This is a genomic window from Geomobilimonas luticola (assembly GCF_018476905.1).
Classification (GTDB): domain Bacteria; phylum Desulfobacterota; class Desulfuromonadia; order Geobacterales; family Geobacteraceae; genus Geomobilimonas; species Geomobilimonas luticola.
Genome location: NZ_JAHCVK010000002.1, coordinates 344769 through 400346 on the forward strand (window position 1 = coordinate 344769; position 55578 = coordinate 400346).

66 protein-coding genes and 2 tRNA genes (1 of these 68 cut by a window edge) are annotated in these 55578 nt (G+C 55.9%); 62 read left to right on the top strand and 6 right to left on the bottom strand.

What is annotated here, in order from left to right; all coding sequences use genetic code 11:
• The 10 genes from pheS to KI810_RS08270 all read left to right on the top strand — a co-directional run.
• Nucleotides 1-671 carry the 3' portion of a phenylalanine--tRNA ligase subunit alpha gene (pheS, locus tag KI810_RS08225; RefSeq protein ID WP_214175026.1) on the top strand. Its footprint begins 346 nt before the window's first position, so the window shows 671 of its 1017 coding nt (coding positions 347-1017); its start codon lies beyond the left edge, outside the window; it ends in the stop codon at nucleotides 669-671.
• Nucleotides 672-709: 38 nt separating this feature from the next.
• On the top strand, nucleotides 710-3115 hold the full coding sequence (pheT, locus tag KI810_RS08230; RefSeq protein WP_214175027.1) for a phenylalanine--tRNA ligase subunit beta: 2406 nt from the start codon (nucleotides 710-712) through the stop codon (nucleotides 3113-3115).
• Nucleotides 3116-3207: 92 nt separating this feature from the next.
• Nucleotides 3208-3486, top strand: a complete 279-nt coding sequence (locus KI810_RS08235) for an integration host factor subunit alpha (protein WP_214175028.1) — start codon at nucleotides 3208-3210, stop codon at nucleotides 3484-3486.
• Nucleotides 3487-3506: 20 nt separating this feature from the next.
• Complete coding sequence (locus tag KI810_RS08240) at nucleotides 3507-3857, top strand: MerR family transcriptional regulator (protein ID WP_214175029.1); 351 nt, start codon at nucleotides 3507-3509, stop codon at nucleotides 3855-3857.
• Nucleotides 3858-3878: 21 nt separating this feature from the next.
• Nucleotides 3879-3955 (top strand) — tRNA-Pro (locus KI810_RS08245).
• Between the two features lie 131 nt (nucleotides 3956-4086).
• On the top strand, nucleotides 4087-4833 hold the full coding sequence (surE, locus tag KI810_RS08250; protein ID WP_214175030.1) for a 5'/3'-nucleotidase SurE: 747 nt from the start codon (nucleotides 4087-4089) through the stop codon (nucleotides 4831-4833).
• A gap of 141 nt (nucleotides 4834-4974) precedes the next feature.
• On the top strand, nucleotides 4975-5625 hold the full coding sequence (locus KI810_RS08255; protein ID WP_214175193.1) for a protein-L-isoaspartate(D-aspartate) O-methyltransferase: 651 nt from the start codon (nucleotides 4975-4977) through the stop codon (nucleotides 5623-5625).
• A gap of 115 nt (nucleotides 5626-5740) precedes the next feature.
• The gene (locus tag KI810_RS08260) at nucleotides 5741-6745 is read left to right on the top strand and encodes a sigma-70 family RNA polymerase sigma factor (RefSeq protein ID WP_214175031.1); all 1005 of its coding nucleotides are present in this window, start codon (nucleotides 5741-5743) and stop codon (nucleotides 6743-6745) included.
• Nucleotides 6746-6768: 23 nt separating this feature from the next.
• Nucleotides 6769-7284: an adenine phosphoribosyltransferase gene (locus KI810_RS08265; protein WP_214175032.1), complete on the top strand. Its 516-nt coding sequence runs from the start codon at nucleotides 6769-6771 to the stop codon at nucleotides 7282-7284.
• 83 nt (nucleotides 7285-7367) lie between these two features.
• A tRNA-Arg gene (locus KI810_RS08270) sits at nucleotides 7368-7444 on the top strand.
• Nucleotides 7445-7646: 202 nt separating this feature from the next.
• Here the strand turns inward: KI810_RS08270 and rnk are convergent.
• Together rnk and KI810_RS08280 are read right to left on the bottom strand one after the other, a co-directional pair.
• Nucleotides 7647-8075, bottom strand: a complete 429-nt coding sequence (gene rnk / locus KI810_RS08275) for a nucleoside diphosphate kinase regulator (protein WP_214175033.1) — start codon at nucleotides 8073-8075, stop codon at nucleotides 7647-7649.
• Nucleotides 8076-8134: 59 nt separating this feature from the next.
• Nucleotides 8135-9007, bottom strand: coding sequence for a rod shape-determining protein (locus tag KI810_RS08280; RefSeq protein ID WP_214175034.1), 873 nt, complete (start codon nucleotides 9005-9007; stop codon nucleotides 8135-8137).
• A 369-nt stretch (nucleotides 9008-9376) separates the two neighbouring features.
• On the opposite strand from KI810_RS08280, the gene KI810_RS08285 reads away from it, so the two are divergent.
• Complete coding sequence (locus KI810_RS08285) at nucleotides 9377-9664, top strand: PilZ domain-containing protein (protein ID WP_214175035.1); 288 nt, start codon at nucleotides 9377-9379, stop codon at nucleotides 9662-9664.
• 185 nt (nucleotides 9665-9849) lie between these two features.
• Here the strand turns inward: KI810_RS08285 and KI810_RS08290 are convergent, their stop codons facing one another.
• The gene (locus KI810_RS08290) at nucleotides 9850-10539 is read right to left on the bottom strand and encodes a response regulator (protein WP_214175036.1); all 690 of its coding nucleotides are present in this window, start codon (nucleotides 10537-10539) and stop codon (nucleotides 9850-9852) included.
• A gap of 523 nt (nucleotides 10540-11062) precedes the next feature.
• On the opposite strand from KI810_RS08290, the gene KI810_RS08295 reads away from it, so the two are divergent.
• Nucleotides 11063-12832 (top strand): putative bifunctional diguanylate cyclase/phosphodiesterase, encoded by a 1770-nt coding sequence (locus KI810_RS08295; RefSeq protein WP_214175037.1) that lies wholly within the window; start codon nucleotides 11063-11065, stop codon nucleotides 12830-12832.
• A 106-nt stretch (nucleotides 12833-12938) separates the two neighbouring features.
• Here the strand turns inward: KI810_RS08295 and KI810_RS08300 are convergent, their stop codons facing one another.
• The 3 genes from KI810_RS08300 to KI810_RS08310 all read right to left on the bottom strand — a co-directional run bounded on the left by KI810_RS08300 (nucleotide 12939) and on the right by KI810_RS08310 (nucleotide 17392).
• Complete coding sequence (locus KI810_RS08300; protein WP_214175038.1) at nucleotides 12939-15995, bottom strand: PAS domain S-box protein; 3057 nt, start codon at nucleotides 15993-15995, stop codon at nucleotides 12939-12941.
• Between the two features lie 124 nt (nucleotides 15996-16119).
• Nucleotides 16120-16791, bottom strand: a complete 672-nt coding sequence (locus KI810_RS08305) for a DUF4919 domain-containing protein (RefSeq protein WP_214175039.1) — start codon at nucleotides 16789-16791, stop codon at nucleotides 16120-16122.
• Between the two features lie 79 nt (nucleotides 16792-16870).
• Nucleotides 16871-17392, bottom strand: a complete 522-nt coding sequence (locus KI810_RS08310) for a hypothetical protein (protein WP_214175040.1) — start codon at nucleotides 17390-17392, stop codon at nucleotides 16871-16873.
• A gap of 556 nt (nucleotides 17393-17948) precedes the next feature.
• Here KI810_RS08310 and KI810_RS08315 point away from each other — a divergent pair.
• The 50 genes from KI810_RS08315 (at nucleotide 17949) to KI810_RS08555 (ending at nucleotide 55550) form a co-directional block, all read left to right on the top strand.
• Nucleotides 17949-18404, top strand: a complete 456-nt coding sequence (locus KI810_RS08315) for a hypothetical protein (RefSeq protein ID WP_214175041.1) — start codon at nucleotides 17949-17951, stop codon at nucleotides 18402-18404.
• Nucleotides 18405-18621: 217 nt separating this feature from the next.
• Nucleotides 18622-20364 (top strand): vWA domain-containing protein, encoded by a 1743-nt coding sequence (locus KI810_RS08320; protein WP_214175042.1) that lies wholly within the window; start codon nucleotides 18622-18624, stop codon nucleotides 20362-20364.
• A complete protein-coding gene (locus KI810_RS08325) occupies nucleotides 20364-20870 on the top strand; it encodes a hypothetical protein (protein ID WP_214175043.1) in 507 nt (168 codons plus the stop codon). The genes KI810_RS08320 and KI810_RS08325 overlap by 1 nt, the downstream gene beginning before the upstream one ends.
• Nucleotides 20871-20881: 11 nt before the next feature.
• Nucleotides 20882-21085: a hypothetical protein gene (locus tag KI810_RS08330; protein ID WP_214175044.1), complete on the top strand. Its 204-nt coding sequence runs from the start codon at nucleotides 20882-20884 to the stop codon at nucleotides 21083-21085.
• Nucleotides 21086-21156: 71 nt separating this feature from the next.
• The gene (locus KI810_RS08335) at nucleotides 21157-21405 is read left to right on the top strand and encodes a hypothetical protein (RefSeq protein ID WP_214175045.1); all 249 of its coding nucleotides are present in this window, start codon (nucleotides 21157-21159) and stop codon (nucleotides 21403-21405) included.
• A 16-nt stretch (nucleotides 21406-21421) separates the two neighbouring features.
• Entirely contained in the window at nucleotides 21422-22831 is a 1410-nt protein-coding gene (locus KI810_RS08340; RefSeq protein ID WP_214175046.1) for a hypothetical protein, read from the top strand.
• Nucleotides 22806-23288, top strand: coding sequence for a hypothetical protein (locus tag KI810_RS08345; protein WP_214175047.1), 483 nt, complete (start codon nucleotides 22806-22808; stop codon nucleotides 23286-23288). The genes KI810_RS08340 and KI810_RS08345 overlap by 26 nt, the downstream gene beginning before the upstream one ends.
• Before the next feature lie 51 nt (nucleotides 23289-23339).
• Complete coding sequence (locus tag KI810_RS08350) at nucleotides 23340-23549, top strand: PLDc N-terminal domain-containing protein (protein WP_214175048.1); 210 nt, start codon at nucleotides 23340-23342, stop codon at nucleotides 23547-23549.
• 13 nt (nucleotides 23550-23562) lie between these two features.
• A complete protein-coding gene (locus KI810_RS08355) occupies nucleotides 23563-24081 on the top strand; it encodes a BPTI/Kunitz-type proteinase inhibitor domain-containing protein (protein WP_214175049.1) in 519 nt (172 codons plus the stop codon).
• 89 nt (nucleotides 24082-24170) lie between these two features.
• Nucleotides 24171-24935 (top strand): tetratricopeptide repeat protein, encoded by a 765-nt coding sequence (locus tag KI810_RS08360; RefSeq protein WP_214175050.1) that lies wholly within the window; start codon nucleotides 24171-24173, stop codon nucleotides 24933-24935.
• Between the two features lie 50 nt (nucleotides 24936-24985).
• Nucleotides 24986-25297 (top strand): hypothetical protein, encoded by a 312-nt coding sequence (locus KI810_RS08365; protein ID WP_214175051.1) that lies wholly within the window; start codon nucleotides 24986-24988, stop codon nucleotides 25295-25297.
• Nucleotides 25298-25329: 32 nt separating this feature from the next.
• Complete coding sequence (locus tag KI810_RS08370) at nucleotides 25330-25902, top strand: hypothetical protein (protein ID WP_214175052.1); 573 nt, start codon at nucleotides 25330-25332, stop codon at nucleotides 25900-25902.
• 85 nt (nucleotides 25903-25987) lie between these two features.
• Nucleotides 25988-26194 (top strand): hypothetical protein, encoded by a 207-nt coding sequence (locus tag KI810_RS08375; RefSeq protein WP_214175053.1) that lies wholly within the window; start codon nucleotides 25988-25990, stop codon nucleotides 26192-26194.
• A 97-nt stretch (nucleotides 26195-26291) separates the two neighbouring features.
• A complete protein-coding gene (locus KI810_RS08380) occupies nucleotides 26292-26627 on the top strand; it encodes a hypothetical protein (RefSeq protein WP_214175054.1) in 336 nt (111 codons plus the stop codon).
• 33 nt (nucleotides 26628-26660) lie between these two features.
• Entirely contained in the window at nucleotides 26661-27434 is a 774-nt protein-coding gene (locus KI810_RS08385) for a tetratricopeptide repeat protein (protein WP_214175055.1), read from the top strand.
• Nucleotides 27435-27474: 40 nt separating this feature from the next.
• On the top strand, nucleotides 27475-27978 hold the full coding sequence (locus KI810_RS08390) for a hypothetical protein (protein ID WP_214175056.1): 504 nt from the start codon (nucleotides 27475-27477) through the stop codon (nucleotides 27976-27978).
• 83 nt (nucleotides 27979-28061) lie between these two features.
• Complete coding sequence (locus tag KI810_RS08395; RefSeq protein WP_214175057.1) at nucleotides 28062-28355, top strand: hypothetical protein; 294 nt, start codon at nucleotides 28062-28064, stop codon at nucleotides 28353-28355.
• Nucleotides 28356-28435: 80 nt separating this feature from the next.
• On the top strand, nucleotides 28436-29473 hold the full coding sequence (locus KI810_RS08400) for an ankyrin repeat domain-containing protein (RefSeq protein WP_214175058.1): 1038 nt from the start codon (nucleotides 28436-28438) through the stop codon (nucleotides 29471-29473).
• A 45-nt stretch (nucleotides 29474-29518) separates the two neighbouring features.
• Nucleotides 29519-29953, top strand: coding sequence for a hypothetical protein (locus KI810_RS08405; protein WP_214175059.1), 435 nt, complete (start codon nucleotides 29519-29521; stop codon nucleotides 29951-29953).
• Between the two features lie 39 nt (nucleotides 29954-29992).
• Nucleotides 29993-30379, top strand: a complete 387-nt coding sequence (locus KI810_RS08410) for a hypothetical protein (protein WP_214175060.1) — start codon at nucleotides 29993-29995, stop codon at nucleotides 30377-30379.
• Between the two features lie 64 nt (nucleotides 30380-30443).
• A complete protein-coding gene (locus tag KI810_RS08415; protein ID WP_246525380.1) occupies nucleotides 30444-30881 on the top strand; it encodes a BPTI/Kunitz domain-containing protein in 438 nt (145 codons plus the stop codon).
• Nucleotides 30871-31992, top strand: coding sequence for a radical SAM/SPASM domain-containing protein (locus tag KI810_RS08420; RefSeq protein WP_214175061.1), 1122 nt, complete (start codon nucleotides 30871-30873; stop codon nucleotides 31990-31992). The genes KI810_RS08415 and KI810_RS08420 overlap by 11 nt, the downstream gene beginning before the upstream one ends.
• Nucleotides 31993-32025: 33 nt before the next feature.
• Nucleotides 32026-33588: an ankyrin repeat domain-containing protein gene (locus KI810_RS08425; protein WP_214175062.1), complete on the top strand. Its 1563-nt coding sequence runs from the start codon at nucleotides 32026-32028 to the stop codon at nucleotides 33586-33588.
• A gap of 14 nt (nucleotides 33589-33602) precedes the next feature.
• A complete protein-coding gene (locus tag KI810_RS08430) occupies nucleotides 33603-34193 on the top strand; it encodes a hypothetical protein (RefSeq protein ID WP_214175063.1) in 591 nt (196 codons plus the stop codon).
• Nucleotides 34194-34415: 222 nt separating this feature from the next.
• Nucleotides 34416-34691, top strand: coding sequence for a PLD nuclease N-terminal domain-containing protein (locus KI810_RS08435; protein ID WP_214175064.1), 276 nt, complete (start codon nucleotides 34416-34418; stop codon nucleotides 34689-34691).
• Nucleotides 34692-34708: 17 nt separating this feature from the next.
• A complete protein-coding gene (locus KI810_RS08440) occupies nucleotides 34709-35323 on the top strand; it encodes a hypothetical protein (RefSeq protein ID WP_214175065.1) in 615 nt (204 codons plus the stop codon).
• 205 nt (nucleotides 35324-35528) lie between these two features.
• Nucleotides 35529-36728, top strand: coding sequence for a serpin family protein (locus KI810_RS08445; RefSeq protein WP_214175066.1), 1200 nt, complete (start codon nucleotides 35529-35531; stop codon nucleotides 36726-36728).
• A gap of 28 nt (nucleotides 36729-36756) precedes the next feature.
• Nucleotides 36757-37164 carry a hypothetical protein gene (locus KI810_RS08450; RefSeq protein WP_214175067.1) on the top strand — a complete coding sequence of 136 codons (408 nt, stop codon included), beginning with the start codon at nucleotides 36757-36759 and terminating at the stop codon, nucleotides 37162-37164.
• Between the two features lie 15 nt (nucleotides 37165-37179).
• Nucleotides 37180-37857, top strand: coding sequence for a LamG domain-containing protein (locus KI810_RS08455; protein WP_214175068.1), 678 nt, complete (start codon nucleotides 37180-37182; stop codon nucleotides 37855-37857).
• A 58-nt stretch (nucleotides 37858-37915) separates the two neighbouring features.
• Nucleotides 37916-38263 (top strand): hypothetical protein, encoded by a 348-nt coding sequence (locus KI810_RS08460; RefSeq protein WP_214175069.1) that lies wholly within the window; start codon nucleotides 37916-37918, stop codon nucleotides 38261-38263.
• A gap of 117 nt (nucleotides 38264-38380) precedes the next feature.
• On the top strand, nucleotides 38381-38689 hold the full coding sequence (locus tag KI810_RS08465) for a helix-turn-helix transcriptional regulator (RefSeq protein WP_214175070.1): 309 nt from the start codon (nucleotides 38381-38383) through the stop codon (nucleotides 38687-38689).
• A 253-nt stretch (nucleotides 38690-38942) separates the two neighbouring features.
• Complete coding sequence (locus KI810_RS08470; protein WP_214175071.1) at nucleotides 38943-39980, top strand: polysaccharide biosynthesis/export family protein; 1038 nt, start codon at nucleotides 38943-38945, stop codon at nucleotides 39978-39980.
• Nucleotides 39981-40014: 34 nt separating this feature from the next.
• Complete coding sequence (locus KI810_RS08475; RefSeq protein ID WP_214175072.1) at nucleotides 40015-42351, top strand: GumC family protein; 2337 nt, start codon at nucleotides 40015-40017, stop codon at nucleotides 42349-42351.
• A 254-nt stretch (nucleotides 42352-42605) separates the two neighbouring features.
• Complete coding sequence (locus tag KI810_RS08480) at nucleotides 42606-43367, top strand: tyrosine-protein phosphatase (protein ID WP_281412567.1); 762 nt, start codon at nucleotides 42606-42608, stop codon at nucleotides 43365-43367.
• Nucleotides 43368-43557: 190 nt separating this feature from the next.
• Entirely contained in the window at nucleotides 43558-43983 is a 426-nt protein-coding gene (locus tag KI810_RS08485) for a nucleotidyltransferase substrate binding protein (RefSeq protein WP_214175074.1), read from the top strand.
• Nucleotides 43983-44297 carry a nucleotidyltransferase domain-containing protein gene (locus KI810_RS08490; RefSeq protein ID WP_214175075.1) on the top strand — a complete coding sequence of 105 codons (315 nt, stop codon included), beginning with the start codon at nucleotides 43983-43985 and terminating at the stop codon, nucleotides 44295-44297. The genes KI810_RS08485 and KI810_RS08490 overlap by 1 nt, the downstream gene beginning before the upstream one ends.
• 111 nt (nucleotides 44298-44408) lie before the next feature.
• Nucleotides 44409-44900, top strand: a complete 492-nt coding sequence (locus KI810_RS08495; protein ID WP_214175076.1) for a helix-turn-helix domain-containing protein — start codon at nucleotides 44409-44411, stop codon at nucleotides 44898-44900.
• Complete coding sequence (locus KI810_RS17450; RefSeq protein WP_281412568.1) at nucleotides 44893-45018, top strand: hypothetical protein; 126 nt, start codon at nucleotides 44893-44895, stop codon at nucleotides 45016-45018. The genes KI810_RS08495 and KI810_RS17450 overlap by 8 nt, the downstream gene beginning before the upstream one ends.
• A 276-nt stretch (nucleotides 45019-45294) precedes the next feature.
• Nucleotides 45295-45684, top strand: coding sequence for a GxxExxY protein (locus KI810_RS08500; RefSeq protein ID WP_214175077.1), 390 nt, complete (start codon nucleotides 45295-45297; stop codon nucleotides 45682-45684).
• Nucleotides 45685-46036: 352 nt separating this feature from the next.
• Complete coding sequence (locus KI810_RS08505) at nucleotides 46037-46345, top strand: DUF2442 domain-containing protein (protein WP_214175078.1); 309 nt, start codon at nucleotides 46037-46039, stop codon at nucleotides 46343-46345.
• Nucleotides 46346-46573: 228 nt separating this feature from the next.
• On the top strand, nucleotides 46574-47002 hold the full coding sequence (locus KI810_RS08510; protein ID WP_214175079.1) for a nucleotidyltransferase substrate binding protein: 429 nt from the start codon (nucleotides 46574-46576) through the stop codon (nucleotides 47000-47002).
• Nucleotides 46999-47295, top strand: a complete 297-nt coding sequence (locus KI810_RS08515) for a nucleotidyltransferase family protein (protein ID WP_214175080.1) — start codon at nucleotides 46999-47001, stop codon at nucleotides 47293-47295. The genes KI810_RS08510 and KI810_RS08515 overlap by 4 nt, the downstream gene beginning before the upstream one ends.
• Nucleotides 47296-47344: 49 nt before the next feature.
• A complete protein-coding gene (locus tag KI810_RS08520) occupies nucleotides 47345-47929 on the top strand; it encodes an REP-associated tyrosine transposase (RefSeq protein ID WP_214175081.1) in 585 nt (194 codons plus the stop codon).
• A gap of 325 nt (nucleotides 47930-48254) precedes the next feature.
• Nucleotides 48255-48482, top strand: coding sequence for an addiction module protein (locus KI810_RS08525; protein WP_214175082.1), 228 nt, complete (start codon nucleotides 48255-48257; stop codon nucleotides 48480-48482).
• Nucleotides 48482-48778: a type II toxin-antitoxin system RelE/ParE family toxin gene (locus KI810_RS08530; RefSeq protein ID WP_214175083.1), complete on the top strand. Its 297-nt coding sequence runs from the start codon at nucleotides 48482-48484 to the stop codon at nucleotides 48776-48778. Before KI810_RS08525 ends, KI810_RS08530 begins: the two co-directional genes overlap by 1 nt.
• Nucleotides 48779-49026: 248 nt before the next feature.
• On the top strand, nucleotides 49027-49371 hold the full coding sequence (locus tag KI810_RS08535; protein WP_214175084.1) for a hypothetical protein: 345 nt from the start codon (nucleotides 49027-49029) through the stop codon (nucleotides 49369-49371).
• Nucleotides 49372-49426: 55 nt separating this feature from the next.
• On the top strand, nucleotides 49427-50476 hold the full coding sequence (gene gmd, locus KI810_RS08540) for a GDP-mannose 4,6-dehydratase (protein WP_214175085.1): 1050 nt from the start codon (nucleotides 49427-49429) through the stop codon (nucleotides 50474-50476).
• Nucleotides 50477-50566: 90 nt separating this feature from the next.
• Nucleotides 50567-51853, top strand: coding sequence for a nucleotide sugar dehydrogenase (locus tag KI810_RS08545; RefSeq protein ID WP_214175086.1), 1287 nt, complete (start codon nucleotides 50567-50569; stop codon nucleotides 51851-51853).
• Between the two features lie 156 nt (nucleotides 51854-52009).
• Nucleotides 52010-53044 carry an SDR family oxidoreductase gene (locus KI810_RS08550; protein WP_214175087.1) on the top strand — a complete coding sequence of 345 codons (1035 nt, stop codon included), beginning with the start codon at nucleotides 52010-52012 and terminating at the stop codon, nucleotides 53042-53044.
• A 55-nt stretch (nucleotides 53045-53099) separates the two neighbouring features.
• On the top strand, nucleotides 53100-55550 hold the full coding sequence (locus KI810_RS08555; protein WP_214175088.1) for a DUF4838 domain-containing protein: 2451 nt from the start codon (nucleotides 53100-53102) through the stop codon (nucleotides 55548-55550).
• The last annotated feature ends 28 nt before the right edge of the window (nucleotides 55551-55578 follow it).

The window sequence follows — 55578 nt, forward strand, 5'->3', positions numbered from 1 at the left end:
AGATAGCCGATATCTTTGCCGGCCTCGGTTTTCAGGTGGCGGAAGGACCGGAAATCGAGATCGATTACTACAACTTCGAGGCCCTCAACTTTCCCAAAGATCATCCTGCCCGGGACATGCAGGATACCTTCTTCGTTGACGACAATGTCCTTCTTCGGACCCATACCTCGCCGGTTCAGATCCGGACCATGCTCAAGCACGCACCTCCCGTGCGGATCATCGCTCCCGGTACCGTCTACCGCTGCGATTCGGATGCCACCCACTCTCCCATGTTCCACCAGGTAGAAGGGCTCATGGTGGACAAGGGGATAACCTTCGGCGACCTGAAGGGGATTCTCACTATCTTCGTTAAACAGCTGTTCGGTTCAGGCATCGGTGTCCGTCTCCGCCCAAGCTTCTTCCCTTTTACTGAACCGTCGGCCGAGGTGGACATCGCCTGCGTCATCTGCAAGGGGAAGGGGTGCCGTGTCTGCAAGAACACCGGCTGGCTGGAGATACTGGGGGCCGGCATGGTCGACCCGGAGGTGTTCCGGCATGTGCAGTACGACCCGGAGTCTGTCTCCGGCTTTGCCTTTGGCATGGGAATCGAGCGGATCGCCATGCTCAAGTACGGCATCAGCGACATGCGGCTCCTGTTCGAAAATGACCTCCGCTTTTTGCGGCAGTTCTAAAGCATTACTTTAATAAACCAAGATAAGAGCGTGAAGCTATGATAGTTACCTATAACTGGCTCAAGGAATTCGTTGACCTGGATCTCCCCCCCTCCCAGCTGGCGGACCTTCTGACGATGCTCGGTCTCGAAGTGGAAGCTGTGACCCCTTGCGGCGAGGGGATGGATGACGTGGTGGTCGCCGTGGTCGAAGAGCGTGCCCAGCATCCCAATGCTGACAAGCTTTCCCTCTGCCGTGTCAACAACGGCAGGGAGGTCCTGGGCATCGTCTGCGGCGCCCAGAACTTCAAGGCCGGCGACAAGGTTGCCCTGGCCCAGATCGGGGCCACCCTTCCCGGCGACTTCAAGATCAAGCGCTCCAAGATTCGGGGTGAAGAGTCCTGCGGCATGCTCTGCTCTGAAAAGGAACTGGGACTGGCCGACGAATCGGCAGGGATCATGATCCTCCCGCCCGACCTTCCCCTCGGCATTCCCGTCTTTACCGCCCTCGGGCTCAAGGATACCATCTTCGAGATCGGGCTGACCCCCAACCGGGCGGACTGCCTGAGCGTCATCGGCATAGCCCGGGAGATCGCCGCCAAGCTCGGCAAAAAGATCCGGCACCCCGCCTTCACCCTCGTGGACAACGGTGCTCCCATCGCCGACAGGGCCAGCGTGGTCATCGAGGACCCGCAGCTCTGCCCGCGGTACACGGCACGCTACATCGAAGGATGCCGGATCGCGCCCTCGCCCCGCTGGCTCGCCAATCGACTCAATGCCGTGGGGATGCGTTCCATCAACAACGTGGTGGACGTGACCAACTACGTGCTTCTCGAGTATGGCCACCCCCTTCACGCCTTCGATTTCGAATTGCTTGCGGGAGGCAGGATCATTGTGAGACGGGCAGGGGAGGGGGAGAAATTCACCACCCTTGACGGCCAGGAGCGGACGCTCACCTCCAGCGACCTCACCATCCGCGACGCCTCGCGGGGGGTCGCCCTCGCCGGCATAATGGGGGGGGAGAATTCCGAAATAAAGGACACTACCACTAATATCCTGCTGGAGAGTGCCTACTTCAACCCCACCGCCATCAGGCTGACCAGCAAGCGGCTCGGTCTCCATACCGAGTCGTCCCACCGGTTCGAACGTGGTGCGGATATCGCTATCCTAACCCGCGCCCTGGACCGGGCGGCGGCGCTCATTGCCGAGCTGGCCGGGGGGACAATTGCCCGTGGCCTCATCGATGTCCATCCCGAGCCTGTGCCCCAACGGACCATCGCGGTCCGGCTCGACCGGGTAAACCGGATGCTTGGCATTGCCCTTACGACGGATGACGTAGCCGCCATCTTCCGTAACTTGGAGTTCGATGTCGTGCTGAGCGGGCCCGATGTCATGGCGGTTACCGTCCCTTCATTCCGGGTCGACCTGGAGCGGGAAATTGATCTCGTCGAGGAGGTCGCCAGGCTCTACGGTTTCGAGAACATCCCGGTTACCATGCCCACAGCGAGGGTCTTCTCTGATCGACCTCCCCGTGCCCAGCGTCTCGAGAAGGAGGTGCGTTCACTCCTGGTGGCACAGGGGTTCAACGAGGTAATCAACTTCAGCTTCATAGCCCCCGATGTCTACGACAGGCTGCTCTTCCCCCCGGACGACCCGCGACGGGACGCGGTGAAACTCCGCAACCCCCTGGTGGCAGAGCAGTCGGTCATGCGTACCATCTTGCTGCCGAGTCTCCTGGAGACCACGGCCGCCAATATCAGTCACCGCGAACTCAACCTGCGCCTGTTCGAGATGCGCCGTGTCTATCATCCCCGTCCCGGCCAGGAGCTTCCCGCCGAACCCCTCCATGTTGCCGCCATCATGACCGGCAGGCGGGAACCCGAGGGATGGTGCCAGGGGAACGAACCGGTGGATTTCTTCGATGTGAAGGGGATTGCGGAAGCCCTCCTTGCTCCCCTGCGTATCCCGTCGGTGGAGTACGGGACGGAAACGCCGGAACCGTTCTATCATCCGGGAAAATGCTGCACGGTACTGGTAGCGGGAAGAGCTGTCGGCTCTCTTGGTGAGATCCACCCGGACGTGCAGGAAAACTTCGGTCTTTCCCAGCCGGTCTATTATCTGGAGCTTGATTTCAACCGGCTGATTGCCCATGACAGCCAGCAGGCGTCGATCCATGCCCCCTCCCGGTACCCGGATGTGGCCCGTGACATTGCCATGCTGCTGGACGACGGGATACCGGCAGCACGGGTGCTGGACTGTGTCCGGGGCCTGCGGCTCAAGGAGATCGAATCTGTTGCCATCTTCGATCTCTACAAGGGGGAGCATATCCCCGCCGGGCAGAAGAGTCTTGCCATCCGCGTCCGCTATCGATCGCCGGAGCGGACTCTCACCGATGACGAGGTGACCCGCATGCACCAGCGCGTCATAGACGCATTGGTCGGCAAATTAAATATTACGGTGCGGTAAAAATGAGTTGATTATCTTCACCCGCTATGGTATAAACCAACCTCGTTGTCTGCTGAGCCAGGGCGGTGATTATTCAATGTATTGAGGTAGTTATGACTAAAGCTGATATAGTTGAAAAGATCTACGAAAAAGTGGGTTTCTCCAAGAAGGAATCGGCCGAACTGGTGGAGCTCGTTTTCGACATTATCAAAGATACCTTGGAAAGCGGTGACAAGATAAAAATCGCCGGGTTCGGCAACTTCGTCGTCAAGGAGAAGGCCGACCGTCGCGGCAGAAACCCCCAGACCGGTGACGAAATCATTATCGCTGCCCGCAGGATACTCACCTTCAAGCCAAGCCAGGTCCTCAAGGCCTCCATCAACGACAAGTAGCGTTCGGCGGAGGGGGATGGATGCCAGCCGTCAGCCCCGATAAACTGTATTACCGGATTGGCGAAGTGGCGGCCATTACCTCCCTCAGGCCGTCGGTGCTCCGTTTCTGGGAATCCGAGTTCGGGATGTTGCAGCCGCGCAAGAGTCGGAGCGGACAGCGCCTCTACAGCCAGGAAAACCTGGCGCTCATTCAGGATATCAAGCGGCTGCTGTATGTCGAGAAACTGACCATAGAAGGGGCGCGGAAGAGGCTGGCACTCCCTGTCACGGCAGTGCAGGGGAAGGATCTGGCTGGTCCGGCCGACGACAGTTCACGGGAGCTGCTCAGGAAGATAAAAGCGGAACTCGAGCAATTAAGAAAAATTCTGTAAATTCTGAACAGATACATATTTCGGGGCGTAGCGCAGCCTGGTAGCGCACTAGACTGGGGGTCTAGTGGTCGCTGGTTCGAATCCAGTCGCCCCGACCATTTTACAAGGGTTTGCAGAGAGATTTGCAGGCCCTTTGTTTTTGCAGGCCTGACTCGCGGAGGACGCGGATGGCGTGTTCCTCTGTGTTTTCTTCGGCCTGCGTTTTCGGCTTACCTGCAACGAGGCTTCCATGGACATTCTGGTCACGAACGACGACGGCATCAATGCGCCGGGGATCGTCGCCCTGGCGGACGCACTGGCAGAGGTCGGGCGGGTAGGGGTGGTCGCGCCGGATCGGGAGCGGAGTGCGGTCGGTCACGCCTTGACGCTGCATCATCCCCTGCGGGCCACCGCTCTCGGCAATGACCGTTTTGCCATCGACGGCACCCCCACAGACTGCGTGAACCTCGGCATTCACTCTCTTCTCCCGTTCAAGCCAGACATCGTCGTTTCGGGCATCAACCGGGGCGCAAACCTGGGGGAGGACATCACCTACTCGGGGACGGTTTCCGCCGCCCTGGAAGCGACCCTCATGGGAATACCCGCATTCGCCGTCTCCCTCGCCACCGAGGGAGACGGCGTCAATTATGCCGCCGCGGGCGCCTTCGCCGCCCGGCTTGCCCGCCACATCCACCGGCACGGCTTGCCTGCTGATACTTTCCTCAACGTCAACGTCCCCGATCTCCCCCCGGACCAGCTGAACCCTCCCCTCGTGACCAGCCAGGGGAAGCGGCGCTACGAGGGGATGATCATCGACAAGGTCGACCCGCGGGGGCGCAATTACTACTGGATCGGCACCGTTGAGCTCAATTTTCTCGACATTCCGGGGAGCGATTACGCTGCCATCTCCCGCCGTCACATATCCGTCACTCCGCTGCACCTTGACCAGACCAACTACGCATCATTCGCCGCAATCGAGGCGTGGGATCTTGGGTGACGCGGTTTCGGCCTGACAGGAAACCCGTCAAAGCCGGTTCGGGGCCGGTGTTTCACCGGTAGCTTTTCACCATTCACCGTCCGGCTGGACTTTTTCCACTCCATTTGATATAGTCCCGCCGCGGGGGAGAACGACACGTTGATCAATTTCGACATAGCCAGAAAACGGATGGTAGAGAGCCAGATCATCGGACGAGGGATAACCGACCGGCGGGTCATCGAAGCGATGCTCAAGGTGCCACGTCATCTGTTCGTAGAAGAGGCGATGGCGGCCCAGGCCTACAGTGATTCTCCCCTTCCCATTGGCGAGAAGCAGACTATCTCCCAGCCCTTCATGGTAGCCTTGATGACCGAACTGCTGCACCTGAAGGGTACGGAGAAGGTGCTGGAGGTCGGTACCGGCTCCGGCTATCAGGCGGCGATCCTTGCCGAGACGGCAGGACGGGTCTACACCGTGGAGCGTATCCGCCCCCTTGCCCTCCGGGCCCGCAAGGTTCTCGACAGCCTCGGTTACCTCACCATCAACCTGAAGATAGACGACGGCAGCGGTGGCTGGGAAGGGGAGGCCCCCTTCGATGCCATCATGGTGACCGCCGGCGCGCCGGAAGTTCCCCAGTCCCTGGTGGAACAGTTGGCCCCCGGTGGCCGTCTCGTCATTCCGGTCGGCAGCCAGTTCGAGCAGGTGCTCGTTCGCATCACCCGCAATGCCGACGGGACGATCACCCACGAGGAGTCCGTCGGCTGCCGCTTCGTCAAGCTGGTTGGCAAATGCGGCTGGCTGAGCGAGGAATGACGTACCGCGACAATATCATGAAGTGATCAGTTTCTGTTTTCAATGGGGAACATACTGTCATCGTTGAAAGAACTGCCCGGAGCAGTGGCGCACTGTCCCCGGGTCTGGGAGCGCAATGAAAAAGAGCGATCTGCTGGAAGATGTGGAACAGGTAACGGATGGGCCGCTGGAACCTGAGGACGACATGCTGGAGGCTGAGCCGGACCCCCTTGAATTCGCCGAGGCCGAAGCGGAGGCTGAAGCCGAAGAGGAGGAGGCCGCAGAGGAAGAGGTGGTAAAGGTCGTCGAGGAGCACTTCGACGACGCCATCAAGCTCTACCTCCGGGAAATCCAGCGCACCCGGCTCCTCACCGCCGACGAGGAAAAGGAGCTTGCAGGACGCATCGCCAAGGGTGAGAAGGCTGCCCGGGACAAGATGATCGAATCCAACCTGCGGCTCGTGGTGAAGATCGCCAAGCGCTACATCAACCGCGGTCTCCCCTTTCTCGATCTCATCGAAGAGGGGAACATGGGACTGATCAAGGCGGTGGAGCGGTTCAAGCTCTCCAAGGAGTGCCGGTTCTCCACCTACGCCACCTGGTGGATCCGCCAGTCCATCGAGCGTGCGCTGGTCAATCAGTCCCGCACGATCCGCCTGCCGGTGCATGTCTCCGATGACATCAACAAGATGCTGCGCGTTACCAGGGAACTGGTGCAGAGCATGAACCGGGAGCCCTCCATCAAGGAGGTTTCCACTGCCATGAACGTGAACTCCGCCTATGTGCGCCGGCTCATGGTCCTCCTCAAGAAGACCTACTCCATCGAGCGCCCCATGGGGGAGAACAACGACTACTTCCTCATTGACACCATCGAAGACACCTCCACCGTGTCGCCGGCAGACCTCCTGGAGGACCTCAACAAGTACGAGATGCTCGGCGCCTGGTTCGAAACCCTTTCGGAGAGTGAAAAAAAGATCCTTACCCTCCGGTTCGGCCTGGACGACAAGGAGCCCCAGACCCTCGACACCATCGGCCGCAGTTTCGGCGTCACCCGTGAGCGGATCCGCCAGATCGAGGCAAAATCGCTGGAAAAGCTGCGCAAGATCGTCGAATCCCACGAACTGCCGCGGCGTACGGAATAATCTCTCACAAGGAGCAGGTTTACATGGACGAACTGAAGAACATCATCCGCGACGTACCCGACTTTCCCAAGAAGGGGATCATTTTCAAGGACATCACCACGCTGCTGTCCGATGCCAAATCATACCAGCGGATGATCGACTCCATAGCGAATCGTTACGTGGGGCAGCGGATCGACAAGGTGGTGGGGGTCGAAGCCAGGGGGTTCATCATCGGCGCCGCCCTTGCGTACAAGCTTAACGCGGGAATCGTCCTCGTCCGCAAACCGGGCAAGCTCCCCGCCGAGACGTTCAAGAAGACCTACGACCTGGAATACGGGACCGACACCCTTGAAATGCATACCGATGCCATCAAAAAAGGAGAGCGTATCCTCATAGCGGACGATCTCCTCGCCACCGGCGGCACAATGGGGGCGGTGGTGGACATGGTGAACAGCATGGGGGGGGAGATTGTCGAGTGCTGCTTCATGGCCGAACTGGAGTTTCTTGACGGCCGGAAAAAACTTCCCGCCGGCAAGGTCTTCTCGCTCCTGATATTCTGAAGGTGGTAACTATCCTGAATCCCTGCACCACGGCTTTTAAGCTTGAAAAGCGGGGGAGGGTGGGGTATAAACAGAGCACTCATGTCCCCGTAGCTCAGCAGGATAGAGCACTTCCCTCCTAAGGAAGGGGCCGGACGTTCGAATCGTCTCGGGGACGCCATAAAATCAAAGGGTTACGGCTTAGTGCTGTAGCCTTTTCTTTTTATGGTGTAGGAGATGGTGCAATATATATCGCCCTACACAAGAAACCGGCTCCCTTTTCGCCAGGGTAAGCCGCCCATTTCTGAGCGGCTTTTGTGGTGCAGAATCGCATTTCGCCGTTTCCCCTTCAAGGTAGTTCGTTACCTTAGTTACAGCGTCAGCTACAGATGATAATCACCGGCCGCTTCCGGCTGGTACAGGATTTTTTTGACCTTCAGCCGTTTCATCCCCCCCGGTACGGGCCAGGTGATGGTATCTCCCTCCCGGTAACCGATCATGGCGGTGCCGACGGGCGCCAGGACGGAAATCCTGCCGCTCTCCAGGTTGGCATCCTTGGGAAACACGAGCGTGTAGACCAGGTCCTCGCCGGTGTCCATGTCCTGAAGGCAGACCCTGGAGTTCATGGTGATGACGTCGGGGGGGATGCCGGCGGGATCGACCACATCGGCCAGCAGCAGTTCCTCTCCCAGTTCCTCCAGGTTCCTGCTGTCACGCGACTGCGTGGAGCCTGCGTTCTCGATCAGCACATCCAGACGGTGCAGATCGAACTCCGTGATGAATATCTGTCTTGTGTTCGTACGTTCCTGCATGATGCGTCCTCCTATAGTATGTAGTTGCAGAACTGTTATCTGCATTGCTGCCGAGAAAACTATCTCCATTGATTGAGCAGCAGGATAACCGGCACAATGGCGCGCGCACCCTCTACCACCGAGGCGCGAGGATTGCGGGCGATGGTAATGCCGATGCCGGTCCGCTGTTCCATGTAGTCCCGTACGCCGGGAATCAGCGCGCCACCCCCCGTCAGGCAGATGCCGCTCTCGATAATCTCACAGCCAACCTCATGGGGCATATCCCGCAAAAAGGCATCGATCGTCCCGGCAATTTCCTCAAGCACCGGCTGCAGGGCGACGGCAGTCATGACGCTCCCCGCATGCTCGACCGAACGGGTCAGTCCGCAGGTCCGCAGTAGCGTATCCGCCTGCAATTCGCTGACATCCGCACAGCGCGACTCTTGTGCGGCAGTGACGACAGCACGGCGCATCCGGTCGCAGCCGACCCTGATTGCGCAGGCAGCAGTGATTTTGCTGGAGCGAATAACGGCACAGTCAGTCACTCCTTCACCGATATCAACCACCATCTGCGCATAGCGGGAAGAAACATCGATCCCCGACCCGATGGCGGCGGCAAGTGGTTCGGGGATGACCGATGTAGCTGCCGCTCCAGCTCTCATGATGGAGTCGACCAGCAGCTGCCGCTCTTCCTTTCCGGCATCGCTGGGAGCGCAGGCCAATACGCACGGTTTGACGATGCCGAATATCCGCGTTCGGTCCAGGAGAGGCCTCAGTATCTCCGATGTCGTCTCGCCGTCGACAACGACCCCGTGGAGAAGCGCCTTTTTCGTCCCTATGCGAGACGGTTTCTCGATTGACGGGGACATCCCCGCGGCAATGCGTGTCGTTGCGGTGCCGATATCCAGGGCGACATGCTGTCGCCACTGTCCGGAGGGGAAGAGGGACATCATGCTCTCCTTTCACGGTATTTCTGTTCCCATAAAAAAACCCCACCGGCCTGTGCCGGTGGGGTTTTTGTCGAAGCTGTGATTAAGCCTAGAAAAACTCCTCCGACACATGCACCCCACGTGCACGGCTGCGAACCGGCTTGATTTCGATCAGAAAGGTCTGGATGGCAGAAAAAACAGGTGAGGACATGTGAAAAGAAGCTCCTAGCTTTGATGGGATGATAGTAGCCCAGAAGCAGAGAGGAGTCAACTGCTCCGTTCAGCGGCAGCGGTTGCACGGTTTTTTGGGTGCCGGGCTTGCCATGGCCCGGTGCTATGGTACAAAAGTATTAATACTTGTTAACGATATGCGTGAGAACGGGAAGGTGGACCATGGCGGATCACCGGCATCACGGCAGGGTGGATTACGAACATAATTGCCAGTTGCGCCTGGGGAACTGGTATTACCTGGCCAGGATCAAGAATATCTCCTTCGATGGCGCGCTGGTTCATTTCTACGTCCCCCCCGAGGATCTTCAGGTGGGTGATCATTGTGAAGTCAGCATGAGCATGGATGGAGATTATCTTGGAGAATATTCCTGTGAAGTTGTACGGATAGAGGATGAGGCTATTGCCCTCAAGTTCACGGGCATACACAAGCTCAAAGCTGTCCTGCACTGAGTGGATAGGCTGCGTATTGTTATACGGCTATACTTACCTGAATACCCGTGTACCTATGTGTTGCTGTGGTGTGACCCATGGTGAAGTTGTCGTTTAGGGCAGGGGAGGGAACATACCGATTTTTCGTGGGATACGCCGAGGTAGCGCAGGAGCGGATGGCGTCGTGGAGGAGAGCGAGGTTCGCGTCAGGCGTGGCTCTCGTCGTGGGGGATGCTGGAGACGTACTGGTCTATCTTGTGGCGGTCCTCGCGCGTCAGGCCGCTGAACTGCACGCCATATTTATAGCCACCATCCATCGTTCGTTCGTAGCGCATTACCTCACCCTCCGTTTCAATCGAGCCACTATCCGGGAGAGAAAAACTGCAGTTTATCCGCTCACTGACCTCGATCTTCTCTTCCGTTTCAAGCAGGATGCCGGTGAGACTGACATCATGGGAGATGCAGTAGAATCCGATCCCTCCCCGTATCGTTTTCACCTTTACCCGCAAGGGGACACGCTTGTCCCTGAGCATTCTGGCCGAAGCGAAGTCGCCGACAGCCTTGAGCAGCTGCACCGGTCGGACCGGCCGGGTGAGGCAGTAGTTTGCCGCGCTCCTGGCGGCTCGTTCGAGTTCGGCGGGGAGGTCATGACAGACCAGGATGATGGAGAGCTCCGCTGTGCCGGAGGACTGGCGAAGGAGTGTGCAGAGTTCATCTCCACCCATATCCCCCAGCTGCAGATCGCTGAGCACAATGTCTGCAGGACTGTCGCGGTGATGCTGCAGAGCTTCCTCGCCAGATGCAGCGGTGGTTATCTCGAAATCGGACCTGTAGAGGAGGTGGGAATTTCTTTCCCGAAAATTTTCGGAGGGGCTGACGATCAGTATCTTCTTCATTGCGCAAATCCTAGCGGAATTCCGGCCGATTGTAAAGCGGGCAATGGGAGAACACGCCAGGCATCCAGGCTCTCCTGCACACAGGTAAGCGCGGAATCATGAGAAAAATTGTCGCGATCGCGTGTATCCACAAGATCTGTGGAAAAAACCTCCATAACTGTGGATAAGTTTCAAAAAGGTCATGTTTCTACGGGCACTTTAGCTCTTTGCTCATTAGAAAGGCATGGGGGCTAACTGGCCGGAATTACGTGTCAATAGTTATTTTTACCTGCGGCGGATGTCATACGGATTCGTCTGAAGCTGAAAACCGTCACAAACGGTGCAGAAAAGTGGATAACTCAAGATAACCACATCATAATTAGTGCACAGGTAACGGCCGATTATTAGAAAGTCATCCCCGGCCCCGAGCCTCCAGGCCATTGAGAACGGCGGGTGAAGTGATACACTTCATGGGTATCATTGACCGGCTTTCATCCCCATTCTTCGCTCACTCCACCCAGTCCCTCGAGATACGCAGGTAGCGATGGTTATCACCGCCGAAGAACATAGGGAGGCGACACTCCTGTATGTGGAGGATAACGCTTCGACGCGGGAGGCGGCTGCCCTCCTCCTGCACCGGAAATTCCCCCGGCTTGCCATCCTCGTGGCGGAAAACGGCCGGGAGGGGCTTGAGCTGTTCACCACCCACAGGCCTGAAATAGTACTGACCGACATCCAGATGCCTGCTATGGACGGCATCTGTATGTCCCGGGAGATCAAGTCCCTGGACAACAATGCCCGCATCATTGTCCTGACGGCGACCGGTGATACCGACAGCATCATCGAGGCCATCGACATCGGAATTCGCCACTATGTGCTGAAGCCGGTCAAGACGGAAAAGCTTTTTTCCGCGATCGAGCAGTGCCTCGACAGCATACGGCGGGAACGACAGTTCCGTCAGCAGGAAGAGTACATCCGGCATATCGCCTACCATGACATGCTGACAGGCCTCCCCAACCGGGAGCTGTTCAACGAGCTCCTCAGCCTGGCCCTGGCCCAGGTCCAGCGCCACGGCCAGAACCGGCTTCTTGCGGTACTCTTCCTCGACCTGGACCGGTTCAAGGTCATCAACGACACCCTCGGCCATGGGGTCGGCGACCAGCTGCTCCAGGCAGTGGCCCAGCGCCTGAAGGAGAGCTGCCGACGTCACGGGGACATCGTCGCCCGCCGGGGAGGCGACGAATTCATCATACTCCTGCCGGAGCTCGATACCGTCCAGGACGCGGCCAAGGTCGCCCAGAAGATAATCGATGCTTTCTCCCAAGCCTTCGTTCTCTCTGAACATGAACTATTCGTCAGCACGTGCATCGGCATCAGCATCTTTCCCGATGACGGCACCGACGGCGACACCCTTATCAGCAATGCCGATATGGCCATGTATCGTGCCAAGGAGCATGGCAGGAACCAGTACCACCTTTATAACCTGTCCATGAATGCCCAGACCTCCAAGCGGCTTGCCATGGAAACGAACCTGCGCAAGGCAATGGAGCGGGAGGAGTTCTTCCTCAACTATCAGCCCAAGGTTAATGTCAAGACCGGCCGTGTTGTCAGTTTCGAGGCGCTGGTGCGCTGGCAGAACCCGGAATTGGGGCTGGTCGAACCGAAGCAGTTCATCCCCCTGGCGGAAGAGACCGGCATGATCATTCAGCTGGGTGAGTGGGTGCTGCGCACCGCGTGTGCCCAGAACCGGGCCTGGCAGGAAGCCGAGTACCCCCCCATGCGCGTGGCCGTCAACTTTTCTCCCCGGCAGTTCCAGATTCTCCGGTTGGCGGACATGGTGGAAAGGGTCCTGGCTGAGACGGATCTTGACCCTCGATGGCTGGAACTTGAAGTGACCGAGGGGATCATGCTCCAGAATGTGGAAAACACGGTAACGACACTTCGTCGACTGAGCGATCTGGGGGTGCATATTTCCATAGACGATTTCGGGACCGGTTACTCATCACTCTCCTATATCAAGAAACTCCCCATAAACACCCTCAAGATCGATCAGTCCTTCGTGAACGATATCACCACCAACCCGGATGACGCGGCGATTGCCACGGCGGTGATTACTCTCGCACAGAGCCTCAGGCTGAGCGTGATTGCCGAAGGAGTAGAGTCCGAGGGGCAGGCACGACTCCTCGATTCACTCGAATGCTCTGAAATGCAGGGGTATTTCTTCAGTCGACCACTCAACACTGCAGAGTTCCCCCCTCTTATGAACAAACTCCACTGGCGGCGTGACATGCCCAACAACACCTCAATCCATTAGATAACGCGGTCAGGCCATCGGATACTAAGAAACCGGCCCCCTTTGTCACAAGGCGAGCCGGTTTCTTTTTGTTGCCAAGAACTAAGTGTGAACAGTTGACATGGTCTTACAGGGCAAACCAGAAAGTCGCCCCCTTGTCCGGTTCACCTTCCGCCCAGATCCTGCCTCCATGGCGCCGGATGATCCGTTCCACCGTGGCGAGGCCGATGCCGTGCCCTTTGAATTCGCCGGCACCCGGGAGCCGCTGGAAGGGAAGGAAGAGCTTCTCCGCATCCGCCATATTGAAGCCGGTCCCGTTGTCACGGACAAAACAGGCTGCAGTTCCGTCGATGTCGATCACGCCGAGTTCGATTACTGCCTCCTCCCGGTTGGCAGTGTACTTCCAGGCGTTGCCGAAGAGGTTTTCCAGGACCACACGCAGCAGCTTCGCATCACCGTTGACCGAGATCCCGTCGGCTATTCGGAACGTGACCCTGCGGTCCGGGGCGGTCAACGTAAGTTCCGCGGCTACCGTATGTGCAATCGAGCTGAGATCGACCGTTTCCCGGTGCAACTCGCTGCGGGTAAGGCAGGAAAGCTTGAGCAGGGCGTCGATGAGTTCATTCATGCGGACAGCACCGCTCTGGACCTCCTGCAGATATCCGAGGCATTCTTCTTTCAGGTGGTCGCCGCACACCTCCCGGATGACCTGGCAGTAACCGCTGATGACCGTCAGGGGTTTGCGCAGGTCGTGGGAAACTGAATAGCTGAACGTCTCCATCTCCCGGTTGGCGTTCTCCAGTTCCATGGCCCGCGCCATCAGGTCGGTGTTCAGCTTTTCTATCTCTTCCTGCGCTCGCTTGCGGTCAGTCACGTCGGTCATGACGGCCAGCGAGCGGACGACCTCCCCTTCGTCGTTACGTTCGGCTATGGCGGAGAGGAGGACGTCCATGATCTCGCCGTTCTTTTTCACGAACCGGTACGCTATGTCTTTGCAGGAGCCGGTACGAAAAAATTCGGGCAGGACGACGTCTTCGGCGTACTGCCGGGATGCATCCGTCATGAATTCCGTGGTCTTCCGGCCGATCACTTCGCTTCTCTCGTAGCCGAGCGTGTCGAGCCAGTAATTGCTTACACTGACCAGCAGTCCGTCGTGATCAATGGAGTGGAGCATGACCGGCGTCTCATTGTAGAGGCTGCGATAACGCTCTTCGCTCCGGCGCAACTCCTCCTCCGCTTTTTTGCGGGCGGTAATGTCGTTCACCAGGCTCAAAAGGCATCGTTCTGCGCCGATTGAGATGATCTCCGCCGAATAGAGGCCGGTGATGATGGCGCCCGACTTGCTCCTGAAGCCGATCTCCTGGTTGCGCACCTTTTCTCCCTCCGCCAGCTTCCTGATAACCATTGCCCGCTCTTCCCTGTTTTCCCATATGTCCAGCCCCAGCGAACAACGGCCGATCACTTCGTCGCGCCGGTACTCCATCATGCGTTCGAAGGCTTCATTGACCTCCAGGTACTTCCCGTCTGCAAGGGTGGCGATGACGAGGGCGCTCGGCACGGCCTGGAAGGCCAGAGAAAATTTTTCTTTTTCTTCCCGCAGCGCCTCTTCGGCCCGCCGGTGCTGCATGAGACGCCACATCCCCTGCATGAGAAGCGTCAACTGGTGGACGTCGGTCTCATCATACTCCTCATCCTTGTTTCCGACCCCGGCGACGATCACGATCCGTTCACCGTCGAAAATCGGGGCGTTCATGTGGCGGCGGACCTCCACGTGCCCCGGTGGATACCCTTTCTTGCAGGGGTTGGGGGCTGTGTAGTCATTGGTGATGACCGGTCTGCGCTGCCGTACCGCTTCTCCCCAGAGTCCCGTGCCGGACAGCGGATATTCCCGTGGTTTGTCGGAAATGGCGCATTCCTGCATCGCCGCCCGCGACCAGGAGTACATGGTCAGAACTGATTCGTCGTCGTTGACGAATGCCAGGTAGCCTATCGTACTCCTGGTCAGCCGAACCGTTTCCTCCAGGGCCAGGTCCGCAATTTCCTTGAGTGACGAGGACGTCATCTCGTTCAGCCGCAGGAGGGTTTTGAGTCTGGATTCGTTGACGGTCTGCTGTGTCTCCAGTTCGCTGACCATCTGATTGAACGCCTGGGCCATAACGCCGATCTCGTCGCTGGAGTCGATTTCCAGAAGGTGGTGGTGACCGAAGTCCGCCGGCAGTGATTCCACGTGTCGGGTAAAGGTTGCGAGCGGCGCGGTGAGCCTTTTCATCAAGAGCCAGACGATTGCCAGAACGGCAATGGTGAGCACCAGTGTCGCCAGAAGGAAATAGTGCCGCGTGGTTTTCAGCGGGGCGTAGGCTTCGGCGGAGGGGTAGTTCGCCGCCAGTATCCACCCGGCGGTACGCAGGTGCCGGACCGACGAGATGACCCGTATTCCCTGGGAGCTTATGGTCTCTTCGCTTCCTTCGAATCCGGCAAGGGCCTTCTCGTAGAGGGGGGTTGCCCCCGGCGACATCCTGGTCAGGATTCTGTTCCTGTCGGGGTGGACAATGATGGTCCGGTCACGATCGGTCAGGTAGAAATAGCTGGCATCGCCGTACCGGGTGCGGGAAAGGTCCTGGAGGAAATTTCTCCCCCAGAGGTCGAAACTCCCGCCGAGGATCCCCGTCAGCCTCCCCTGGCGGTCGAAGACCGGTGCGGAGAGAAATATGGCGGGATGGCCGGGAGTGCGGGAGGAGGTGTAGGGTTTGGAAATGCAGGGTTTTCCGGTTGCTATCGTCTGCCGGAAATACTCCTGGGAGGTCAGGTCCAGCTCCCGCCTGCCGGGGAGAAAGGGGCTTTCCGCTATGAGCTTTCCGTCACGGGAGATGAGGAACAGACCGTTATCGAAGACGGAGAGGAGGAGGATGCGGGCATCGAGGAAGTGCTGAGCCCGGTCGCTGCTGCGAACTGTTTCCGGCGGCAGTTCTCGCGCCGCGGTTATGAGTGCATTGTGGGCCAGGGCCAGCTTGTCGTCGATGTTTGCCGCCAGGGAAGAAACCAGGGCATACTGCTGCCGGCTGATGGCCTTTCCCAGGGACTGTTCCTGGTAGTAAAGGGCTCCCCACGCCAGCAGGACGATCACCACCACGAACATGAGGGAAACCGCCAGAGCCATCTTGGTTTTCATGCTGAGGTCTTTCATGCCCCATCGACTCCGCGTGCGTCGGGATGTGTAAAGTATAATCCGGGTTGCGACAGTTGCACTAAAAATGAAACATCCGGGTCAAGGAGGAGCAGTTCATGCGGATGTCATTCTGGAGAACCGGCTAGTGAGGCGGTGTGCCCATCTGGCTTTTGAGCCATCTGAAGGGGAAATCAACGTTGAAATAGAGCTTTCTCTTTTCGCCGGTCTTTACCTTTTCTACCTCCAGTTCGTCGAATGTGAGTCCTTCTCTCTCCAGCCCCTTTTGAGCTACCGACCTGAAACCGTTCATTCTCAACAGGAAATACTCTTCACTGGTACTGATTACCACAAATGCCGATTCAGGTGCCTGTCCATCGCCCGATTCGTAAATCGAGTCCATGAGGCCTTTTAGCACGGTTGAATGAAAAACAGACTTTTCGGGATTCTTTAATTCCCGGTACCCGATCCGGCTGATGAAATGGGCATCCAGGTCCACATAGTTTTTTTCCAGCACCGCCTGGGCATGCTTGACGGCAGCGTCAAAATTTTCGCCGTTCAATGCCTCGAACATTGCGTCGCGCTCCCCATCGGGGGAGTAGGGGTTATACTCTTTTGTTTTCGTGAAGGAAAAACGCAAGCGTGCATAGTCAATCGAGGTGTCACCGCTCTTCAGCTGCTTGACGAGGGCATGATAATCCTTCACCGGTTCCGGCTTCTCGCCGCAAAACGCGGTCCCCTGGTGCAGCAGCATCATGAAACAGGAGAGCAGGAATGCTCTTCCCCAGGCAAGCGCACGCATCATCGGCAGTCCCATACGTCCTCCTCTGATTCTCTGGTTTGATTGAGCTACGAATTGAGCTTATGCGGCCGAAACGCTTCCCTCTGTGGATCTGTTACGGCAACTCGTGCCCGTTTGTTGCGATCGATGCTGTCGCGCGCTTTTTAATGGTGAACAGGGCGATCAGCAAGGCGAGTTCCGCCACACCGGCGACAACGAGTATGATCTTCATCGTTATGGGCGCCGCCCCGGGAAACGCCGGCATGATCATGGCAGCAACGAAGACGGCGATCGGGACGGCTAGAAGCAGCGTCACCAGCGTCGTACGCCGCCGGTCGCTTTTGTCTGGCGTCCTCCCCTTTGCAGGGGTAACCATCATTTTCTGAAAGCCTGCAATCACCCCCACGATGGGGATGGCGAGCACGACGACCATGCCCCAGAATGAGGCCATGGAATACGGCTGATACTGTTTCCCCTTGAGGAACAGGTAATAGCCGAGGGAGAGGAGCAGTGCTGAAAACAGGTAGAGGTACGGGAACCGGTCATAGACCATGAGGCCTGCCACATGCATGATCGAACCGGCGGCAAGGCAGAATGTGACGAGTGGCATGTGTCTGTTCGGCTCTGGCGCGGTCATATCAGCTCCTCCTTCACATCACTCAAAAGCAATTGTCGTTCCTCTTTGCCGGGTAATGGCGTGGAGAGCAAGATTCCAGTAACAAAAAACTGTTTTGAAACGGCCGCAGGCCTCATATGCAGAAGTTAACAAAGCCGGTACCATGGTATTCCCAAGCATATCGCTATCCGATGACTTAAGAAGAGCCTGACAGGCTGTTGGAGGTGTTAATTCCGTCAATTTTTTCGGGGCATTAAGTGAAATAACATGCTAGTTTGTCCTTTAGAAAGCCATATGGCGATTCATTAATTGTATGATAGTAATACTTTGTTACAATACCGCATCTGTCGTAAAAAACGTAATATTTTACTGAGTTATTGTGTCGGTATGAATAATGCTTCAGTTAATAAGTTTAGTTTAAGCAAGGGAGACACCCATGAAGTTGGCCAGTACCGTATGAAGGAAGTGCAGAAGAAAAAAGGGTGTGAAATGATGCTGGAGATGAAGGAAGGTCCGTAAGGGGAAAATAACCAGTTGCGAACCATGCGGTTAATCTGGCTTTTCGAAGGAGGCAGGTATGTTCAGGCGCTTGTGTTTAGTGACGCTACTGTTGTTGCTCTTTAGTTCGGTTACCGACGCACTTGCTTCGAGTGAAAGGCCAAGAATACCCGGCACGGGGCGACGGTCAAGTGAACAATCAACTGCGAAGATGTCCTGCACGGATATTTTGGGATCATGGAAAAATGACTCTTCAATGCGGGACTTTCTGGCAACACACGATTGCTCTTGCCCGAATGCCGAACGACCGCCAGTATGCCCGGAAAAAGGCAAAAGTGTAGCCGGTGAGAAAAGCTACAATTTTTACTGGAAAATCGATTTCACCACTACTTCGGGGAAACACTATATCACCGACGGCACTTATGTAGGCATTCACAGCACCTATGAAGAAGCAGTTAAAGCCTGCACTGACGATGCAAAAAGGGTCACGGAGATGGGGGACTCGATTCTGTCGCTTACCTGCACACCACAGTAGTAATGTGAGACGTGAATACCTTGTCGACATTGGAATCGCGGCACGCTGAGGTCAGGGAAAACGATTTAGCAGGAGATATTTTTTTCGATATGCGGGAACATTCCCCGATTCGACCCTGTCTAAGAAAGCAAATGACCGCAACCTGTTTGCGAATTCCCGATTGCCGGTGCACGGATGCTCCCCTGAACCGTTACCGCGCCATCACCAAGGAGACACCATGTACACGTTAAAGAGCCGATACGAAGGTGCCATGCGGAGCTTCATGTCCAGATGGTTTGCGGTATGCCTGCTGCTTGCGGCCTTTGTGCTTGCGGGGTGTACGGGGAGAGAGGCGGTAAAGGCCGAAGAGAAACCGTTCGTGCCCATAACGGAAATCCCCGCCCCAGCGCCCATCGCCTATGAAATGGATGCTTCCCGGCAGAAGTCAGCCACGATGGCAACGATGGTGCGGATGCCGATGACTCTGCCACAGCTGCAGCCTGCCAGCCCCGCCGATTACAACACCGAAGGGTATGACCGGGTCAACGAAAACGGGTTTCTTGAGGTACTCAAGAATCCGCTCTCCACTTTCTCCATCGATGTGGACACCGCCTCGTACACCAACGTGCGCCGCTTCATCAATGATGGCAGCCTTCCTCCGCCGGATGCCGTTCGCATCGAGGAGATGATCAACTATTTCACCTATGATTATCCCCAACCCTCGGGTGATGCTCCCTTCTCCTTTACCACCGAGGTGATGGCTGCCCCCTGGAAATCGGGCAACAGGCTCCTGCTCGTCGGGCTCCAGGGGGTAAGGATCCCCGTGAACAAGCTTCCCCCCGCCAACCTGGTCTTCCTCATCGACGTCTCCGGTTCCATGAGCGAGGAGAACAAGCTGCCGCTGCTGGTCAAGTCGTTCAAGCTGCTGGTCGGCCAGTTGCGCCAACAGGACCGGGTGGCCATTGTCGTGTACGCCGGTCAGGCCGGACTGGTCCTCCCCTCGACGAGTGGCAACGAGAAGCAGAAGATACTGGCGGCGCTCGACAGTTTGCGGGCCGGAGGGAGCACAGCCGGGGGACAGGGGATCCAGCTGGCCTACCAGGTTGCCAGGGAGAACTACCTGAAGGAGGGCAACAACCGGGTCATCCTGGCGACGGATGGCGACTTCAACGTGGGGGCTTCCAGCGATGCCGACATGGAGCGGTTGATCGAGGAACGGCGCAAGGACGGGGTGTTCCTCAGTGTACTCGGCTATGGCATGGGCAACTACAAGGACTCCAAGATGCAGAAGCTGGCCGATCGGGGGAACGGCAATTACGCCTATATCGACACCCTGCTGGAAGCAAAGAAAGTCCTGTTGTCCCAGTTCGGCGGGACAATGATGACCATCGCCAAGGATGTCAAGATGCAGGTGGAATTCAATCCGGCCAAGGTCAAATCCTACCGGTTGATCGGCTACGAGAAGCGGATGCTGAAGGCTGAGGATTTCGCCGACGACAAGAAGGACGCGGGGGAACTCGGTTCCGGCCACACGGTAACCGCCCTGTACGAAATCGTGCCCGCGGAAGGGGCAGCCGCGGACAAGCAGGAACTGACCTACCAGACAACCCAGGTGAAAGAGAGCGCCCTTGCGAGCGCTGAACTGGCAACCATCCGTTTCCGCTACAAAGAACCCCAGGAAGAGACCAGCCGTGAACTTGTGCGGAAAATCTCCGCCGTTTCGGAAAGCCTCAACAAGGCAAGCACGAATATCAGATTCGCGGCTGCCGTGGCGGAATGGGGTATGTTGCTGCGCAATTCGGAATACAAGGGGAGCGCAGGCTATGGCCAGATACTGGATCTTGCCCGCAAGGCGAAGGGCGCTGACGCCGAGGGGTATCGGGCCGAATTCATCAGGCTGGTGGAGATGGCGGAACTGATCGACGCCAGGACACAGACCCCTGGGGTAACGACCGACAAGGCAATCCCCACGATACGCTGATGTCGACGACAGATGCCATGACCCCAGAGATGACCACCCCATCGATTCTCCCGGATCGCCACTGTCTGCGCGAGCTTCTTCGCCCCTGGAAGCTCGCAACCTTTGGCGTCGGGATGTCCTGGCTCCTGTACGGGGCGGTGTGCTACGGCATATGTGACTGGGATGTCGGTGTCAGCTTGATCATGGGTGGAGTCACCTACGTTTTTGCTCCCTGGAGCGTGACGACGATTTATACCGCAATCCGCCTCAGACCACGTGGTTGGCCGTTGTACCTGGTGGTCGCATTCGTCCCGGCACTGTTTGCCGTAGACTGGGCATACTGGCTTTATCACAGTGTCATGGGAAACCGCATGCTGAGATGGGAGAACTTCAAGACATCCATGGCATTCTATTTTTTATGCGGGATACTCTGGTGCTTCCCGGGCTCTTTAAAGGAGCTGGTGTGCGAATTCAAAAAGTTTCAGTCGGATCATAAAGCGGGGCAAAATCGTAACGCGGAATTATGAGAGGACCACCGATGAGTTTCGAGTGGATGATACCGTATCTGTTGGTCGCGGTGATAGTATTCCTGGCCATGAAGATACCAGGCTGGATCGGCAAAAAACGTGGTGCCCAGCCTGCCTTTGTTCCCCATTACACGTATGTTATGGCGGGCGTTTTCTTGCTCTGCATTGTGATCTATGTGGTGGTGAAGTTCATATTCGTAGTGGTTCACCAATGATCTGAGTGGAAAACCGACACACAGCAGATGACTACCCCTATGATCATCGACAACCAGTGAGGGAGTGTTTTATGCGCAAGGGGAACTGTCCCAAGTGCAATTCGCAGAAAATTCTGCGCAACGTCCGGGTCATCGACCGCAATGGCGACTACCAGGACAAAAGCCTGTCCGTGCGCCTCGAGCGAAAACCAGGCGCATTGCTGTTCAAGGGTGCGGAAACCTTCGACCTCTCTGCCTGCATCTGCGGTGGTTGCGGATACACGGAGCTGTTTGTGGACAATCCGGCAGAACTGTGGCGGGCTGGGGAAAACTGCACATAATAAGAGGAGATGAACTATGGGCATGTTTGGAAGATGGCTGATCGTACTGTTGTTGGCGGGGTTGCTGATGGGCACGACATCCGTACGTGCCCTGGCTTCGCCGGATCCCCAATGTGCCTGCGCTTACTGCGACAGGCCGTGCGGCAGTGGCCATGCCCCGGGGTGCCAGTATTATTCCGGCGGAGGTGAGGGGGGCGGTGGAGGCGGCGGAGGCGGCGATATTACGAACGCCCCCATCGTTCTCGCCCCGGTCGGCTTCATCGGCGGCCTGTTCATGGGGGCGGGGTGGTACTTCGAGGAGATGGCGGGCAATTTTCCGAAAACCGGATTCCTGGACAGCTACGGCAACTACGTATCCATCAAACCCGCTGACGACAACAAAGCCTTCAACTTCGGCGCCAGGCTCGGTGGCCTTCCCTGGCTGGCTCTCTACCTGCCGTCCTGGCCCATCCGCGCCGGAATCGTCGCCATTGCCGATACCGCCAGCCGCCCCTCGCCACCCAAACCGGTCGATCCCAATATCGCCGTCTATGAGCTCATTGCAAAAAATTATGCGTTTCTGAACAAAACGACGGAACAGGAACTGAAAAAGGCCCAGGGCGACGTCGAGGCCGCCCTGATGCTTCGCACCAAATTTCTCGACAGGTTCATCAACGACAGTCCGGAGCTTCGCGACCTCCGGCAGAAAGAAGGGGTTGACGCTGCCCGTGCCAAGGCCCAAAAGCAGCTGGATGCCTGGAGTAAATCCCGGGACGAAAAGCAGAAGATATCCATGGCTGTTGTTAACCGCATGCAGGACAACTATGCTGTTATACGGGCCGCAAACGATGCGGTTGGGCCCATCGGTTCCTCGAGTGATCTGGGGCTGTACGGAACGGAAACACATATCAAGGAACTGCTGAAGGACAAGAGCCTTACGCAAGGCGTACAGGAGTCCCTGTTGCGGGGGGAGAAAATAACCGGCCTGCTGGGAAAGGCCAAGACAACATTCGACATCAGCAGCAATCTCAAAGGGATCTGGGACACCTATGCCAAAGCTGAGCGTGAGGGGAAAGATGCTGATCAGTGGTACAAAGAACGGGAAACCCGCGAACAGGTGTGGCGCCTGCGTATGAAACTGCTGACTATTCCCCTCTCCAGCACGGCAGGGGCGGCTGTTTCCGCTGCTGAAACCACGATGGATATCGCCCATGCGACGACTGCCGGTGTTCTCCTGGGCCGTCGGATCGATGCCGACCTGGCGCTTCTGGAAAAGCTCGAGACCGCCACGGTCTTCCAGGATGCCATGGCCGATGACTGGAAAAGAGTAACCATATCCGTCAAGGCTGCCGAGGAAATCGAAGGGGTCATACGTCAACGGAGCAATCAGTACAAAAAGATGCAAAAGGAGAATGAAACCCATGCAAGAAATCTTCGCAATCAATAAGCTGTTACGAAGAGGTATCTGCCTGTGTGTCATGGCTCTGTTCGTCGGCTGCGCAGGCACGTCACAGGTCGTGCAGGCTCCCGTCTTCTACGAGCAAGATTGTCAGTCCGCCATACGCTCCGGTACGCGGGCGTTGGCTGACTTCAGTCGCGAACAGGTGTCTGCGGCGAAAGACGTGCGGATCCCCGACTACGCAAAAGCCAGGGGTGATCTTGCCCGGGCATTGGTCTCGCTGCAACCGGAACGACAAAACCCCTCGAAACCGGTGTACGAACAGGCTGCCGTCTGTTTTGAAACGGCATTGGCCGCAATGGACCGTATTATCGTTGCCCAGGGCAAAGGGGATAAAAACGGTGCGGACATCGGCTGGGAAATGATGGATCAGTCTATCAAGTCTCTGTTGCTGGTACTGGACAGCCAGAAGGAATCCGCCGGCAAAGTAACGGTACGCCGGTGAGCAATCCAGCGTCCCGGCAATCCATAACGCCGGCTGCTCGGGAAGATGACTATGGGCCCCTATGAACTTCTGATCATCATCTGGCTGGTGCTCTGGCTGCTCGCCTTCGTCGATGTGGCGATAGCCAAATTCCCCCGTTGGTACTACCAGCTGATATGGTTGCTCGTCATTTTTCTCATTCCCGTCGGAAACATCATCTACCTGCTGTTCGGCTGTCGGCAGGTGACCCATGGCGGTTTGCGCCTCTTGCACCGCACTTGACAGGAGAGTCTCTATGAAGTGTCATTATGCCCCCATTCTTTCTCTGCTCATCTGTTCCCTTCTGCTCTCTTCCGTAATGTCGTATGGCGGGGAACTGCCGGAGAAATGCCGGCTGGTGCCGGTCAACGGCACCTGCAAGGCGATGATGGACAAATACTATTTCGACCAGAAGACCGGTCGGTGCACCGAGTACTTCTACGATGGCTGCGGGCAGGTCGTTCCCTTTGACACGATGGAGGAGTGCCGGGCCCTCTGCGAACCGCCCGCTCCTGCGGGGGAAGGGCCGAAAGCGCCCGTCGTCGAAAAGAGTTCCGGCCTGGCCCATGACCCGGTTGAGAACGACCCCCGCTACGCCGAGGTTTTTAAGAATATCGACGATGAGGTCAAAGCGCTGCTGGCCGACCATCCGCAACGGGGCGCCGAGGGATTCGTGAATATCTACTGGGGCACCAAGAAGAGGGTGCTCAAGGAGAAATACGGCATCGACTGGCGCTCGCCGGGAGAGCTGAACCCCCATGTGCTGTTCGACTGAAAGGGGAGGCTTTATGCGTACGAGGAAGATGACGTTCTTGATGCTGGGGGGATTGGCAATCGCTTTCCTGTGTGGGGAAGGGGTTGCCCTTGCGGCGGAACCGGTTTCCTCCGAGGCCACCAGATATTTCGTGCGCGGTAAGGCCGCGGCAGAAATGGCCCTCCACCGAGGATTACGCAGAGGCGGCCCGGGAACTGGAGAAAGCCAGGCAGCTTGCTCCCCAGTGGCCGGAGGTCTACTACAACCTCGGCCTGCTCCATGAGAAGGCCGGCAACTATGAAGGGGCGATCGAGAATTTCAGCGGCTATCTGCAGCTTGCCCCCGCTTCGCCCGAGGCGGCAAAAATTCAGGAGAATATTTACAGGCTGGAATACAAACGCGACAGGAGCGACCTCAAGGGGATATGGAAAACTGATGTAAATGAAACGACTGCTACCTGTAATCCGTCGTCATACCAGGTTATTAAAGGTGCGTGGCTAGGCAGTAGTGCTGTGATTGAAGATCTTGTTCTTGATTTCACAAAGAATCCGGATGGAGAAAGGGTGCGGGTCCTCAGCAGCAAGCATCGTTATGGACATTGGCTGCCCGATGGCCCGTTCGTGCCGGTGAAGAGGGAAGGGGAACGGGTGATGATCTATGGTGCCGTCATGCACGTCTGCTCCGACGTCGTTCAAAATGACCACTGCCCATGGAAAGGCACCTTTTCGCTCAATCATGTATCGGCGAATGTGCTTGAAGGAAAACTCGATGTGAAGGGAGCCGGCTGGCAACGGGTCAGTTGGACCAATCAAAAAGATGAGTATACCTCCTTCCAGTGTACGGGCAAGATCGTCCTCCGGCGTATGGACAAGTAGCAGGCACGTGGAAAAGACGGCTCCAGGCACCATGGGGGAAGCAACAAAACATGATACGGAAACTTTTCAGAATTCTTATGATTATTTCTGTCACGATTTTTCTCCTGATTGTCGTGATCAGTGGTGCAACCTGGTATCAAACCAAAAAGAGCCTGGCTCGCTACTGTCGCGAGACGACTGCCGGGACCTCGCTGGTGGATGCCCATGAAAAGGCGAGACAGTCCGGTTTCCATTTCCTGAACTATTCCTCCGCAGGCCACAAGGCCTATGTCACTGCTACTGGTGTCATGGGAAGATATATCTGTGAGATTGAACATGACGGGAAACGGGTCATCAAAACAAGGCTGAACTTCAACGATTAGAGGAAAGATGCCAGTCAAAGGTGACGATAAATATGAATAAATTACTCATAGTGCAGGTGACGGCAATATTTCTGGTGATATTCGGGGATACCTTGTCCTTTGGACAGCAAATCGTACCCGGGGAAGATGGATTCAAAAGCGTCTATGCTGTGATGACGTCGGGTGCTTATAGAAAAGAGAAGGTTAGCTGCAAACTCAGTGGCGATACATGGATACTTTCAGGACCGTTTTATGAATATAACACACTCAATGAATATCGAAATGTAAGGGGCAAACTGGAGGTCCGCAACATTGCATTCGAGTATGAACAAAGGGGTCTGTACCATCCTGAATTAAGGCCACCAATACTAAGGGAATGGGTGCCTGTCGAGGTTAACGGTAACGTCTATGGATACATGTATGTCTATTATGTGGACGTGTCGTCTGGCCATGTTGCCGAGATAGAAAATAAAATAAGAGGGGAGATCATATCGAGCAATCCACCCCGCGTAAAAGAAATCATAACGAGCTCAGCAAACCGGGCGATACGAATTCCTGGCGAGACAGGTCGCTTCACCGGTGGAGAAGGAAGGGCTGAATGTATCTTTGAATGGCGTTTGAAATGACTGCGGAGGCATTGGGAATGGGACTTTGCCGAGACAGCCTCTCTCTAAAGGAAAATCCAACCCTTGATATAAAGAGGATACGTGAATGAATAGAATTGTAATGGCATTGTCAATCGCAATTGTAATGCTGATGGTACTATCTCTGTCAGTTGGGAAGGCAAGCGCTGAAAATTGGATGTTATGGCAATATTCGGCAGGTTCGGACGACGGTGCCTATCTTGAGTACCCCAAAATATTAGGGGCATTCGATTCCTATGCAGCATGTAAAGACCATGAACAAGAATCTTTATGAGAAGTACTTCGTCCCTGAACGCGTCATTTCGATAGTGCAGGGTAAATCTTAAAACGTGCTTTTTTGATTGGGGAGCACTAAAAAAAGGAGGGAGCAGATGAAAACAGCCATCAGGACATTGTGCCTCATTGCCGTCGTTACCTTGCTAGGGGCCGCAGCCGTTATGGCCGAAGAGAACGGGCCCGCACCGGCCGAAAACTTACTATCCGTAGCTCCGGTATCCTGCGGCGATGCCAATGCCATCAGACCCTTCATCGTCGCAGCGGAAAGCAACCCCTGTCCCGGCAAGGTGTATTGCAATAATCCGAACAGCACGTGCGGCGAATACTGCTGCGAGTGGGGCTATTTCTATTCGACCAGTTGCGACTGCAAATGCTACAAGAGCAGCTCTGACGCAAGCGCTGCCTGCAGCAGCTACTTCAGGTGCAATTAGACTGGATTTGTCTGAAATTCCTGGAGGATTAGTATGCGGATAACGCTATGGATTCTTCTCGTATCGCTATGCTGTCTGACCTTAACGCCCCAACGTGTAAGCGCCCAGGTGGTGCCTGACGCGGCCCGCCGTCACATGGACCGCAGCCAGGCGGCCCTGGAGATGGCAAAGTCCCCTGCCGATCTAGAAGATGCGGTGAGGGAACTACAGAAAGCCGTGGAACTAGCCCCCGACTGGGCAGATCCGTACTATAGCCTGGGCATATTGCAGAACAGGCTTGAGCGGTTTGATGATGCGCTGAAAAACCTGGCGCGCTATCTTCAATTGGCTCCAAACGCCAGGAATGCCCAAGAGGTGAAGCAACTCATCAACAAGATCGAATACAGGAAGGAAAAAACAGAAAAGGACCGGAAGGACCCGAACAGTCTGGTCGGCACCTGGTGGGTCAATGGGGAGACCAACGAGGGGCCCGGACTTTTTTACCGGATCGAAATCAGGAATATCAATGGAAAAGTTATGGGTGGGTTGCGGGAGTTTTCGGTAACGGAGGAACAAAGGTTAAACTGTGGACCTCAGTTCGGTAATATTGAATGGGATGGCACATCTCTCGTTATCCCCGGTACATATTATTTCTACTGTGACAAATCCGTGCAACTGAACTGTTGCCCGGCGCCCGCACGCTTGTCTCTGACCATGGTCGCGAAAGACACACTCAAAGGAACACTTCGCATCGCGCCATACAAACATCGTGATGGTACTCGCAATCCTGAATGGACAGAAGAATTTGCGTGGAAACGTGTCAAGTGAGAATTCTATTCATATCTCACAACAGCAAAGGGGGGGAATAATGAACAGGTTCTGGGTAGTATCAGTCGTTGCTGCCAGTTTTTTCTGTATGCTGTCCATGGCGTGCCACGCTGAAACAGCGCAGGAATGCGCATCGAATTGTGTTGAACAATGTTCGGGCGGAGGAACCATCAAAGACGATGACATGTATAAGAATTGCCTGCACAATTGTCTGAATGGCTGCTATGGCAAACCGACAGGGGTTCCCGATGTCCCGCCACCAACCCCGGTTCCATCATCGTCAAAATCCGGCCTCGATAGTTCCATGCTCTGCGCTGAAATGGAAACAGAGAGCACCGGGAAAATTGTCGTAGCTTCGGCTTACGACGATTTCGATCTTCCCTGCTATGTGGGGGGAAAGTATGTGCGCAACTGTTCTCGGAACAAGCCGTACTACAATGCCTTTAACGGGGACTGCTACGCGACGTTGGACGATTGCAAGAAGGCGGATGGAGATATGTCCAGCGCCTCGGGTTCCGGTGGCTGTGTCCGGTGCGGGAAGTAAGCTATTGGCTGCAGAACCATGGAACCATCTGCCGGTTTCTTAAGTGCTAACATCAGTCACGACTAAAATTAGGAGGATTTTCAATGAACGCGATGAAGATCATTTTGGTTGCCTTGACCCTGGTGGCATCGCAGGCCTTCGCCGAGGAAAAAGTGGATACCGAGGCTGCAAAGGAATATTTCAAGCATGCGGGACAGGCCACGGATCCTTCATACCAGGACTATGTATCTACCAACCAGGAATCGGGCAAAAAGGAGAAAGCAACCGACACCTCCTACACCGATCAACAGAAACAGATCAAGGAACGTGTGAAGAATTCCCCGAAATACACGGTGCCGTTAACAAGCTCAAAGGGAGCATACGGGCAAGCCAAGTAGGTTTTAAAGTAGATTGTTTATGTGGCACCGACTGAGCGCAGTAAGCGTGTGTTCGCCAAATAATGCATAAGAGGGCAACAATGGGTAGCAAAACAATCAGTATGAATAAAGCGGGTGTCCTTGCCGGATGTACGATACTTTGCCTGTCACTTCTCACGACCAACGCACAGGCCCACGGCGACGACCATGATGACACCGTGACACACCGACCGCTCAGGGACCCCCGTAAAGAGATAGAGAACATCTCGGGCGACCCGCAGCGGATGCGCACGTATGTCGATTCCCGGAAGGATGTAAACGCTCGGTACCGTGGCGGGAAGACCCTGCTCCATTACGCCGCCCTGAAAAATTACCGTGACATTGCCGCATCGCTGCTGGCACGGGGCGCGGACATAAACGCCGCAGATGACGACAAGAGGACCCCCCTCCACGAAGCCATGAGCTATAGCGCCTATGAGGTCGTCGGCCTTCTCCTGGATAAGGGTGCGGACGTGAACCGGGAGAACAAGTACGACGAGACCCCCCTGCGCAGCATCGTTTTCTGGGACCAGAAGAAACGGGCGATCGAGGTCGCCAACCTCTTTATGGGAAAAGGGGTTGATCTCGCGAGACCGTCCCATGCAACCCTGCTCGATGAGGCGATACGGCGGGAACGGAGGGATCTCGCCCTGATTTTCCTGAAGAACGGCTTCGGTTACGACGAAAGTGCACTCATCGACGCAGCGCGAAAGGGATACGAGGATATCTTTGCCCTCCTTCTCGAAAAAGGGGTACAGCCACAGAAGGTCACCTTTCACGATGCCTGCGCATCGGGAAACATGAACATCGTGCGCACCCTGGCAGAAAAGGGTGTCAAGCCCACTGCCGACGACATCGATTTTTGCCTGTTCAACGGGCACAAAGAGGCGGCCGTCCATCTGAGCACACTGTTGAAAAACGGGACGCAGGCCGACATCAGGAGGAGATGTCATCTGGAACCGACTGACGGGACGTGCAAGGCGTTGCTGGAAGGGGCCTATTTCGACGTGAAGGCCAAGGTGTGCAGGGAGTTCACGGGTTGTGGCGGCGTGTTCCCCTTCGATACCCTGGAAGCCTGCAGGAAGGTATGCGAGGAATAGGGCGAGTGGGTTGTGACCCATGGCTGAAGGTATGAGGGGATGACAATGAACAAGTTTGGATTGGTGTCAGCAACATTGGCCCTGGTGGTGGGTTTGCTCATGTGCGGGTGTGCCAGTTCGCCGGAAATACGTACGTCGAGGATACATGACGTCAGGCTCATTTCCGGGTTCAATGTGGGAGAATGGATTCTGCTCAATGGGGGTAATGAAGCGCAGTGGGTTATTACCGGATGGCAATTGAGAGTTCAAAATATCGGTGCCATGCCTGTGGACCATATCAAATTCAGGTTAAAGATCTGGAAAAACGAAAATAAGCAGATGATGTATTCTCAGGTTCATACAATCGACATTCACCTTGACCCGCAGGATGTGTTGACCACACAAAAATTCCCGTTGAAGGACAAATTTTGGTATGGCGATAAGGATAGTATCATTGATAACAAAGTCGGGTGGGATGCAGAGATACTGCAAGTCTGGTAATGGCGAAGAGTTCACTACAAACAGTTAAAGGAGGAGAACATGAAACAGTTGATTTGGGCAATGTTTTTAGGGTTGGCGATGGCGGGTGTCGCGTTCGCTGATTGTGAATCCGATTGTGATGGTCCTTTCCAGACGTGCCTGAATCTGTGCCGGCAGACAACGAAGGAGGACTCTCCGGAAGCGGCCAGGTGCGTTGAGCACTGTCTGCATGGCGTCAGCGGTTGTGTCAAAAAATGTCAGCAAAAGAGCGAGAATACCGGAAACGTCCTGCTGGCGTACGTGCCGACACGTAGCGCTCTCCCCTTTACCACCGAACTGGCCAATAGCTGCATCGAGAAGGGGCTGACCTGTATCCTGAACGGCACGCCGTGCTGTGCGCCTTACGAGTGCAAGGGGAAATTCCCCAATACTTATTGTCAGGAATGACAAGTGAGACCATATCGCCCGAAGTTGAGGGCGCTCCCTGTCTCCGTAAGAAAAGGAGGGGAAGATGAATAAGAAGATGGCCCAACTTGGAGAAAAGACCAACCTCACGAAAATGGAGGTGGCGAAGTTAACAAAGATCGGCATTACCGGTTTTTTTGCCCTGATGCTTTCGCTGGTCACATTCGGATGGAGTGACTCCAGCGATGCCAAAACTCTCTATCCTCCCGGGAACGACGGGTCAAAACCGTTGCCGGCACGTTGCGGGCTCAAGCCGGAACGCGGTCCCTGCAAGGCGATGTTCGAAAGATACTATTTCGATGCCGGCGCAAACGAATGCAAACCTTTCTTCTATGGCGGCTGTGACGGGGTGGTGCCGTTCGAGACGCGAGAAGAGTGCACCAGTGTGTGTATCGACCGGAAAGCCGAGGAGCCGGAGAACCCTCCCTTCATGGGGCACAAATACGGTGGTGTAGGTATCAGGGATTTCGAGAATGCAGAATAACTACACCCTGGCAAATGTCGTGTGGGAATTTACCCTCGACTGCAATCTCAACTGCCTGCATTGCGGTTCGAGCGCCGGCGCGAAACGGTGCGACGAGCTGACGACTGCCGAAGCCGAAAGACTTTGCCACGACCTGAAAAAGACCGGCTGCCGCGGGATCACGTTAATGGGAGGCGAGCCTCTCCTGCGGAAAGACTTCTGGCGTATAGCCTCGCTGATCAGGGCTCTCGGCATGGAACTCACCGTGATAACCAACGGGACGGTTCACGACCGGGAGACCTTCTCAAAACTCAAGGCACTGGAGCCGAGAACGGTTGCGGTGAGTCTCGATGCCGCGGAACCCGAACTCCACGACCAGATACGGGACCGCAGGGGGGTGTACGAGAAAACATCCGAGTTCATAGGTACTGCGCTCGAGGAGGGATTGCCGGTAAGTGTCATCACCACCGTCCACAAGATGAACCTCAAGGAGCTGCCTGCACTCAGGACGCTCCTACTGGACAGGAATATCGCGTGGCAGATACAGGTTGCAGGGTCCGAAGGGCGGAGATTTCCGCCGGAACTCCTTCTCGATGAGGAGGAATTTTATGCCGTGGGGATGTTCATCGCGGCGACGAGAAAAGAATATTCCGTCAAGCGGATGCCGGTCATGGGTGCCCATGATCTCGGCTTCAATTCGATGCTGCTGCACAACATCTCCCTTTCCCCCGAGTGGACCGGGTGCCAGGCCGGCATATCCGTTCTGGGGATACAGAGCGACGGCGCCATCAAGGGCTGCCTCTCCATGAACGACTCGACCCTGGAAGGCAACGTCAGGGAGAGGGATATTGGCGAGGTATGGAACGACGAGTCGGCCTTTCCCTATTCCCGCAGGTTCACCGCAGACGATGCCGGTGAACATTGCGCGAGCTGCGACCATCTCCACAAGTGCAAGGGTGGCTGCAACGAGATGTCCCTCATGAAAACAGGCCGGCTGCATAACGACCCATACTGTTTTCATGCCATAGAAAAGAGGCTGTTCAGCGATGAACTGAGTTCCCCTCTGACCAGGATACGGCTGGGGATGAAGAGAAGGCTCGACGCGATCACCGCGCGCCGCCGGTCGAGATGATTTCCTGATCGTTCGTGACAGGGAGGAGATGTAATGAAGAACTACATGGTTGCATGTCTCATGATCGTTTCCTTTTGCACCACGGGAGTCCTCGCGGCAGACAACCCTGCTGCGACGACGAAGCTGCAGGGGTTGATCACGATGGACCTGTCGGCACAGCACCTGGACGAGATCAAGGCTCTCCTCGACCAGGGGGCGGACATCGATACGACGAACCCCAACAGGTCCACCCTGCTGTTCGCTGCGAGCCTGAAAGGCCACGTGGAAACCGTCAAGCTGCTGCTTGCCAGGGGGGCGCAGGTGGACAAGGAACAGAACAGCGGCGCTACGCCGTTGTACGTTGCCAGTCAGCAAGGCCACCTCGAAATCGTCAAACTGCTGCTCGACAAGGGGGCCCAGGTGGACAAGGCGGAAACGGATGGGGCCACACCCCTGTACATTGCCTGTTCCCACGGCCATGTCGATGTTGCCAGAATTCTCCTGAAAAAAGGCGCGCAGGTCGACAAGGGGATGAACGACGGCGGTACGCCGCTCATTGCCGCCAGTGGAGAAGGCCATCCAGAGATAGCCGGGCTGCTGCTCCAGAACGGCGCGCAGGTGGATGCCGCTATGAACGATGGTGTCACGCCGCTCATCATGGCCAGTGGTCAAGGTCGGACTGATGTTGTCAGACTTTTGCTTGAAAAGGGGGCCCAGGCTGACAAGGCAGCGAACAACAGTCTTACGCCCCTGTATCTTGCCAGCCAGGAGGGTCATCTGGAAATCGTCAGGCTGCTGCTCGACAAGGGTGCGCAGGTGGACAAGGCCGTGAAGAGTACCGTGCCTCAACCGGTCGAGACCGGAGACCGCGATCTCTTCGATGATGTTTTTGAACGTTTTTTTGGAAAAGAGGTACGGCCGGCCATGGAAGAACGTGGCGACAGTACGCCGCTGATCATTGCCAGTGAAAAGGGACATCGTGACGTCGTCAGGCTATTGCTCGACAAGATGCGCACGGCAGACAACGCGGCGGTATCCCGGGCACTCTTCGACTATCTTCACCGGGGTTACGGAAACCCGAAGGTGGTCAAGATGCTCTTCGAAGAGGGTGCCGACGTGAATTACCGGAACGAACAATCAAAAAATACATTTTTGCACCTTGCCTCCCATTATGGCCATGCACCTGTCGTCAACGCACTGCTCGAACAGGGTGCCGACATCAACGCCAGGAATGCAGAAGAGAATACCCCCCTGTATGCGGCCGCCCACGAGAACCACGCCGAAATTGCCGGTCTCCTCATCAAAAAGGGTGCGGACGTGAATGCGAAAAACAGCTATGGCTACGCCCCGCTCAGGGCCGTAAGCAGGTCGGGTGCCATTGAACTCGCCCGTCTGCTCCTGGCGGCAGGCGCGGATGTCAACACAAGGGACAACGAGGGGAGCACCCCTCTCCAGGCTGCCGTCCGCGGGGGGCACAAGGAAAGTGTGCTGCTGCTCATCGAAAACGGTGCGGACATCAACACCAGGGACACCATGGGCACCACGCCGTTGCAACGAGCCGTCCGTTTTAACTTTGCCGACATTGCCGAGCTGTTGAAGTCGCACGGCGCGAAATAGGAAAGAGGGCACGCATGCTCATCCCTGTTCTTTTCTCGGCACTGGCGCTCTTCGTCCTTGCCTACTACGTCGCCTTCGAGTACCGGCGCTACGTGACGGCCAAAACCATGGCGGCGGGACTTGGCGGTAATGCGGTGTTCAGGTTTGGGGGATCGTACATGAGCCGCATGCATGACGGCCGGGAAGAGAGGGCCTGGGTCGTGCCGGACGACAAGATGGCATGGGGGAGCCTCCTGTCAGCAGCGACTCCCTCCCTGGCCAGGCTTCATGTGTGGAGAAAAGGTGGGCCCGGCTTCCGTTTCCATATCGAACCGAGGACCGGCGTGCTCTTTCGGACGCTATCCCTCAATACTCTCAAGGAAGCCGCGTTCAACGTGCAACACCTGGATGACAACCTGCGGTTACTGGCCAGTGACCGGAGAGAGGCGGGTCGATACTTTCTGGCGCCTGAAACAGAGCTGGCCTTGACCGCCCTCTTCAGGGATGGATTTGCCCAGGTCAGAGGAGACGGGGACGGTATCGTTGCAATGATGCCGGGCATATCCAGCGGGGATTTGGAACCGGAAAGACTCGCCCTTTTCTTCGAACACCTGCGCAGGTGTTAAATGTTTTCTGCGGATGGGAACAATTCTGCGCCGCAGCCGGACGCTGAAATGGAAACGTATTGTGCGCGGGGAAGCGGCGAAATCTATCCCTGGCTGGCGGGTTACGGTGGTTTTGTCGGTGCACTGGATGAGTAGAAAATCTACGGAATGCCGGTGGCTCCGCCATTCAAGCCGTAACAGGGTTTATCGAAGTACCAATCTATCGGGGGAAGGATCATTGCCATGGGAATTATCGAGATAGGACTTCTTGTTCAGCTGATTGCCTGGATCGCGGCAGTTGTCGCCATCCTCAGGAACAGTTCCATGAAGGGAGGCACCAGGTTCATGTGGCTCCTGGCTGTTTTCCTCCTCCCTGTTGTCGGCGTCGTCGCCTACTTCCTGTTCGGTCGGCAGCGCACGTCTGACCGTCGGTCGGACGACATTTCGCCCATGGACATTCACCACACGCCTCCCGACCCAGGGAGCACCGATGATTTTTCCAGCATCAGCCATGATTGATGGGGGAGGGTGACCGCATGACACGTCATTTCGTCAGGAAGGCGCTGGTCGGCACCATCGGTCTCTTCGTCGCACTCCTCGGCCTAACCGTCGGCGATGCGTCCGCTGCCGGGGAGTATCGCCCCTATGTCATGGACGGAAGTCATTTCTCCTGCGAGATCCCGACCGACTGGGATCTGACGCGTGATGAGGAAAAGGACGAAGAGTACCGCATCTACGGGATACTGCTGACGAAGGAATCGGGCGCGTCCATCGATATCTCCTTTTACGCCGCGGACAACGAGGACTTCAACGGTCATAAGGATTTTCTGAAACGAAACTCCACAAACATCCTGGGAGAAACGAAAAACTCCCGGGAGCAATACGGTCCGGTGAAGAAGGTGCAACTCAAGGGTGGACAGGGGTTCGGGCTGGAGCGGGAGCGCCTGGTCTACCTGTCTCCCCAGAGCAAATCCGACGCTTCGGAGGCCCTGAAGGAGCTGCTCTATGTCCTTCCCGCGGCCACAGGCGGATTTTACGTCCTGCACTACTCGGCGCCCCGGGAGTTGTTCCAGGACTCCCTTCCCGTCTTCAGGAGGGTGGCGGACAGCTTCGTCCCCCGGAAACTGGCACGGCAAGTAAGCGAAGAATGAGTCAAGGGGGCTAATGCCGGTTAATCGGAGGTCAAGCATATGCAGCATATGCGCGCCGTATCCCGGCAGAATATCTGATGCCGGGCTGAAACGGCCTTTTCAACTTCTCTCTTGTTAAAAATATTCTGTACCCTGGGAACAAATCCATGCACGCGGGTGTCTAACCATTAAAATCGGTACCACTACCTTTTAATGGAGGAGAACAATGAAACGGGTAGTCTCTGTGGTGTCAGGAGTCCTGCTGACCATCGTTCTGGCGGCGCCTTTCCCCGTACCAACCGAAGCATCTGCCGCGGATACCAAAAGCGTTGTGACGGGAAACAACGCCTTCGCCGCGGGGTTGTATCACAAACTCGGCACCAGGGAGGGGAACCTGTTCTTTTCCCCCTACAGCATCTCGTCGGCCCTGGGGATGACCTATGCCGGGGCCCGGGGGAATACGGCACGTGAAATCAGGGAAGTCCTCCAGTTCCAGTTGGACCAGACCGACCTTAATGCTGCATTCAAGAAACAGAACAAAGAACTTGCTGCCACGGCCAGCGCATCCGGGCAGAAACTGAACATCGCCAGTGCCCTGGTTCTCACCGGTGGAAACGTGAGTGACGAGTACAAAGCCACCCTCAAAAACAGCTACGATGCCGAGAGCTTTGCCGGTGGCCTGGACAAGATCAACGGCTGGGTCAAGAAGAAAACCGAGGGGAAGATCGAGGAAATACTCACGGAGCTGTCAGCCAATTCCGTCTGCGTGCTTCTGAATGCGATTTACTTCAAGGGTTCCTGGGAGAGCCAGTTCCGGAAGGGTGCCACCCATGATGCACCATTCAGTGTATCGCCGGGCAAAAAGGTGACGGCCCCCCTCATGTACCAGAAGAGCGACTTTGCCATCCTGGAGGAAAAGGATTTCCAGGCGGTCGCGCTGCCGTACAAAGGAAAGTCCCTCTCCATGGTCATCCTGCTTCCCCGGAGCACGGACGGACTCCCCGCGCTGGAACGACAGCTCACACCCCAGGTCCTGAAGGGGTGGCTGGCGAAGCTTGATGCGCAGCAGCCACGGGAAATAGAGCTCTTTCTGCCGAAATTCAAGGTCGAAACCGGCTATGACCTGAAAGCTCCCTTCCAGAGCATGGGGATGACCGACGCCTTTTCCCCGTCCAACGCGGATTTCACCGGCATGGGGTGGCCGAAGGGAGAACTGTTCATCGGGCAGATCAAACACAAGGCCGTTGTCGAGGTCAACGAGGAAGGTACCGAGGCGGCTGCCGCCACTGCCGTGGAGATGATAACGAAGTCGATGCCGTATTTTCCGGTATTTCGGGCGGATCATCCCTTCCTCTATCTCATCCGGGACAACCGGAGCGGCGCCATCCTGTTCATGGGGCGGCTGGCCGATCCCGCTGCCAGGTAGGGTACTCAACAGATTGAAGGAGCGGAGCATGAAACAGTTCGTGAAAATGATCACACTGCTGGTGGTTATGGCAGCCGGCCTGGGTTATGGGTCTGTCAACGCTGAGGAAGGCACGTCGGTCGTCGGCGGCAAGAAGGTTGGCGGAGTGGGAAGCCTTGTGGAGACGGCTGCAAAGGAAACGCGCCTTAACGGCACCCTCGGTGAGAAAGGTGCTTCGCTTGCCCTGGACACCCCGATCTACTTTGCCCAGGGGAGCAGGTCGGAACGGGTCGTGACCAGCGTCAGGCTCACTGTGCCGGACGAGATGCGTGACAAGGTCATGCAGTTCGAGCACAAACATGTCGAGGTGGCAGGTCCCATGGACTGCACGATGGAGTACTCTCCCTGGACCGCAACTTGCCAGGTGACCGTCAGGCAGATAGAACCGGCCAGATGATGGGGGGAGAAAATCATGAGCAAGCAGACGTTGATGATGGTGGCGGCGGCCGTTTTATTTCTGGCGCTTGGCACGGGATGTCATGTCAATCCGCAGGTTGTCCTGCATGATCCGTTCGACCGGGAAGATCCCGTCGTCAAGCTGCCCGGGATGGCGTTGACGTATGTCCAGGGCCATGACCGGGGTGAGGCGCTCTTTTTCGATGGTGTGACCCATCTGCGGGAACCGGGCTTGAGATGGATTCCCGCCGGCAGCAACTGGGTGGAAGGGGCCGTGGAATTCTGGGTCAAACCGGCGGAATACCCGACCGCGCCCCAATCCTCCCCGCTCGTGCTGTTCAACTGGTTCGACTGGCCGCGACCGGACTCGGGGTACGTGGGGCATATAGCGCTCACGGCCGACGGGAAGATCGAGAACAACTGCGGGTGGGAGTGGGGTGGAGGCGTCTCGCCTACGGTTACCTCCGCTTCTTCCGTGCCACTGGACAGCTGGACGCACATCGCCGTTGCCTGGAGCAAGGCCGGGGGATACACCAGGATATACGTCAACGGCAAGCCGGACGCCGAATTGGCGACCTATTGCGCGCGGGGAAGCAACGGCGTCATCTACCCCTGGCTGGCGGGATACGGCGGTTTCGTCGGCGCCCTTGACGAGTTCAAAATCTACGCCGCGCCCGCCACCCCTCCCTTTTAATCCGTTATCATGTAGGGGAGACCGTGGCACATGCGAGCATCATAATCCGGGAGGTCCCATGGGGAACATGGTGAAACAGGCAAAATCCGAACTGAAACAACTTCCCGCCATGCTCGGCAAACTGCTGGGGGGGCTCATGGCTGTCGTCGGCTTCGCGGCGACGGTGTGGATCATTACCCGGGGCACCGACTGGGTGGTCGCTGATATCCGGGGATACCTGGGGCTGGGGGTCGCGGGGATCATCGTCTTCGTGCTGTCGTCCCGGCTCCTGGCCAGGCGTTGTGCCGAAACCCCGGCTGAAGTCACCCTCCCGCAAGAGAGCTCGCGCACCAGCATGCTGGCGTGGGGTATCCTGCTGCTGCTGGTGGTGCTGTTCCTGGTCTGCACCTATTTCCTGACCAGGTAGGTTGCAAGGTATCGAGCGAATGGGTGACCAGTCCTGTTGTACTATAAATTAACTATAGACTTATATAGGTTCTTTATGTATATTTTTTGCATCAATGGACTTATTTAGGGCTATAATATGACAATATCAAAAACAGCAGAAGAGTGGGAAGCTGAACTCGGGCAACAACTGCGCGACCTGCGCCTGCGCCAGAACATCAACCAGCAGCAGCTCGCCGAGCAGGCCGGTGTGGCCCTGAACGCGGTCAAGAATCTGGAGTCGGGCAAAGGTTCGACAGTTTCCACGATGGTGAAGGTGTTGCGTGCCCTGGGCCGGTCCGACTGGCTGGCCACACTGGCGCCGGCAGTGACCGTAAGCCCGCTGCAGATGTTGAAATCCAGGAAGGTACGTCAACGTGCATCCAGGCAACGACGACCTAAGACATGAATCCCGCCGGATCCGTGGTCACCACAGATCTGTCGTCTGACCCCCTTCGAAACATCTCCGCTGCGCCTGCAAGTATTTAATCCCCTTGGCCTGATCATTTTTCCACATGTCCGTCCCGTTGGCATCACCTTTGCGTAACAATATCGTTTCACACGGGTTGACGCCGTATTAGAAAACATTATTTTTTATAAATACTTGACATTACAGAGAAATTATGTTATAAAGAGCGACTAATTTTTCCAGGGATTTCATTATGATACGTTTATTTTACGTTATTTCACTGACGACAGCTCTCGTCACTCTGAACGGTTGCGCCACCTACACCGACCTCCCCGCGGGAACCAGCAAAGAGATTGATGGCAATGGAGCATCTCCCATTGTTACCAAAGAATCGGTTATGGTAAGGGGTGACGGGACCAATGACATCCCTACTACTGATTACCTGGTCGGGCCTGGTGACATCCTCTCGGTAACCATCTATGGTCGAAGTGATCTTGCCGGTTTGGGGGGGAAGGGGAGCCGAGTAGATGTCAATGGCACCATACAACTTCCTCTGCTGGGATCAATTCAGGTGGCAGGACTCTCTCTTCAGCAAATACGTGACCGGCTGCAGGATGCCTTCAAGCAGTATCTGCGAGATCCTTCAGTTGTGGTCGAAGTCGTTGAATACAAAAGTCATCCCCTCTATCTTCTCGGTCAGTTCAAGCAATCTGGGACGCACTATATGGATCGTTCCATTAACCTGCTCCAGGGGCTGGCACTTGGTAGCGGTCTCGATTCAACTGCCAACCTTCGCGGCGCCCGTCTGCTACGTGACAAGAAGATCATGCCGGTAGACATCTATAGCCTGCTCCATGATGGAGACCAGAGTCAGAATGTCTGGCTACAGCCCGGTGACACTATATACGTGCCGGACAACAGTCTCCAAAATGTCTTCGTCTTTGGAGCGGTGAAGACACCGGGCCCGATTCCCATGAAGAACGGACAGCTTACGCTTCATCAGGCGGTTGCTTCCGCCGGGGGACTAGGGAGCATTAGTTACGACAAAAATGTCCGCATTGTGAGGTCACTCACGCCGACCCGCGGAGAGTTGATCGTTGTCGACCTCGATAAAATCCTCGCCGGAGAAGCACGCCCCTTCATATTGATGGAAGGGGACATTGTGTACGTGCCGAAAAGTCTAGTCGGAACCTGGAATGAAGCCATCGGCGAAATGCTGCCGACTCTCCATCTTATAAGCGGTATCCTGAATCCTTTTGTCCAGATCAAATATCTTGCCGATAGATGGTAACTGTGCGTCTACACTTCACAAAAGTAGGATTGTCATGACTCCAAATTTTACCGGTCTTTCCCCTGTTCCAACCCAACCTTCCGAGGTCCACCTCAACGATTACCTCATGGTCATATTTCGGCGTAAGCGCATTTTTCTGCTCTCCTTCTGCGCAGTCTTCCTCGGAGTTTCGATTTACACCTTCTCCATGAAACCCATTTATGAGTCGTCTGCTACCCTGTACGTCATGAGCGAAAAGGGTAAAGGCCTGCTGACCGAGCTGGGTGTAAACCAGCAGAGTTCCATCCCCGCCGAGATAGAAATACTCAAATCGAGGACTAATGCGGCAGAGGTGGTAAGAAGGCTGCACCTTAACTGGCTGGTGACCAATAAAAGTAGCGATCTCACCTTCAAGCTGCTTGAGTTCACTGCCGACTCTAATCTTTACAAGATAGAGGTCACGGGAGCTGACAGTTACGACATTAAAGATGCAGACGGAAAAGTTTTGGGATCAGGGCAGAGCGGAGCTCTCTTTCAGTCGGACAAGCTGCGGATACTTTTGACTGAACTTCACGGATCGCCAGGTTCTGGTTTTGAACTGTCGCTTGCACCTTCCGACCCTCTTGTGGCTGGCATCCGGAGTAATTTGGCTGCTGCTGAAGTGGGTAAAGGGACTGGCATCATCCGGGTCTCCTACGCAAATACAGACAGATATGTTGCGAAGGATGTGGTCAATACATTGAGTCAGGTGTATCTGGAACAAAATATCGCCTTCAAGACTGAAGAGGCAAACCGGACCGTCAAGTTTGTTGATGAGCAACTGGGTGGTTTGATCGACAAGCTGGATACGGCAGAAAAGAATTTACAGACATTCAAGAGCGGATCTGGAGTCATGGTCCTCGATGCCGTAGCCCAGAATGCTATTCAAAAAGTTTCCGATGTGGAAAAGCAGAAAGCGGAGATTGTTCTGGAGAAAAAGCAGGTGGAATTTGCCATCGTGGCACTGAAGGATGCACTGAAAAATGGTAAGGTCTATACCCCCTCCGCGATGAAGGGTGATCCGGGCGTTGCCGCCATGGCTGGCAAACTAACAGAATTGGAGTTGCAGAAACGGGCTCTCCTGGCTGATGTCACGGACTCCCACCCCCAGGTGCGTGCGCTCCAGGTACAGATTGACGAGATCCAGAGAAAAATGGTTGCCGTGTATGACACGGCTCTGCACAACCTTGCGAAATTGGAGGCTTCCCTCACCCAGCTTGGGAGTCAGCATGAACAGGAGCTCAAACGGCTGCCGGCTGCAGAGCGGGAACTGGCCGGACTCTTGCGTCATACGAAGGTTAATGCCGATATTTATACGATGCTGCTGCAGAAGCGTGAGGAGGCGCGGATTGCCAGGGCTTCGACTATCAGTAGTATAAACGTTATCGACCCCGCCATTGTTCCACGAAATCCGATCAAGCCCGAGAAGCTGAAATATCTCCTTCTCGGGCTGGTTGCAGGATTCATGCTCGGGGTCGGCCTCGCCTTCTTGCAGGAGTACCTGGACGACACCGTCAAGGATGCGGAAGAGGCCAAGCGGCTTCTCGGCTTCCCCCACCTGGCCACCATCCCCCACATCGACCGGGGGAGCGACGAACGGCGCAGCGGCGCCGAGGCCATCGTCAGCCACACCGAACCCCGCTCTTCCGTGGCCGAGGCGTTCCGGTCCCTTCGGACCGGTCTCCACTTTTCCGCCATCAACCGGGACAAGCGGGTCCTCGTCTTCACCAGTTCCTTCCCCGGCGAGGGGAAATCCACTGTCTCCGCCAACCTGGCCATCACCATCGCCCAGACCGACGCCAGGGTCCTCCTCATCGACTGCGACATGCGCCGCTCCTCCCTCCACGACAAGCTGCGGGTGGACAAGCTCCCAGGGCTCTCCGAGGTCCTGGCGGGGGATATCGAGTTCGCCGCCGCCGTCCACACCACCGAGGTTCCCAACCTTCACCTCCTGGCCGCCGGCACTACCCCCCCCAACCCCTCCGAACTCCTCGGCTCCGTGGTGATGCGCGACCTCCTGGACCGGCTCCGGGAGGAGTACGACCAGATCATCATCGACGCCCCCCCCGTTCTCGCCGTCACCGATGCCCCGGTCCTCACCACCCTGGCGGACATCGTCCTCGTGGTCATGGAAACGGCCCGCGTCCCCGCCAAGGCCGCCACCCGCATGCGCGAACTCCTCGGCGCCGTCCAGGCCCCCGTCGCCGGCCTCGTCATCAACGACAAATCGGGGCGCGGCATGTCCTACGGCTACTACGGCTACAAGTACGGCTATGGGTACGGCTATGGGTATTATGGTGAGGAGGAAAAAGCGTCTGCCAAGGCGAAGCCTTGGTGGAGACGGTTTTTCTAGGCAATAGGCAATAGACTTAAACCGGTATCACGCAAAGACGCGGAGACGCAAAGAAAGGCTTAGAATCAAGCATTTTGATGTTATACCCCGAAAGCCTTTGTGATTTTCTCTGCGACTCTGCGTCTTGAGTGAGCGAAGCGAACGGGCGTGAGATAAAGATTTACCGATTCTGGTCTTGAGCATCACAGAGAACAAGTTTGATAACTCAGAATTCAAAATTCAAAATTCTTCAGGCCCGCAGTTTGGGTCAAAATTTGGCAACAGATTATCATTGTCATCTGTTGCCAGCGTTGGACGACGGCCCATCCACCATGGCCGAATCCATAGAAATGGCGCGGTTGCTGGCGGGGGCGGGATACGGGACGGTGTACTGCACGCCCCACCTGATCAAGGGGGTGTACGGGGCGGGGAATGACGCGGTGCGGAGCGGGGTAGGGGAACTGCAGGAACGGCTGAAGCGGGAGGGGATTCCCCTCACCGTCCTGCCCGGTCGGGAATACTACCTGGACGAATTCCTTGCCGATTGCCTGGACGACCCGCTCCCCTTGGGGGATACGGGACTGCTGCTCGTGGAGCTCCCCCGGCAGGTGCCGGAAGAGCTGGTGAAGAGCACCCTGTTCCGCATCCGCCAGAAGGGGTTCACCCCCCTCATCGCCCACCCCGAGCGGTGCAAACTGCTGGATCCGCCACCGAGCGAAACCAATCAAAAAGGTTTTCTGAATTCATTGATTAATTCAAAATTCAAAATTCAAAATTCTTCAGGCCCGCAGCTTGGGTCAAAATTGGCATCCAATTCCTTGCTTGCCTACCTGCAAGAAATTGGATGCGCATTCCAGGGCAACCTGGGGAGCTTCGCCGGCTATTACGGCCACCGGGCCCGGGCCAGCGCCGAGCGGATGCGGGAGATGGGGCTCTACAGCTGCTTCGGGAGTGATGGGCATAATGTGGAAGGGTTGAAGGAAATTTTGGTTCAAGGTACCCCCTCACCCGGTGCCTTGCACCACCCTCTCCTTTAGGCCCAGAGGGTCCCGAGGGAGAGGGTAAAGATTCTCTCCGCGTACTCGAGAGAGCGAAGCGAACGGGCGAGAGGCAAGGCAGTTTTGAATTATGAATGTTGACCCAGACTGCGGGCCTGAAGAATTTTGAATTGAAACCCCGATCCCCGATCCCCGATCCCTGGTCCCGGATTTTAAAAGGAACGAGCCAATGACTGACGATAGCAGATGGAAACAACGCTTTGGCAATTATCTTTGTGCCTTTGCAGCCATGCAGCGCGCGGTGGACCTGGCCCGGCAGCGCGACCTGTCGGAACTGGAGCAGCAGGGATTGATCCAGGCATTTGAATTCACCCATGAACTCGCCTGGAATGTGCTCAAGGACTATCTTGAAGAGATGGGCATCGCGGGAATTATCGGTTCCAAGGGAGCGACCCGGGAGGCATTCAAAAATGGATTGATCAGTGATGGCGACTCATGGATGGAAATGATCAGGTCGCGCAATCTCAGCACCCACACCTATAACAAGGGTACTGCCGATGAAGTTGTCACCAGTATCTTGTCGCGCTTTTACCCTGCTTTCGAGCAGATGACCACCACATTTTCCGTCCTGGCCGGTCAGACACGGGATGCCTGATGCAGTACGGACTCAGGGACGAGACAATTGAGCAAATCCGCGGCGTACTGGCACGACACCCGGCGGTAGAAAAGGCGATGCTCTACGGATCACGGGCAAAAGGGACGTTCAAACCCGGGTCGGACATTGATTTGAGTCTCCATGGTGCGGCACTTACCGTGAACGAGCTGGGGGATATCGACTCCGAACTGGATGATCTGCTGCTCCCCTACACCTTCGACCTGCTGATATTCGACACTCTCGGTCACCCAAAGCTGCGTGAGCATATTGAGCGGGTCGGGAAGGTTTTTTATCAGCGAACGGGCGAGAGATAAGGCAGTGTTGAATTTTGAATTTTAAATTTTGAATTGAAACACTGGTCCCTGGCCCCATAAATGTTGCTCGTTATTGACATTCTGCTTGTTATGTATATAATGTGAAACATTATGCCAGCTAAACCACCACTAACCACCGGGATTGCTGCCGACCAGTTGAGGGCTCTGGGGGAGCAGATTCGCGCCCATCGCAAGGCGCTCCGTATCAGCGCCACTACGTTGGCTGAAGCCGCAGGGATGTCGCGGATCACGTTGCACCGCATCGAAAAAGGGGAGCCGGCGGTGACCGTGGGGGCCTACGCGAGTGCCATGGCGGCGCTGGGTTTGAACTTCGGGCTGGTCATTCCTGCCCCTGAGGCTGGGTTGGCGCAGCAGGCGAGCAGGGAAGGGTGGATACCCGCCCGGGTCCGCCTGGCTGACTATCCTCAGCTCAAGCAACTCGCCTGGCAGGTGCATGGCGTAGAGACCTTGTCCCCCACAGAGGCTTGGAACATCTACGAGCGCAATTGGCGACACATGGATGAACAGGCACTGACGGTGCACGAGCGGCAGCTGGTCGATGCGCTGCGTCTGGCTTTCGGGGGTGGTGACCGCCGTGTTTGAGCGGCCCCTCCACCAGCGCATCGCTCAGGTACTTGGCGCTTTGAATGGGGCACTGCTGAAAGAGCATGGCTGCCTGTTCGGTGGCGGGACGGTAATTGCGCTCCGTTTCGGCGAGTAAAGAGGCCGCGGACCCACAAATCGGGCCTAAAGAGAGCACAGAGAAAAGCAAGTGCTTATAAGGTTTAAACCATATAGAAGTTAAGGTTCTCTCCGCGTGCTCGAGAGAGCAAAGCGAACGGGCGAGAGGCAAAGCCTTTAAATCTGGTATCTCGCGGAGGTCGCGGAGAACACAGAGAAAATCTAATTCTCTTGATGTTAATCCTTTAGAAGTAAAGATTCTCTCCGCGTGCTCTAGGGAGCGAAGCGAACGGGCGAGAGGCAAAGGTTTTTACGCATGGATTTAAACAAAATCTCTTCCGAGATAATCAATGCAGCTATAACCGTTCATAAGGAGCTTGGCCCGGGACTGCTTGAATCGGTCTATCAATCCTGCCTGATAGTCGAATTCGCAAAACGAAAACTGAAAACAGAAAGCGAAGTGCCAGTTCCGGTTATATACCAGGGAATCAAGGTCAACGATGAAGGGTTTAGGCTGGATTTGTTGGTGGAAGGATCGGTTGTCGTAGAGTTGAAGTCAGTGGATAAGGTCATGCCTGTTCATAAGAAGCAGCTCTTGACCTATCTTCGCTTAGCCAATAAGCCTTTAGGGCTGCTGGTCAATTTCAATGAAACGACATTGGTAAATGGCATAACGCGTATAGCAAATGGTTCTAAAAACCTTTAAAACCTGTCTCTCGCGGACCCAAACTACGGGCCTAAAGAGAACACAGAGAAAAGCACAAAGCTTTTGGGTTGAAACCATAGAGAAGGTAAGGTCTCTCCGCGTGCTCGAGAGAGCATAGCGAACGGGCGAGAGATAAGGCAGTGTTGAATTTTGAATTATGAATTTTGAATTGAAACCCGGATCCCGGCCTTACAAGTCCTTTAGGCCCGCTTCTTGGGTCCTGGTCCCTGGTGTCCCGGTTTCACACTGTAAATAAAGGTTTTAAGATTCTCTCCTCGATCTCTAGCGAACGAAGTGAGCGGGCGAGAGATAATGGTTTCAGGGGATGCTCTGGTGTGTAGGAGGACGGATCATGATACGCATTCTACAGGCACATTACGAGGGTGGCTACAGAGTACGTCTGCGGTTTGACACAGGTGAAGAAGGGGTTGCCGACCTTAGTGACGTCATTACGAAATATGATGCGGCCCGCCCGCTTCTCGATCAGGCCGAATTTGCAAAGTTCATTCTTGATGAATGGCCGACACTTGTCTGGCCGTGCGGTTTCGACCTTGCTCCTGAAATGCTGTATGAACGGATTACAGGAAAACGGCCGAATTGGCAGTCCGAAACTGTGCATGAAGCACGTGAAGAGTATGCGAAGCGAACGGGCGAGAGATAAGGCAGTGTTGAATTATGACCCAAACAACGGGCCTGAAGAATTAGGAATTTTGAATTGAAACCCGGATCCCGGCCTTACAAGTCCTTTAGGCCCGCTTCTTGGGTCCTGGTCCCGGGTCCCGGAAGTTAGGTGCGAGCGGGCGAAAGACAAAGGTTCATGGTTCAGGGTTCAGGGTTCAAGGTTTTACCGGTCCCGAGTCCCCGGTCCCGGATTCAAGAAAGGCATGGCATGACACTTAATTTCGACAATCTTGCCCGCTGTATCCAGACGTTGGAACATTCCCTGGAACACCTGGACCGATGCGAGCCGGGGAGCGATGATTATGAGGTCTTCCGGAACGCTGTCATCAAGGGGTTCGAGTTGACCCTTGAAACGGCGGGAAAACTGCTGCGCAAGGTTCTCCGCGACTATGTCGCCAACCCTAATACCGTCAACGACCTTGTCTTCAAGGATCTGTTCCGCCAGGCGGCTCACCACAACCTCATGACGCTGGCAGAGGTGGAGCGCTGGTTTGCCTATCGTGACAGCCGCAATGACACGGCCCATGATTACGGGGTAGCGTTCGCGGAGACGGTCCTCAAGCTGATCAGGGAATTTCTGCTTGATGCCCGTCATCTGCACCAGACGCTTGTTTCCCGGCAGGAAACAGCCCGGTGATCGATCTGTCACCCCGTCATCTCGAAGAGGTGCGCAGAATCCTGGTGGAACACCTGCCGAATGCGCAGGTCTGGGCGTTCGGCAGCAGGGTATCGGCAACCGCTGCCGAGGGGAGTGACCTGGACCTGGTTGTCCGTTCCCTTGACGGCAGCACGATTTCTCTCACGGGATTACGGGAAGCATTCCGTGAAAGCAGCCTCCCTTTCACCGTAGAGCTGCTTGACTGGGCAACCATCCCGGAGCAGTTCCGGAAGGAGATTTTGAAGAGCTACCAGGTGATACAGGAAGGATAAGGGGCAAGGGGACTGGCTCCGCAGGTGCCTGTCCCCCTCGGAGATACTTATGCCGCGTACTGCCAGAACCATAGAGGACGAGGGCATATATCACATACTCAATCGTGGTAATGGACAACAACGGGTCTTCCAGAAGGATGGCGATTACCAGGTATTTCTTCTGCTGCTCGGACAAATGAAGTCTGAGTTTGGTATAGACCTGTTTTCCTACTGTCTGATGCCTAACCATTTTCATCTGCTGGTAAAAGTACAAAACGGAGAGAGTCTCAGTCGTGGGATGCAGTGGTTCATGACGACGCATGTCAGGCGCTATCATCGCCATTATCGCACCAGTGGGCATCTTTGGCAGGGGCGCTACAAGAATTTTGCCATCCAGGACGATGATCATTTTCTGACGGTGGCCCGTTATGTCGAAGGGAATCCGGTGCGAGCCGGTTTGGTGGAGACGGCGGCGGATTGGGTCTGGTCGTCACATCGGGGGCGATGTGGGATTGACACTGATTCGCTGATTGCTCCGTTGCCGGTTCACTATGCTGGTAATTGGACGGAGTTCGTAGATACACCGATGACGGGAATAGAGTTGGCCAAGGTAAGGAAGAAGATCGAACGGCAAGGGGACAGGCTCCCTAATTAAAAGGTGCCTGTCCCCCTTCAGCCCTGCCTAAAGTAAGGAAGAAAAGGACAGACCCAAGGGGACTGGCTCCGCAGGTGCCTGTCCCCGTTTATAGGTTTATAGGGAAGAAGAACAGGGCGGGATGATACCTCATTAAAAGGTGCCAGTCCCCCTCAGACAGCGCGGGCCTAAAGAGCCCGCGGAGTCCCGAATCCCGGGTCCTGGTTTTAGTCAGAACATGAAGGGATGCTTGACGCGTTTCCTTGATAAAGGGTAAGTTGATCAGGGATGTCAGAAAGTTTTAAGGACCGTCCCGTCCCTCCCAGAGGTCTGGAAGGAGTAAGCCATGCAAAATTCACTTCTTAACGAAATTAAAAAGTTGAGTGTATCCGAACGAATCCTGCTTGTGGAAGAGATTTGGGATGGCATCGTGGATGCTGACAATGATGCCCTTTCCTTGTCCGAAGCACAATGCAACGAACTCGAACGACGGATTGAAACCTATCAGGATCAACCGGATGTCGGGCGGTGCTGGCATGAGATTCAGGAGGAATATCGTCGGGGTGGGCGCTGATGCTCATACGCTTTCTGCCTGAAGCCGAAGCAGAACTTCTCGAAGCAGCGCGGTGGTATCGTGAACAGTCGTTTGGGCTTGATCACGAATTCATGCGTTGTGTTGACGATGCACTGGCAACGGTCAGCAGAGTGCCCGGAATTTTTCCAGTGGTTCATCGGCAGTTGCGCAGGGCACTGGTGAGGCGGTTTCCCTATGCGATATTTTTCGAAGTAAAGGACGAAGATCTCCTCGTTTATGCAGTGTTCCATTTTAGCCGTAGTCCAAAGAAGTGGAAAAAGAGGCGTGGGAAATAAGAGCAGTGGCATTATAGAGGTCCTCTCCGCGACTCGAGAGAGCGAAGCGAACGGGCGAGAGATAAAGGTTCAGGGTTCAAGGTTCAAGGTTTTACCGGTCCCGGGTCCCGAGTCCCGGAAGTTAGGTGCGAACGGGCGAGAGACAAAGGTTCATGGTTTGAGGAGCAGGGCGGAAGATCACCTCATTAAAAGGTGCCTGTCCCCCTCAGAATCCCCCTCAGAATCCCAGTCGTGGGATGCAGTGGTTCATGACGACGCATGTCAGGCGCTATCATCGCCATTATCGCACCAGCGGCCACCTCTGGCAGGGGCGCTACAAGAATTTTGCCATCCAGGACGATGATCATTTTCTGACGGTGGCCCGTTATGTCGAAGGGAATCCGGTGCGAGCCGGTTTGGTGGAGACGGCGGCGGATTGGGTCTGGTCGTCACATCGGGGGCGATGTGGGATTGATACTGATTCGCTGATTGCTCCGTTGCCGGTTCACTTTGCTGGTAATTGGACGGAGTTCGTGGATACACCGATGACGGGAATAGAGTTGGCCAAGGTAAGGAAGAAGATCGAACGACAAGGGGACAGGCTCCCTAATTAAAAGGTGCCTGTCCCCCTCAGGCAGCGCAGCCCCGGATTCTAAAGAAAGGCAGACAATGAAAAAAGCACTCATTACCGGCATCACCGGCCAGGACGGCTCCTATCTGGCCGAGCTGCTGCTTGAAAAAGGATACGAAGTCCACGGCATGATCCGGCGGTCGTCGTCGTTCAACACGGGGCGCATCAACCACCTTTACCGTGACCCCCACGAAAAGGATGTGCGACTTTTCCTGCACTACGGCGACCTGAACGACGCCAGCTCCATCAACCGGCTGCTGCGGGATATCAAGCCGACCGAGATCTACAACCTGGGTGCCCAGAGCCACGTGCGGGTTTCCTTCGACGTGCCCGAATACACCGGTGAGGTTGATGCCCTCGGCACGGTTCGTATCCTGGAGGGTATCCGGGAGACCGAACTGAACACCAGGTTCTACCAGGCCTCGTCCTCGGAGCTGTACGGCAAGGTGGTGGAGACACCACAGAAGGAAACGACACCTTTTTATCCCCGCTCTCCTTATGCCTGCGCCAAGGCTTATTCGTTCTACATCACCATGAATTACCGGGAAAGCTACGGCATGCACGCCAGCAACGGCATCCTCTTCAACCACGAGTCGCCGCGCCGTGGCGAGACCTTCGTGACGCGGAAGATTACCCGTGCGGCTGCCCGCATCAAGCTGGGGTTGCAGGACTGTCTCTACCTGGGGAACCTGGATGCCAAGCGGGACTGGGGATTTGCCGGTGATTACGTCGAGGCCATGTGGCGCATGCTGCAGCAGGATAAGGCCGACGATTACGTGATCGCCACCGGTGAGACCTACATGGTGCGTACCTTTGCCGAGAAGGTCTTCGCCCGGCTTGGGATGCCGCTTGCCTGGGAGGGGAAGGGGACCGGAGAAGTTGGCGTTGACACCGCCACCGGGAAGATCGTCATCCGGATCGATCCCAAGTATTTCCGTCCCGCAGAAGTGGACCTTCTCCTGGGTGATCCGAGCAAGGCGAAGCGGGAGCTGGGGTGGGAGTTGAAGACCAGTTTTGAACAACTGGTCACTATGATGACGGATGCTGATCTGAAGCAGGCGGAGCGGGAGAAGCGGGCGGAGGGGTAAAATAGGGTTAAGTATGTTTTTTGGGGTGAGGGGCAGAGTGTAGAGGGTCGAAGCGGAAAGAGGATTAAGTCTCACTTAGGAGTCTACATATTGTCACATAACCGCACTATCTCTGTTATCGGTCTGGGTTACGTTGGACTTCCCGTTGCCGTGGCTTTCGGCAAGGTTCGCCGGACTGTTGGCTTCGACATCAACGCATCCCGCATCGTGGAATTGAAATCGGGACATGACCGGACCGGCGAGGTTTCTTCTGACGATCTGGCGGTTGCCGATATTCTCTTTACCGACCAAATAGAAGAGCTGGCGCAGGCTGATTTTCATATCGTTGCCGTACCGACCCCCGTAACCAAGGCCAACCAGCCCGACCTGACTCCCATGCTCCGGGCCTCCGAGACTGTCGGGAAGGCTTTGAAGAAAGGGGACATCGTCGTCTACGAATCGACGGTCTATCCGGGGGTGACGGAAGACGAATGCGTGCCGATCCTGGAGCGGGTATCGGGCCTCACGTGTGGTGCCGACTTTACCGTCGGCTACAGCCCGGAGCGGATCAACCCCGGCGACAAGGAGCATACCTTCACGAAGATCAAGAAGGTGGTGGCGGGGCAGGATGCCGCGACTCTGGAGATCGTGGCGGATGTTTACGCATCGGTGGTGACGGCTGGGGTGCATCGCGCTGCCAGCATCAAGGTGGCCGAAGCGGCCAAGGTTATCGAGAACACGCAACGGGACCTGAACATCGCTCTGATGAACGAGCTGGCGCTCATCTTCGACCGGTTGGGTATCGACACCAACGAGGTGCTGGCAGCCGCCGGCACCAAGTGGAACTTCCTCAGGTTCACGCCGGGGCTCGTCGGGGGGCACTGCATCGGGGTCGATCCCTACTATCTCACCCATAAGGCAGAGAAGATCGGCTACATTCCCCAGGTCATTCTCGCCGGCCGGCGAATCAACGACGGCATGGGAAGCTTTATCGCCCAGCGCACCGTCAAGGAGATGATCCTTGCCGGACACGCCATCCATGGCTCAATCGTCACCGTCCTGGGGCTCACCTTCAAGGAAGACTGCCCCGACCTGCGCAACTCCAAGGTCATCGACATCATCAACGAACTCCAGGGGTACGGGATCGATGTCCAGGTACACGATTCCCTGGCCGACTCCGCCGAGGCAGAGCACGAATACGGCGTCAAACTCACGAAACTTCAGGATTTGAAACCGGCCGCAGCACTGGTTGTGGCGGTTGCGCACCATGAATACCGGAATTTTTCCGTTGGACAGATCGGGGGGTTGATGGGGGAGAAGCCGGTGTTGACCGATGTGAAGGGAATTTACGATCAGCAGGCAATAAACGATGCGGGCATTCGCCTCTGGCGGTTATAGGCAAATTCAACGCAATTTTAACATGGATACAGGGGAGAACGGCTGAAAAACAGACAGAATCTTTTTGGTAAACAAAGTCTCAAGCCTTTAAGGTTTTCATCCCCTTCATCCTTGTTGAAAATGTTTTTAGACTTTTCCGAAGAACGGATTTAACAAATGTCGTCAGTATACGAACAACTTAAAGGTAACCTCCGCACCAACCCCAAAACCTGGCTTGTCACCGGTTGTGCCGGATTCATCGGGTCGAATCTGCTGGAGCAACTGCTTAAGCTGGACCAGGTTGTTGTCGGCCTGGATAATTTTGCCACCGGCAAACAGCGCAACCTGGACGAAGTACAGTCCCTCGTCAGCAACGAACAGTGGGCTCAGTTCCGTTTCATCGAAGGGGATATCCGCGATATTGCAACTTGCCAACAGGCCTGTGACCGTGTTGACTACGTTCTCCATCAGGCGGCGCTCGGTTCGGTGCCGCGCTCCATTGCCGATCCGGTTGCGAGTACCACGAGCAACGTCAAAGGCACTCTCAATATGCTGGTTGCCGCGAGGGATGCCAAGGTGAAGCGCTTTGTCTATGCTTCCAGTAGTTCGGTGTATGGAGATCATCCGGCACTCCCCAAGGTGGAGGAGAACATTGGCCGGCAGCTTTCACCCTATGCCGTGACAAAGTACGTATGTGAACTTTATGCCGATCAGTTCGCCCGGCATTATGGCCTGGAGACGATAGGGCTTCGCTATTTCAACGTCTTCGGACCCCGACAGGATCCGGAAGGGCCGTATGCGGCGGTGATTCCTAAATGGGTGGCGGCGATGATTGCCGGAGAACAGGTGTTCATCAACGGCACGGGAGAGACGAGCCGGGATTTCTGCTATGTGGCAAATGTGGTGCAGATGAACCTGCTGGCGGCCACCTGCGTCAATCCCGATGCGGTGAATCAGGTGTATAATGTGGCGCTCAATGATCGCACGAGTCTGAATGAGCTGTTCGAGCTGCTTCGTTCGCGGCTTGTGGGGGAGTTTTCATACCTGCGGGAATACAAGCCGGTGTATCGGGATTTTCGGGCGGGGGATGTGATGCATTCCCAGGCGGATGTGGGGAAAGCGGTGAGGATGATTGGGTATTGGCCGACACATTCAATCAAGGATGGGCTTGATGAGGCGTTGGAGTGGTACAAAGGAAATGCCAATGCGTAGACATCTGTTCTTCATTATCCTGTTAGTGCTTTGTCTGACAACCATATGGTCACCCATGGGTTTTGCAGCTATGGAGAGCGTGCCGCTGGTGCGGTTGGCTACAAATGGCAAGGCGCTATTGCCTGTAGTCATCTCTCGAGACGCTTCCGAAATAGTGCGGCGCGCAGCTGGACAGCTGGCTGAGTACTTGGGGAAGATAAGCGGGGCGAAGTTCGAGGTTATTGAAGGAGATGGGACGACAGGCATTGCCATGGGGTTCCCGACCCAGTTTCCCAAAGCAGCTATTCAACGTCTGAACGACAGGGACGATCCGACCAAACGGGAAGATTACCTGATCCGCTCACATGCAAAAGGGCTCTACGTTGCCGGGGCTAGTGACTTGGCCGTGACCGATGCCGTCTGGGACCTGCTCTACCGAATCGGCTATCGCCAGTTCTCCCCCGGGCCGACCTGGGAAGTAATCCCGAAAGAGCGTGAATTGTCTGTTGCTCTGAATGTACGCGAACATCCCGCCTATTATGCGCGCCGTATCTGGTATGGATACGGCGCCGGCCCGTGGGCAAAAGACGCCTATGCCGACTGGTGCGAACGTAACCGTGCAGTTAGCGGTATTATCCTCAACAACGGTCACGCTTATGAAGGGATCATAAAACGGAACAAGGCCCAGTTCGACCAGCACCCCGAATATTACGGCCTGGTTGCGGGAAAGCGGTCTTCGTCAAAATTCTGTATCTCCAATCCCGGTCTGCGGCAGCTGGTGATTGATGATGCCTTGGCCCAGTTCGCCAGGGACCCGGCCCTCCAGAGCATCTCGGTCGAACCGAGCGACGGGGGGGGGTGGTGCGAATGCGACGACTGTAAAAAACTCGGCAGCATCAGCGACCGTGCCGTCATGCTGGCCAACGAGGTTGCGACCGCGGTGGAGGCTAAGTACCCCGGTAGATTCGTCGGCATGTACGCCTATAATCAGCATTCTCCTCCACCCACGATTCGCGTCCACCCACGGGTGGTCATCTCGGTCGCGACAGCCTTCCTGAAGGGTGGGTATACGGTGGACCAACTCCTCGCCGGCTGGCAAAAGCAGGGGGCGACCATCGGCATGCGCGAGTACTACAGCGTTACCACCTGGGATCGCGATCTGCCCGGGCGCGCACGGGGGGCGAATCTTGCCTATCTTGCGACCACCATCCCTCAGTTTTACGAAAAGGGTGCGCGGTTCCTCACGGCCGAATCGAGTGACAACTGGGGATGCAATGGCCTTGGCTACTATCTCGCCGCCCGGATGCTCTGGGATGTCCGGGAAGCGGGACGGATTGAAGAGTTGAAGGCGGACTTCCTCGACAAGTCCTTCGGCCCGGCCCGTGTGCCCATGGCAGAGTTCTACGGGTTGATCGACGGCAGCAATAAGCCCCTGTTATCGGACGATCTGCTTGGGCGGATGTACCGTTTACTTGCACAGGCGCGACAGCTGACCAATGACCCGGCAATCCTTGCGCGGCTTGACGACTTGGTGCTCTATACCCGCTATGTGGAGCTCTGGTCCGATTACACAAATGCCCCTGGGGAGGGGAAGCAGCAGGCGTTCGAACGGCTGATCCGCCATGCATATCGAATCAGGAAGACCATGATGGTGCATACGGTTGGACTTGTACGTGATCTGCCCAATCGGGACAAAAACGTCGTCCTACCCAAAGAAGCCGGCTACACCGTCTCGGAAGAGAAGAACATCTGGCTTAGCAATGAACCGTTTACGCGTACGGAAATCGATAGCCTGGTGAAAAACGGCATGGCGACGCGGCAATTACTGGACTTTAAGCCGGTCTCCTACAGTACCGATCTGGTTCCCGTAACCCCCCTGAAGCTGCCGCCAGTGTCAACCGGCAACATGGGCAGTTTTAGTCGTGGGACGCGTGTCTATCATACTTGGATTGACAAGGCTCCGGTTTCTTTGGCCTTCAACGTGACCGCCGGCTATATTTATAACAATCTGGGGGATGCGAAACTCAGCCTTTACCCCTCAATGGAGACGGAAAGGGAAGCGGGGGAGAAGGCGAGCGTTGCCCCGGACAAGCATCCACACAAAATACTATTAAAGACTGCTTTCACGGGGTATCATCGACTGGAAGTCCAGGATGCTTCAGCCGGGACTAGGATTGAGTACCAGGATGACCTGCCGATGACTGTCCAGTCGAGCCTCGATAGTCCGGCAGGATTTACGGGACGCTGGAGTCTTTACTTTTACGTCCCCAAGGGAACCAAGGAGGTTGGTGGCTATTCGTCGGGGGTCGGTGTTGTTCTGAATGGGCACGGGCAGCAGGTTTATGCTTTTGACAAAAAGCCCGGTTACTTCAGGGTGCCGGTTGGTCAAGGAGAGGATGGGAGGTTGTGGAAGTTTGAGAAATGTTTAGGAACAAAGTTGCTTATGACGGTGCCGCCGTATCTGGCTCGGAATGTGAGTGAATTGCTGCTTCCATCCGAAGTAATTGAAAAAGATGCGGCCAAGTAAAGTTAACATGTATGTATCATGTTGGTCT

Bases quoted from the DNA above. Each gene is read 5' to 3' on its own strand.
- pheT (WP_214175027.1), top strand. From the start codon at position 710: ATGATAGTTACCTATAACTGGCTCAAGGAATTCGTTGACCTGGATCTC.
- KI810_RS08235 (WP_214175028.1), top strand. From the start codon at position 3,208: ATGACTAAAGCTGATATAGTTGAAAAGATCTACGAAAAAGTGGGTTTC.
- KI810_RS08240 (WP_214175029.1), top strand. From the start codon at position 3,507: ATGCCAGCCGTCAGCCCCGATAAACTGTATTACCGGATTGGCGAAGTG.
- surE (WP_214175030.1), top strand. From the start codon at position 4,087: ATGGACATTCTGGTCACGAACGACGACGGCATCAATGCGCCGGGGATC.
- KI810_RS08260 (WP_214175031.1), top strand. From the start codon at position 5,741: ATGAAAAAGAGCGATCTGCTGGAAGATGTGGAACAGGTAACGGATGGG.
- KI810_RS08265 (WP_214175032.1), top strand. From the start codon at position 6,769: ATGGACGAACTGAAGAACATCATCCGCGACGTACCCGACTTTCCCAAG.
- rnk (WP_214175033.1), bottom strand. From the start codon at position 8,075: ATGCAGGAACGTACGAACACAAGACAGATATTCATCACGGAGTTCGAT.
- KI810_RS08280 (WP_214175034.1), bottom strand. From the start codon at position 9,007: ATGATGTCCCTCTTCCCCTCCGGACAGTGGCGACAGCATGTCGCCCTG.
- KI810_RS08285 (WP_214175035.1), top strand. From the start codon at position 9,377: ATGGCGGATCACCGGCATCACGGCAGGGTGGATTACGAACATAATTGC.
- KI810_RS08290 (WP_214175036.1), bottom strand. From the start codon at position 10,539: ATGAAGAAGATACTGATCGTCAGCCCCTCCGAAAATTTTCGGGAAAGA.
- KI810_RS08295 (WP_214175037.1), top strand. From the start codon at position 11,063: ATGGTTATCACCGCCGAAGAACATAGGGAGGCGACACTCCTGTATGTG.
- KI810_RS08300 (WP_214175038.1), bottom strand. From the start codon at position 15,995: ATGAAAGACCTCAGCATGAAAACCAAGATGGCTCTGGCGGTTTCCCTC.
- KI810_RS08305 (WP_214175039.1), bottom strand. From the start codon at position 16,791: ATGGGACTGCCGATGATGCGTGCGCTTGCCTGGGGAAGAGCATTCCTG.
- KI810_RS08310 (WP_214175040.1), bottom strand. From the start codon at position 17,392: ATGACCGCGCCAGAGCCGAACAGACACATGCCACTCGTCACATTCTGC.
- KI810_RS08315 (WP_214175041.1), top strand. From the start codon at position 17,949: ATGTTCAGGCGCTTGTGTTTAGTGACGCTACTGTTGTTGCTCTTTAGT.
- KI810_RS08320 (WP_214175042.1), top strand. From the start codon at position 18,622: ATGTACACGTTAAAGAGCCGATACGAAGGTGCCATGCGGAGCTTCATG.
- KI810_RS08325 (WP_214175043.1), top strand. From the start codon at position 20,364: ATGTCGACGACAGATGCCATGACCCCAGAGATGACCACCCCATCGATT.
- KI810_RS08330 (WP_214175044.1), top strand. From the start codon at position 20,882: ATGAGTTTCGAGTGGATGATACCGTATCTGTTGGTCGCGGTGATAGTA.
- KI810_RS08335 (WP_214175045.1), top strand. From the start codon at position 21,157: ATGCGCAAGGGGAACTGTCCCAAGTGCAATTCGCAGAAAATTCTGCGC.
- KI810_RS08340 (WP_214175046.1), top strand. From the start codon at position 21,422: ATGGGCATGTTTGGAAGATGGCTGATCGTACTGTTGTTGGCGGGGTTG.
- KI810_RS08345 (WP_214175047.1), top strand. From the start codon at position 22,806: ATGCAAGAAATCTTCGCAATCAATAAGCTGTTACGAAGAGGTATCTGC.
- KI810_RS08350 (WP_214175048.1), top strand. From the start codon at position 23,340: ATGGGCCCCTATGAACTTCTGATCATCATCTGGCTGGTGCTCTGGCTG.
- KI810_RS08355 (WP_214175049.1), top strand. From the start codon at position 23,563: ATGAAGTGTCATTATGCCCCCATTCTTTCTCTGCTCATCTGTTCCCTT.
- KI810_RS08365 (WP_214175051.1), top strand. From the start codon at position 24,986: ATGATACGGAAACTTTTCAGAATTCTTATGATTATTTCTGTCACGATT.
- KI810_RS08370 (WP_214175052.1), top strand. From the start codon at position 25,330: ATGAATAAATTACTCATAGTGCAGGTGACGGCAATATTTCTGGTGATA.
- KI810_RS08375 (WP_214175053.1), top strand. From the start codon at position 25,988: ATGAATAGAATTGTAATGGCATTGTCAATCGCAATTGTAATGCTGATG.
- KI810_RS08380 (WP_214175054.1), top strand. From the start codon at position 26,292: ATGAAAACAGCCATCAGGACATTGTGCCTCATTGCCGTCGTTACCTTG.
- KI810_RS08385 (WP_214175055.1), top strand. From the start codon at position 26,661: ATGCGGATAACGCTATGGATTCTTCTCGTATCGCTATGCTGTCTGACC.
- KI810_RS08390 (WP_214175056.1), top strand. From the start codon at position 27,475: ATGAACAGGTTCTGGGTAGTATCAGTCGTTGCTGCCAGTTTTTTCTGT.
- KI810_RS08395 (WP_214175057.1), top strand. From the start codon at position 28,062: ATGAACGCGATGAAGATCATTTTGGTTGCCTTGACCCTGGTGGCATCG.
- KI810_RS08400 (WP_214175058.1), top strand. From the start codon at position 28,436: ATGGGTAGCAAAACAATCAGTATGAATAAAGCGGGTGTCCTTGCCGGA.
- KI810_RS08405 (WP_214175059.1), top strand. From the start codon at position 29,519: ATGAACAAGTTTGGATTGGTGTCAGCAACATTGGCCCTGGTGGTGGGT.
- KI810_RS08410 (WP_214175060.1), top strand. From the start codon at position 29,993: ATGAAACAGTTGATTTGGGCAATGTTTTTAGGGTTGGCGATGGCGGGT.
- KI810_RS08415 (WP_246525380.1), top strand. From the start codon at position 30,444: ATGAATAAGAAGATGGCCCAACTTGGAGAAAAGACCAACCTCACGAAA.
- KI810_RS08420 (WP_214175061.1), top strand. From the start codon at position 30,871: ATGCAGAATAACTACACCCTGGCAAATGTCGTGTGGGAATTTACCCTC.
- KI810_RS08425 (WP_214175062.1), top strand. From the start codon at position 32,026: ATGAAGAACTACATGGTTGCATGTCTCATGATCGTTTCCTTTTGCACC.
- KI810_RS08430 (WP_214175063.1), top strand. From the start codon at position 33,603: ATGCTCATCCCTGTTCTTTTCTCGGCACTGGCGCTCTTCGTCCTTGCC.
- KI810_RS08435 (WP_214175064.1), top strand. From the start codon at position 34,416: ATGGGAATTATCGAGATAGGACTTCTTGTTCAGCTGATTGCCTGGATC.
- KI810_RS08440 (WP_214175065.1), top strand. From the start codon at position 34,709: ATGACACGTCATTTCGTCAGGAAGGCGCTGGTCGGCACCATCGGTCTC.
- KI810_RS08445 (WP_214175066.1), top strand. From the start codon at position 35,529: ATGAAACGGGTAGTCTCTGTGGTGTCAGGAGTCCTGCTGACCATCGTT.
- KI810_RS08450 (WP_214175067.1), top strand. From the start codon at position 36,757: ATGAAACAGTTCGTGAAAATGATCACACTGCTGGTGGTTATGGCAGCC.
- KI810_RS08455 (WP_214175068.1), top strand. From the start codon at position 37,180: ATGAGCAAGCAGACGTTGATGATGGTGGCGGCGGCCGTTTTATTTCTG.
- KI810_RS08460 (WP_214175069.1), top strand. From the start codon at position 37,916: ATGGGGAACATGGTGAAACAGGCAAAATCCGAACTGAAACAACTTCCC.
- KI810_RS08465 (WP_214175070.1), top strand. From the start codon at position 38,381: ATGACAATATCAAAAACAGCAGAAGAGTGGGAAGCTGAACTCGGGCAA.
- KI810_RS08470 (WP_214175071.1), top strand. From the start codon at position 38,943: ATGATACGTTTATTTTACGTTATTTCACTGACGACAGCTCTCGTCACT.
- KI810_RS08475 (WP_214175072.1), top strand. From the start codon at position 40,015: ATGACTCCAAATTTTACCGGTCTTTCCCCTGTTCCAACCCAACCTTCC.
- KI810_RS08485 (WP_214175074.1), top strand. From the start codon at position 43,558: ATGACTGACGATAGCAGATGGAAACAACGCTTTGGCAATTATCTTTGT.
- KI810_RS08490 (WP_214175075.1), top strand. From the start codon at position 43,983: ATGCAGTACGGACTCAGGGACGAGACAATTGAGCAAATCCGCGGCGTA.
- KI810_RS08495 (WP_214175076.1), top strand. From the start codon at position 44,409: ATGCCAGCTAAACCACCACTAACCACCGGGATTGCTGCCGACCAGTTG.
- KI810_RS08500 (WP_214175077.1), top strand. From the start codon at position 45,295: ATGGATTTAAACAAAATCTCTTCCGAGATAATCAATGCAGCTATAACC.
- KI810_RS08505 (WP_214175078.1), top strand. From the start codon at position 46,037: ATGATACGCATTCTACAGGCACATTACGAGGGTGGCTACAGAGTACGT.
- KI810_RS08510 (WP_214175079.1), top strand. From the start codon at position 46,574: ATGACACTTAATTTCGACAATCTTGCCCGCTGTATCCAGACGTTGGAA.
- KI810_RS08520 (WP_214175081.1), top strand. From the start codon at position 47,345: ATGCCGCGTACTGCCAGAACCATAGAGGACGAGGGCATATATCACATA.
- KI810_RS08525 (WP_214175082.1), top strand. From the start codon at position 48,255: ATGCAAAATTCACTTCTTAACGAAATTAAAAAGTTGAGTGTATCCGAA.
- KI810_RS08530 (WP_214175083.1), top strand. From the start codon at position 48,482: ATGCTCATACGCTTTCTGCCTGAAGCCGAAGCAGAACTTCTCGAAGCA.
- KI810_RS08535 (WP_214175084.1), top strand. From the start codon at position 49,027: ATGACGACGCATGTCAGGCGCTATCATCGCCATTATCGCACCAGCGGC.
- gmd (WP_214175085.1), top strand. From the start codon at position 49,427: ATGAAAAAAGCACTCATTACCGGCATCACCGGCCAGGACGGCTCCTAT.
- KI810_RS08550 (WP_214175087.1), top strand. From the start codon at position 52,010: ATGTCGTCAGTATACGAACAACTTAAAGGTAACCTCCGCACCAACCCC.
- KI810_RS08555 (WP_214175088.1), top strand. From the start codon at position 53,100: ATGGGTTTTGCAGCTATGGAGAGCGTGCCGCTGGTGCGGTTGGCTACA.